The 56,005-nt window shown below is 65.8% G+C and carries 53 protein-coding genes and 1 pseudogene (1 of these 54 cut by a window edge); 31 read left to right on the top strand and 23 right to left on the bottom strand.

Going from position 1 to position 56,005, the window contains the following annotated elements; translation table 11 throughout:
- The 3 genes in view from HUW53_RS18530 to HUW53_RS22195 are tightly spaced (at most 20 nt apart) and all read left to right on the top strand, a layout consistent with a single transcriptional unit that may run on beyond the window.
- A protein-coding gene (locus HUW53_RS18530; protein ID WP_237347236.1) for an MFS transporter crosses the window boundary here: on the top strand, positions 1-61 show its final stretch. It extends 1,061 nt beyond the left edge of the window; only the last 61 of its 1,122 coding nucleotides appear in the window; its start codon lies beyond the left edge, outside the window; its stop codon occupies positions 59-61.
- A gap of 17 nt (positions 62-78) precedes the next feature.
- Positions 79-1,254, top strand: coding sequence for a serine hydrolase domain-containing protein (locus HUW53_RS18525; RefSeq protein ID WP_237347235.1), 1,176 nt, complete (start codon positions 79-81; stop codon positions 1,252-1,254).
- 20 nt (positions 1,255-1,274) lie between these two features.
- Positions 1,275-1,808 (top strand): helix-turn-helix transcriptional regulator, encoded by a 534-nt coding sequence (locus HUW53_RS22195; RefSeq protein ID WP_442478247.1) that lies wholly within the window; start codon positions 1,275-1,277, stop codon positions 1,806-1,808.
- Positions 1,809-2,074: 266 nt separating this feature from the next.
- On the opposite strand, the gene HUW53_RS18515 is transcribed toward HUW53_RS22195, so the two are convergent.
- The 6 genes from HUW53_RS18515 to HUW53_RS18490 all read right to left on the bottom strand — a co-directional run bounded on the left by HUW53_RS18515 (position 2,075) and on the right by HUW53_RS18490 (position 11,472).
- A complete protein-coding gene (locus tag HUW53_RS18515; protein WP_237347234.1) occupies positions 2,075-3,913 on the bottom strand; it encodes a UvrD-helicase domain-containing protein in 1,839 nt (612 codons plus the stop codon).
- A 2-nt stretch (positions 3,914-3,915) separates the two neighbouring features.
- Positions 3,916-6,030 carry an ATP-dependent nuclease gene (locus tag HUW53_RS18510; protein WP_237347233.1) on the bottom strand — a complete coding sequence of 705 codons (2,115 nt, stop codon included), beginning with the start codon at positions 6,028-6,030 and terminating at the stop codon, positions 3,916-3,918.
- Positions 6,031-6,245: 215 nt separating this feature from the next.
- Positions 6,246-7,502: a tyrosine-type recombinase/integrase gene (locus HUW53_RS18505; protein ID WP_237347232.1), complete on the bottom strand. Its 1,257-nt coding sequence runs from the start codon at positions 7,500-7,502 to the stop codon at positions 6,246-6,248.
- A gap of 316 nt (positions 7,503-7,818) precedes the next feature.
- On the bottom strand, positions 7,819-9,381 hold the full coding sequence (gene guaA / locus HUW53_RS18500) for a glutamine-hydrolyzing GMP synthase (RefSeq protein ID WP_237347231.1): 1,563 nt from the start codon (positions 9,379-9,381) through the stop codon (positions 7,819-7,821).
- A 127-nt stretch (positions 9,382-9,508) separates the two neighbouring features.
- The gene (locus tag HUW53_RS18495; protein ID WP_237347230.1) at positions 9,509-10,810 is read right to left on the bottom strand and encodes an RsmB/NOP family class I SAM-dependent RNA methyltransferase; all 1,302 of its coding nucleotides are present in this window, start codon (positions 10,808-10,810) and stop codon (positions 9,509-9,511) included.
- Positions 10,807-11,472: a 5'-methylthioadenosine/S-adenosylhomocysteine nucleosidase gene (locus HUW53_RS18490; RefSeq protein ID WP_237347229.1), complete on the bottom strand. Its 666-nt coding sequence runs from the start codon at positions 11,470-11,472 to the stop codon at positions 10,807-10,809. Before HUW53_RS18490 ends, HUW53_RS18495 begins: the two co-directional genes overlap by 4 nt.
- 235 nt (positions 11,473-11,707) lie before the next feature.
- Between HUW53_RS18490 and HUW53_RS18485 the strand changes: the two genes are divergently transcribed.
- From HUW53_RS18485 to HUW53_RS18475, 3 genes are all read left to right on the top strand, one after another.
- Positions 11,708-13,624 carry a methyl-accepting chemotaxis protein gene (locus HUW53_RS18485; protein ID WP_237347228.1) on the top strand — a complete coding sequence of 639 codons (1,917 nt, stop codon included), beginning with the start codon at positions 11,708-11,710 and terminating at the stop codon, positions 13,622-13,624.
- A 411-nt stretch (positions 13,625-14,035) separates the two neighbouring features.
- A complete protein-coding gene (locus tag HUW53_RS18480; RefSeq protein WP_237347227.1) occupies positions 14,036-15,733 on the top strand; it encodes a methyl-accepting chemotaxis protein in 1,698 nt (565 codons plus the stop codon).
- 121 nt (positions 15,734-15,854) lie between these two features.
- A complete protein-coding gene (locus HUW53_RS18475) occupies positions 15,855-16,385 on the top strand; it encodes a gamma carbonic anhydrase family protein (protein ID WP_237347226.1) in 531 nt (176 codons plus the stop codon).
- Positions 16,386-16,423: 38 nt separating this feature from the next.
- Here the strand turns inward: HUW53_RS18475 and HUW53_RS18470 are convergent, their stop codons facing one another.
- Complete coding sequence (locus HUW53_RS18470; protein WP_237347225.1) at positions 16,424-17,083, bottom strand: transglutaminase-like cysteine peptidase; 660 nt, start codon at positions 17,081-17,083, stop codon at positions 16,424-16,426.
- Between the two features lie 181 nt (positions 17,084-17,264).
- On the opposite strand from HUW53_RS18470, the gene HUW53_RS18465 reads away from it, so the two are divergent.
- Positions 17,265-18,008 (top strand): rhomboid family intramembrane serine protease, encoded by a 744-nt coding sequence (locus tag HUW53_RS18465; RefSeq protein ID WP_237347224.1) that lies wholly within the window; start codon positions 17,265-17,267, stop codon positions 18,006-18,008.
- 171 nt (positions 18,009-18,179) lie between these two features.
- Complete coding sequence (locus tag HUW53_RS18460; protein ID WP_237347223.1) at positions 18,180-18,611, top strand: CBS domain-containing protein; 432 nt, start codon at positions 18,180-18,182, stop codon at positions 18,609-18,611.
- A gap of 87 nt (positions 18,612-18,698) precedes the next feature.
- Here HUW53_RS18460 and HUW53_RS18455 read toward each other — a convergent pair whose 3' ends face one another.
- Entirely contained in the window at positions 18,699-19,334 is a 636-nt protein-coding gene (locus tag HUW53_RS18455) for a peroxiredoxin (protein ID WP_237347222.1), read from the bottom strand.
- 365 nt (positions 19,335-19,699) lie between these two features.
- Between HUW53_RS18455 and HUW53_RS18450 the strand changes: the two genes are divergently transcribed.
- On the top strand, positions 19,700-20,923 hold the full coding sequence (locus tag HUW53_RS18450) for a diguanylate cyclase domain-containing protein (protein WP_237347221.1): 1,224 nt from the start codon (positions 19,700-19,702) through the stop codon (positions 20,921-20,923).
- A gap of 63 nt (positions 20,924-20,986) precedes the next feature.
- Here the strand turns inward: HUW53_RS18450 and HUW53_RS18445 are convergent, their stop codons facing one another.
- Both HUW53_RS18445 and HUW53_RS18440 read right to left on the bottom strand, forming a co-directional pair.
- Positions 20,987-22,675, bottom strand: coding sequence for a lysine--tRNA ligase (locus HUW53_RS18445; protein ID WP_237347220.1), 1,689 nt, complete (start codon positions 22,673-22,675; stop codon positions 20,987-20,989).
- Positions 22,676-22,725: 50 nt separating this feature from the next.
- Positions 22,726-22,944 carry a putative antibiotic biosynthesis monooxygenase gene (locus HUW53_RS18440; RefSeq protein WP_237347219.1) on the bottom strand — a complete coding sequence of 73 codons (219 nt, stop codon included), beginning with the start codon at positions 22,942-22,944 and terminating at the stop codon, positions 22,726-22,728.
- 134 nt (positions 22,945-23,078) lie between these two features.
- Between HUW53_RS18440 and HUW53_RS18435 the strand changes: the two genes are divergently transcribed.
- Positions 23,079-23,711 (top strand): TetR/AcrR family transcriptional regulator, encoded by a 633-nt coding sequence (locus HUW53_RS18435; RefSeq protein ID WP_237347218.1) that lies wholly within the window; start codon positions 23,079-23,081, stop codon positions 23,709-23,711.
- Here the strand turns inward: HUW53_RS18435 and HUW53_RS18430 are convergent.
- Positions 23,705-24,613, bottom strand: coding sequence for a transporter substrate-binding domain-containing protein (locus HUW53_RS18430; protein ID WP_237347217.1), 909 nt, complete (start codon positions 24,611-24,613; stop codon positions 23,705-23,707). The two genes, HUW53_RS18435 and HUW53_RS18430, sit on opposite strands and share 7 nt — an antisense overlap.
- A gap of 146 nt (positions 24,614-24,759) precedes the next feature.
- On the opposite strand from HUW53_RS18430, the gene HUW53_RS18425 reads away from it, so the two are divergent.
- Positions 24,760-26,661, top strand: a complete 1,902-nt coding sequence (locus HUW53_RS18425; protein ID WP_237347216.1) for a glycosyltransferase — start codon at positions 24,760-24,762, stop codon at positions 26,659-26,661.
- On the opposite strand, the gene HUW53_RS18420 is transcribed toward HUW53_RS18425, so the two are convergent.
- On the bottom strand, positions 26,645-27,235 hold the full coding sequence (locus HUW53_RS18420; RefSeq protein WP_237347215.1) for an SCO family protein: 591 nt from the start codon (positions 27,233-27,235) through the stop codon (positions 26,645-26,647). The two genes, HUW53_RS18425 and HUW53_RS18420, sit on opposite strands and share 17 nt — an antisense overlap.
- A 57-nt stretch (positions 27,236-27,292) precedes the next feature.
- Positions 27,293-27,526: a hypothetical protein gene (locus tag HUW53_RS18415; RefSeq protein ID WP_237347214.1), complete on the bottom strand. Its 234-nt coding sequence runs from the start codon at positions 27,524-27,526 to the stop codon at positions 27,293-27,295.
- Positions 27,527-27,919: 393 nt separating this feature from the next.
- Here HUW53_RS18415 and HUW53_RS18410 point away from each other — a divergent pair, with 393 nt between their 5' ends.
- Both HUW53_RS18410 and HUW53_RS18405 read left to right on the top strand, forming a co-directional pair.
- On the top strand, positions 27,920-28,222 hold the full coding sequence (locus tag HUW53_RS18410) for a hypothetical protein (RefSeq protein ID WP_237347213.1): 303 nt from the start codon (positions 27,920-27,922) through the stop codon (positions 28,220-28,222).
- A 33-nt stretch (positions 28,223-28,255) separates the two neighbouring features.
- On the top strand, positions 28,256-29,194 hold the full coding sequence (locus tag HUW53_RS18405; RefSeq protein ID WP_237347241.1) for an AEC family transporter: 939 nt from the start codon (positions 28,256-28,258) through the stop codon (positions 29,192-29,194).
- 4 nt (positions 29,195-29,198) lie between these two features.
- Here HUW53_RS18405 and gluQRS read toward each other — a convergent pair whose 3' ends face one another.
- Positions 29,199-30,092 carry a tRNA glutamyl-Q(34) synthetase GluQRS gene (gene gluQRS / locus HUW53_RS18400; protein WP_237347212.1) on the bottom strand — a complete coding sequence of 298 codons (894 nt, stop codon included), beginning with the start codon at positions 30,090-30,092 and terminating at the stop codon, positions 29,199-29,201.
- Positions 30,093-30,136: 44 nt separating this feature from the next.
- Between gluQRS and HUW53_RS18395 the strand changes: the two genes are divergently transcribed.
- The 3 genes from HUW53_RS18395 (at position 30,137) to HUW53_RS18385 (ending at position 32,226) form a co-directional block, all read left to right on the top strand.
- On the top strand, positions 30,137-30,814 hold the full coding sequence (locus tag HUW53_RS18395; protein WP_237347211.1) for a DNA-3-methyladenine glycosylase family protein: 678 nt from the start codon (positions 30,137-30,139) through the stop codon (positions 30,812-30,814).
- Between the two features lie 32 nt (positions 30,815-30,846).
- Entirely contained in the window at positions 30,847-31,554 is a 708-nt protein-coding gene (locus tag HUW53_RS18390) for an alpha/beta hydrolase (protein WP_237347210.1), read from the top strand.
- A 114-nt stretch (positions 31,555-31,668) separates the two neighbouring features.
- On the top strand, positions 31,669-32,226 hold the full coding sequence (locus HUW53_RS18385) for an HNH endonuclease (protein ID WP_237347209.1): 558 nt from the start codon (positions 31,669-31,671) through the stop codon (positions 32,224-32,226).
- A 58-nt stretch (positions 32,227-32,284) separates the two neighbouring features.
- On the opposite strand, the gene HUW53_RS18380 is transcribed toward HUW53_RS18385, so the two are convergent.
- Complete coding sequence (locus tag HUW53_RS18380; protein ID WP_237347208.1) at positions 32,285-32,758, bottom strand: disulfide bond formation protein B; 474 nt, start codon at positions 32,756-32,758, stop codon at positions 32,285-32,287.
- A 317-nt stretch (positions 32,759-33,075) separates the two neighbouring features.
- On the opposite strand from HUW53_RS18380, the gene irrA reads away from it, so the two are divergent.
- The gene (gene irrA / locus HUW53_RS18375; protein WP_370877775.1) at positions 33,076-33,621 is read left to right on the top strand and encodes an iron response transcriptional regulator IrrA; all 546 of its coding nucleotides are present in this window, start codon (positions 33,076-33,078) and stop codon (positions 33,619-33,621) included.
- A gap of 250 nt (positions 33,622-33,871) precedes the next feature.
- On the opposite strand, the gene HUW53_RS18370 is transcribed toward irrA, so the two are convergent.
- From HUW53_RS18370 to acnA, 3 genes are all read right to left on the bottom strand, one after another.
- Entirely contained in the window at positions 33,872-34,225 is a 354-nt protein-coding gene (locus HUW53_RS18370; RefSeq protein ID WP_237347207.1) for a DUF2794 domain-containing protein, read from the bottom strand.
- 385 nt (positions 34,226-34,610) lie between these two features.
- Complete coding sequence (locus HUW53_RS18365) at positions 34,611-35,345, bottom strand: DUF1223 domain-containing protein (RefSeq protein ID WP_237347206.1); 735 nt, start codon at positions 35,343-35,345, stop codon at positions 34,611-34,613.
- A 183-nt stretch (positions 35,346-35,528) separates the two neighbouring features.
- A complete protein-coding gene (gene acnA / locus HUW53_RS18360; RefSeq protein WP_237347205.1) occupies positions 35,529-38,225 on the bottom strand; it encodes an aconitate hydratase AcnA in 2,697 nt (898 codons plus the stop codon).
- Positions 38,226-38,390: 165 nt separating this feature from the next.
- Here acnA and ccmA point away from each other — a divergent pair, with 165 nt between their 5' ends.
- Positions 38,391-39,044, top strand: coding sequence for a heme ABC exporter ATP-binding protein CcmA (ccmA, locus tag HUW53_RS18355; RefSeq protein ID WP_237347204.1), 654 nt, complete (start codon positions 38,391-38,393; stop codon positions 39,042-39,044).
- Entirely contained in the window at positions 39,044-39,712 is a 669-nt protein-coding gene (gene ccmB / locus HUW53_RS18350) for a heme exporter protein CcmB (protein WP_237347239.1), read from the top strand. Before ccmA ends, ccmB begins: the two co-directional genes overlap by 1 nt.
- Positions 39,713-39,725: 13 nt before the next feature.
- Here the strand turns inward: ccmB and HUW53_RS18345 are convergent, their stop codons facing one another.
- Positions 39,726-40,100 (bottom strand): winged helix-turn-helix domain-containing protein, encoded by a 375-nt coding sequence (locus tag HUW53_RS18345; protein WP_237347238.1) that lies wholly within the window; start codon positions 40,098-40,100, stop codon positions 39,726-39,728.
- A gap of 130 nt (positions 40,101-40,230) precedes the next feature.
- Between HUW53_RS18345 and HUW53_RS18340 the strand changes: the two genes are divergently transcribed.
- The gene (locus HUW53_RS18340) at positions 40,231-41,160 is read left to right on the top strand and encodes a LysR family transcriptional regulator (RefSeq protein WP_237347203.1); all 930 of its coding nucleotides are present in this window, start codon (positions 40,231-40,233) and stop codon (positions 41,158-41,160) included.
- Between the two features lie 123 nt (positions 41,161-41,283).
- Here the strand turns inward: HUW53_RS18340 and HUW53_RS18335 are convergent, their stop codons facing one another.
- Complete coding sequence (locus tag HUW53_RS18335; protein ID WP_237347202.1) at positions 41,284-41,691, bottom strand: hypothetical protein; 408 nt, start codon at positions 41,689-41,691, stop codon at positions 41,284-41,286.
- 171 nt (positions 41,692-41,862) lie between these two features.
- Between HUW53_RS18335 and HUW53_RS18330 the strand changes: the two genes are divergently transcribed.
- Genes HUW53_RS18330 through HUW53_RS18315 form a run of 4 tightly spaced genes read left to right on the top strand, consistent with a single transcriptional unit; the run spans position 41,863 to position 44,283 of the window.
- Entirely contained in the window at positions 41,863-42,594 is a 732-nt protein-coding gene (locus HUW53_RS18330) for a heme ABC transporter permease (RefSeq protein WP_237347201.1), read from the top strand.
- Between the two features lie 10 nt (positions 42,595-42,604).
- Positions 42,605-42,829 carry a heme exporter protein CcmD gene (gene ccmD / locus HUW53_RS18325; protein ID WP_237347200.1) on the top strand — a complete coding sequence of 75 codons (225 nt, stop codon included), beginning with the start codon at positions 42,605-42,607 and terminating at the stop codon, positions 42,827-42,829.
- Positions 42,826-43,446: a DsbE family thiol:disulfide interchange protein gene (locus HUW53_RS18320; protein ID WP_237347199.1), complete on the top strand. Its 621-nt coding sequence runs from the start codon at positions 42,826-42,828 to the stop codon at positions 43,444-43,446. The genes ccmD and HUW53_RS18320 overlap by 4 nt, the downstream gene beginning before the upstream one ends.
- Positions 43,447-43,470: 24 nt before the next feature.
- Positions 43,471-44,283 carry a HesA/MoeB/ThiF family protein gene (locus tag HUW53_RS18315; protein WP_237347198.1) on the top strand — a complete coding sequence of 271 codons (813 nt, stop codon included), beginning with the start codon at positions 43,471-43,473 and terminating at the stop codon, positions 44,281-44,283.
- Positions 44,284-44,427: 144 nt separating this feature from the next.
- Here the strand turns inward: HUW53_RS18315 and trpE are convergent, their stop codons facing one another.
- Both trpE and HUW53_RS18305 read right to left on the bottom strand, forming a co-directional pair.
- Positions 44,428-45,939, bottom strand: a complete 1,512-nt coding sequence (trpE, locus tag HUW53_RS18310; protein WP_237347197.1) for an anthranilate synthase component I — start codon at positions 45,937-45,939, stop codon at positions 44,428-44,430.
- A 13-nt stretch (positions 45,940-45,952) separates the two neighbouring features.
- Positions 45,953-47,845, bottom strand: coding sequence for a peptidylprolyl isomerase (locus HUW53_RS18305; protein WP_237347196.1), 1,893 nt, complete (start codon positions 47,843-47,845; stop codon positions 45,953-45,955).
- A gap of 179 nt (positions 47,846-48,024) precedes the next feature.
- On the opposite strand from HUW53_RS18305, the gene tpiA reads away from it, so the two are divergent.
- On the top strand, positions 48,025-48,783 hold the full coding sequence (gene tpiA, locus HUW53_RS18300; RefSeq protein WP_237347195.1) for a triose-phosphate isomerase: 759 nt from the start codon (positions 48,025-48,027) through the stop codon (positions 48,781-48,783).
- 61 nt (positions 48,784-48,844) lie between these two features.
- Here tpiA and HUW53_RS18295 read toward each other — a convergent pair whose 3' ends face one another.
- Complete coding sequence (locus HUW53_RS18295) at positions 48,845-49,276, bottom strand: outer membrane protein assembly factor BamE (RefSeq protein WP_237347194.1); 432 nt, start codon at positions 49,274-49,276, stop codon at positions 48,845-48,847.
- Between the two features lie 406 nt (positions 49,277-49,682).
- On the opposite strand from HUW53_RS18295, the gene HUW53_RS18290 reads away from it, so the two are divergent.
- The 6 genes and pseudogenes from HUW53_RS18290 to HUW53_RS18265 form a co-directional block, all read left to right on the top strand.
- Positions 49,683-50,243, top strand: coding sequence for a ubiquinol-cytochrome C chaperone family protein (locus tag HUW53_RS18290; protein ID WP_237347193.1), 561 nt, complete (start codon positions 49,683-49,685; stop codon positions 50,241-50,243).
- Positions 50,240-50,770, top strand: a complete 531-nt coding sequence (locus HUW53_RS18285) for a YceD family protein (protein WP_237347192.1) — start codon at positions 50,240-50,242, stop codon at positions 50,768-50,770. Before HUW53_RS18290 ends, HUW53_RS18285 begins: the two co-directional genes overlap by 4 nt.
- Positions 50,771-51,107: 337 nt before the next feature.
- On the top strand, positions 51,108-52,172 hold the full coding sequence (plsX, locus tag HUW53_RS18280; protein ID WP_237347191.1) for a phosphate acyltransferase PlsX: 1,065 nt from the start codon (positions 51,108-51,110) through the stop codon (positions 52,170-52,172).
- A complete protein-coding gene (locus HUW53_RS18275) occupies positions 52,169-53,143 on the top strand; it encodes a beta-ketoacyl-ACP synthase III (RefSeq protein ID WP_237347190.1) in 975 nt (324 codons plus the stop codon). Before plsX ends, HUW53_RS18275 begins: the two co-directional genes overlap by 4 nt.
- 231 nt (positions 53,144-53,374) lie before the next feature.
- Positions 53,375-53,692, top strand: a complete 318-nt coding sequence (locus HUW53_RS18270) for an integration host factor subunit alpha (RefSeq protein WP_237347189.1) — start codon at positions 53,375-53,377, stop codon at positions 53,690-53,692.
- A 133-nt stretch (positions 53,693-53,825) separates the two neighbouring features.
- Positions 53,826-54,084 (top strand): annotated as a pseudogene (locus tag HUW53_RS18265) (MerR family transcriptional regulator); the annotation flags it as partial.
- Positions 54,085-56,005: the final 1,921 nt, after the last annotated feature.

Here is a 56,005-nt window from a genome sequence, read left to right as displayed (position 1 = left end):
GGCCTTTATCGCCGCACACCGCGCCTACCGGCACGGATTTCCCATCTCCTTCGCCCCTTGACCCGAAACGGAGCTCCCGTGCTCGAACGCCCTCTTCAGACTTCTTCCACCACGCTCTCCACGAGATTCGACGCCGTCATCGATGGGGCGATTGCGGCCGAGCGGATCGTCGGCGCCGTCGTCCTGGTGCGCCAGAACGGCCAGCCGATCTACACCCGGGCCGCCGGCCTGGCAGATCGCGAGACCGGTTTCCCGATGCGCGAAGATGCGCAGTTCCGCCTCGCCTCGGTCTCCAAGCTCTTCGTCGCGGCGGCGGCCATGGCCCTGGTCGAGCAAGGTAAACTCGATCTCGATCGACCGATCGCCGAATGGCTTCCGCACTTCCAACCGCGTTTCGAGGGCGAGCCCGCCGCGATCTCGCTTCGCCACCTCCTCACCCACACGTCCGGCCTTGGCTACGGCTTTCTGGAGGCGGATGATGGGCCGCTGCATCGAGCCGGCGTCTCAGATGGCATGGACCGAACCGGCATCACGCTGGCCGAGAACCTCTCCCGCCTCGCCGGGGTGCCGTTGCTGTTTCGGCCAGGCACGCGGTTTTGCTATTCGCTCGCCCTCGATGTCGCTGGCGCCTTGATCGAGGCCGCGACGGGGTTGGCGCTGCCGCAGGCGGTGCAAATGCTGGTGACCGAGCCCCTCGGGCTGAACGACACCGGCTTCTCGATTCCGGACACGACCCGGCTCGCAGCCGCCTATGCCGACGACATCCCGCGTCCGCGGCGGATGCGCGAGCCGGACCAGGTACCGTTTCTTCCCGGTCTCCCCGGCCTCAGCATGGACCCGTCACGCGCCTTCGACGCGCAAGCCTTTCCGTCCGGCGGCGCCGGCATGATCGGCTCGGCCCTCGACACGATGGCCCTGCTCGAAGCGCTGCGATCGAGCGGCGGGCCGTTGATGGCGCCCGAACAGGTCGCGGACATGGCACGCGATCAGATTGCCGGGCTCGATATCGAAGGCTCACCCGGCTGGGGCTATGGTCTCGGCTTCTCGATCCTGCGCGATGCGGAAGCCGCCAGTGTGACCGAGTCCCCAGGCACTTGGCGGTGGGGTGGCGCCTATGGTCATAGCTGGTTCGTCGATCCCAGCAAGGATCTGACGCTGGTCGCCTTCACCAACACCGCGCTCGAAGGCATGTCGAATGGCGGCCGCTTCTCCGCCGACATCAGCCGTGCACTTTATGCTGCGATCGCACGATAGGGCGGAGCAACCCCTCCGAAATGTTCGCCATCGCCGCCGTTTCCCGCCCGCCGACGCCAGACGCCTTCAATACACGAGCAAGATACATCACCTTGGTCGCAGTCATTCCACAGCGATCGAAGGCGATCGACATGCGACGCGAACAAACCATTCCTCACGAAGATAAAGCTCTGGACGTCGAGACCACGCAGCCTTCCGTCAAAGGACCGGCCGAAACCACCTCCAAACGGTTTCGGCCACCTGCCGACCTGTTCAAGCGCGTTATCCGTCGCCCAGAGCTTCGCAAAATCGTGCCACTCGCTGACACGACGATCTACGAGATGGAACAGCGCGGCGAGTTCCCAAAGCGCTTCTTTCTGACTTCGCGTTGCGTGGTGTGGGATTTGGCCGAGGTTGAAGCGTGGCTCGACGAACGACGCCACGCATCGGAAGCGGACACCTTTCGCAAAGCACCTACACCGGATGTTCATCAGCGGCGCACGCGCCCGGTCAAGGGGGCGCTTCAGCAATCAGAAGTGGTGACAGCGACAGCGCCCACTTCACGCCGGAGGTAACGGAACTACTTGAATATAGAAGTAAAAGCTCACTCGATTCGGCAGCATTCATATGCCAGCTTGAAGAAGGACGCGCATCCGTTTTTTGCGCCCTTTGGCAAGCGAGACGATTGTCTCGCCAACAAGAGCTTAGGTCGGTGGTCATCCGCGCGTTTCAACCGCAGGAATGAGCGGCTAACGATCCGATCGGGAGCGCAGTCGTGGCAGATTGGGTCAAGGGACGTGACGGTACTTTCCCGAAATGTAGGCTCGCGATTGAGCGTTGCCTATGCGACCACCTCGATCTGGCTTGGCTCTAGCAACTTCTTGTCGATCAGTTCCTGCCGGGCCGCGTCAGGGTCTCTGGAGAAGAACAACACCCGGAGATCCTCGAGCGCGCGAGAGAACGAGACATAGACGAGCTTACGGCCACGGGAGAGTTGCCCCTCCGTGGGCTCCCCAGCTGTTCCCGGAGTCAATATCTTCCCGAAGCTGTAGTTGTTCCAGTTCGCCTCGACATCATCATACACGACCATGACCTTGGAGTATTCCTCCCCCTTGACGCCATGCTGCGTGCTGTAGGCTGTGTTGTTCGCGATGAACGCCGAGTAGGGACGAAGTTCGGTGGTCGCCATTTTGAAGAACGCATCGGCGAGCCAATCCCCCTTATCAACGCTGTGCTGCGCTTCATCGTATTCCTCTGCGCGGGGCGGACGCTCAAGATGACCGCGCAAACGATCTGACGCGTGGACAATCTGCTTATCGACACAGAATCGGAGCACGTCGCCGATCGTTGCCGATCCCCAAAGAGACGCAAGTTGGTCGACCAGTGTGACGGAGGTGTCGATCATCGTCTTCAGCGTGTTTGCCGCATTGACACCATCCACCGCGAATGCCGGACTATCGCGCCTGAGAACGTCGATGATCCGGCGGCTGTCACCTGCTTCATGCGCCACGATCAGCGGAAGTACCGTCGTCGTTAGCGGCAGAAGGAGAGAATGCTCTCCCGCCTCGAACTGGTCTTCGGCACGCGAGGAGGCGTACGTCCCGTTGAACAGGCGGTTCAGATCGGCGAAGCCCATCCGCCGCGCGATCATCTGGCGAGCAAGGAACAGTCTTATGACGTCATCCCGGTTGCTCCAGCCCCATTCGGTCACTGCCGCATCCATCCGCTCCAAGGCACGCACAATCTGCGCGTCCGTGTAGGTATTGCGTGGACCTTCGGGCTTCTCCGCCCTCACGAGGCGGAACAGGACGCTGCCCTTCCGGCCCCTGTTCTCGCCCGCGGCATATTGCTTCACGTCCTGGCGAAAGGCGTTGAGCAGCCGGATGACGCTTTCCGAGCAACGGAAATTCTCAGTCTTGGTGATGGTTTCGCCATTGGCAGGCGGTGCGAAGGTCCCGGCGCTACGATCATAGATTTGCTGCCATGGATCGCCAAAATAACCAACGACCGGAAGCCCGTCACCGGCGCCGACAAGATTCAGCCCTGCGACGATCCCCTCGAACGTGTCCTGGGCCTCGTCGACGAAGATGTACGGGAAGCGCAGCCCTGTGATGCGCCTGAACGTAACATTTTTCTCAAAGAGATAGCCTGCGACTTCGATGATGTCGTCATGACCCAGCTTTCCGTTTGTATAGTCTCCGAACCTGGTGTCTGTATATTCGAAGCGCGCAACGGACTCGAGTGCCGCCAATTCCTGCTCGAACCGATCCGCCCTAGCCCGCGCCTCCTGCGCAGTCCGGCTCGCCCCGCCATTATCCTTTTCGCGCTCCTTCGCGATCAGTGCCGGCAACCGGTGCTCACGTAGCGCCTCACGAATATCGGATTGGAAGCGACCGATCTGGTCCCACACGAAGCTGTGCAAAGTCGATACGAAATAGAGATCATCAAAACCGAGGCGTGTCTTGATCACCTCGACCGCGCGCTTGGTGAATGTAATGCACGCGACACGCTGACTGTTTTGGCGGAGGGGCCGCCCCTCCCGCTCGCGGATGCGCTCCAGCGCCTCGACAAGTGAGCTGGTTTTTCCCGAACCAGCTCCCGCTATCAGGGCGAAGCTTCGATGACTGTCTAGGCATGCACGGACCGCCTTGTCGGCGTCAGTCTCGATCTTCTCCGCCATGATCATACCTCGCCGGTGACAATGCTCGGCGGCACGGCCGACGAATTGCTGGGCTCAGGTGCCGGCCCGCACAGGCGCAATTCGAGCCATTCCAAGCCCTCTGCGATATAGGCCGGCACATTCCAGTCGGCGGTGCCCGCCAACAGGCTCATCGCGAAATCCGTCTTCTTGAAGTTCTCCGAGCGAATACGGTCATAGAGCGCCTGATACGCGTCCGGCAGCGCGGCGGGGATATCGATACCGATGCTAATCGCCTTGGATCTGATGCGGGCGAAATTCTCATACGCGATTGCCTCCTCGAGCGTGCGTGGGCGCATCGCGAGGTTGACGCCGTTCTCACTAACCTTAACGTCCATCTGAAAAGCCACGCAGCGATCCTTGGCTACGACGATCTTTTCGGCCTGCGACATCGCGATCAGATCGGCGACCGTTTCTTTGCCGCACAGCGATTTCAGGGACGCATTCGACGTGCGGGCGCCGGTGACATCAGCGCGGCACGCGCTCGGGTATCCGGTCGGAACGACGGAATCGAGATCGGTAATTATGAGGTATGGGATGCGCAGATAGGCGAGCAATCCCTCGAAGCGGTGCGCATAGGCCCCGCCGACTTCCAAGACGGTAAGGTAGGTGGTTCGCAGCCGCTTGGCCGATGTTTCTATCATCGAGGGCATCAGCAACTTTTCGACGGCGCCTTCCACCAGGATAGCGGCGTCCGCGAAAAATAGGTCACAATGCGTGAGGCGGAGATATCGCTTCAGGAACGCGAGCGCCTGTTCAGGCGAGATCGTGGCACCGTCGATGACGTCCGCTTCCGGCCGGAAGGCGCGAAGGCTTCGAACAGCAGAGGCGTTGCGAATTCCCTCGTGCGCCTCCTCGCCGGTCAAGTGGCATCGTTGGAAATAGCGGACTTTCTCAAAGTCGACAGCGTCGAGGATGTGCGACGAATGGGTTGTCACGACAAGCTGCGGAACCAAGTCGGGCTGCTTCGCGTCCTTGGCGGACTGGTCGATAACGCTCCAGATATTCGCGATGAAAGTCTGTTGCACCTGCGCGTGAAGGTGAACCTCGGGTTCCTCGATGAAGATGAGGAGGCACAAGGGCCGACTCTCGGCCGTCATAAGCCATTGCGAATGGAAGTGCCTAGCCTGAATGGCCATGTAGATCAGGTTCTTGAACCCGAGACCGTTATAGAGCTCCGGTAGCTCATGCTTCCGGCCAGGGTCGACATAGAGCAACTCGGTATTGCCGCGCAGCGCGGTTTCGGGGCTCAGCGATGAGATGATGCGAAGCTCGCGATCATTCACTGATGGTACTCCGAGACCTGCAATAAGGCCGATCAGAGGGGCAAACTGCGTCTTATAGTGCCCGGTCAACTGCCGGTTATTCTCATCTATGACCTTGTGTGCCTCGGCAGCCTGATCGGCCTGTTCAAGGTTCTTCCTATAGTAGGCTGCGAACGCAGCCGAGAGACGGTTGCTGCGGCTGCTATCATCGTCATTGATATTTCGTTGCGCGTCCACGAACTCGACCCGCACGAGATTCCGGACGAGGCGCTTGCCCTCCTCAGGCTCGAGCGGGGTGGCAACAACCTCGACCACGCTGCCCTCGACCGCCTTTTCCTCTAGCGAGGCATAGCGGACCAGCGAATGCCGGGCGAGATTGTTGTCCGTTGCGAGGTATTGGAAAAGCGTCTTTGATCGTGTCCCGTCGGTCAACGGATAGGCGGCGAAATATTGCTCGCGCAGCTTTTTGGCATCGTCAATCCCGTACGAAAGCCGGAACCCCACGCGTGTGAAGTCGGACAGGCTCGGCAGGAGGGTGAACACCCGCCCAAACGCAATGGTGTTCGGATCGATCGTGAACCACAGGTCCAAACTGATCTGTGGGAGATCCGCGGGATTGCCGGATTCCACGAACTTCTCGAAGTCGGCCATCCGCGCGACCGAGAAGTCGTAGATCCTGAACTCACGACCGCCAAGGAAGCATCGGAAGATCGCGGTAGCCGATGTTTTGCCGCTGTTGTTCGGCCCGACGAAGATCGTTTCCTTTTCTTCGATATCAATCGAGACGTCCTCAAGGCGCCGAAAGTTTCGGATGGCAATTGCGCTCAGTTTCATGGCCCCTCCCCAAGCGTTCTTCGCCGCCTAGCGTGTATGAATGTAGCAGCCGCACGCTGAATTTTCACGCCATTGTCGCGCACGGTGAGGTAAGTTCAGTCGTAGAAAGAACTCCCTAGCGATTATTGTTCGCAGTTCAGGGGTGCCAAGCCTCTTGACTAATTCTGCGACGAACGGGGGAGGCAATGGTCGACATCTTCAACGGCAATACGGAGTCACGACACCGCCTCAGCGCCCATGAACGGCATTGACTGCGGCAACAGCGTCGGTGCCCGCTTCTGGCCGTTCACCCAGGCGTCGATCATGTCGGCCCATTCCTGGAGCATGTGGCGGCGCTGCGGTTCGTATTCGGCCTTGTTGTAGACGCCGCGCGATGAACGACCGTCCTCATGGGCGAGGCACTTCTCGATCCAGTCGCTGTTGAAGCCCATCTCGTTCAGGAGGGTCGAGCCGGTCCGCCGCAGATCGTGGACCGTGAACGGCTCCAGTGGCAGCCCCTCCTTCTTGGCACGCGCCACGACGGCCGTGGTCACGCGATTGAAGGTCGCGCGCGACATGGGGGCGTCGGCGTCATAGCGGGACGGCAACAGGAAGCGCGAGTTGCCGGCACAGGTCTTCAGGGCGATGAGGATGTCGAGCGATTGTTGCGCGAGATAGACGTTGTGCGCCTTCGATCGCTTCATGCGCTCCTTCGGGATCGTCCAGACGGCGTTCTCGAAATCCACCTCGTCCCAGGTGGCATCCTGCAGTTCGCTCTTGCGCACCATGGTGAGCAGGATCAGGCGTAAGCCGAGGCGGATGGTCGGCAGGGTCGGCACATGCTCGATCTGCTGCAGCATGATCTTGATTTCGGCCGGCGACAGCGCCCGGTCCTTCGGCTGGAAGGTCGCGATCGAGGCTGGCCCCACCTCGTCGGCCGGGTTCGGCACCTTCTCACCATGCAGGATGGCGAAGGCGAAGATCTGTTTGACGATGTCGCGCGCGTGGATGGCGGTCGCCGGCGCGCCGCGCTCTTTCACCTTGGCGCAGAGCTGTCGCAGATCGTCCGGCGTCACCTCGGTCAGAAGGCGGTTCTTCCATGCGGGAAGAATGTCGCGGTCGAGGATGGCCTTGCGCATCGAGCGGGTGCTCTCCGCCATGCGCGCTTCCTTAATCCATAAGGCGCTCACCGCGCCGAAGCTGCGCTCCATGGCCTTGCGCCGCTTGTCGCGCTGTTTCTCGTGGGCCGGAGAAAGCCCCTCCGCCACCTGCTTGCGGGCCGCGATGCAGCGCTCGCGCGCTTCGGCGAGCGTGAAGCCATCGGGGCCGTAGGGGCCGATCGTCAGCGTCTCCCGGCGGCCGTTCAGACGGTAGTCGTACCGGAAGGTGATTTGACCTGTTGTGGCGACGGAAACGTACATACCGTCACGATCGGCCACCTTGTACAATTTATCCTTTGGTTTCAGTCTCTTGATGGCCATGTCAGTGAGCATGGGGACGGCCTCGTTGACGATCGAAAACGCCTTTTTGAGCCCCAATTTTACCGTCAAATCTGATACCGTCAATCTTTTAGAATAATCGTTACATATCAGTATATTAGACTGATTTTTAACGGGGCGCTTCGGTTTTTGGCCTGACGGTAGGGTGAAATTTCGGCGGACGGCGAAAAACGCATACCGTCGCGCGCACCGTCAGAGCCCATCGCTTAAGGGCGATAGGCTCCGATAGTGAATGCTTGACTTTTTGTTTGATTTCAGCTAGTTATGAGGATGTGGCGATAGTTCGCGAAACGCTGCGTACCACATCATTTCATTCCCACTCGATGGTGCCTGGCGGCTTGGAGGTGACGTCGTAGACGACGCGGTTGACGCCCTTGACCTCGTTGATGATCCGGGTTGCCACGCGGCCAAGGAAGCCCATGTCGAAGGGGTAGAAGTCGGCCGTCATGCCGTCCACGGAAGTGACGGCACGCAGGGCCAAGACGTGGTCGTAGGTGCGCCCGTCGCCCATCACGCCTACGGTGCGCACCGGCAGGATCACCGCGAAAGCCTGCCAGATCACGTCGTAAAGTCCCGCGTACCGGATCTCTTCCAGATAGATGGCATCCGCCTTGCGCAGGATCTCGAGCTTTTCGCGGGTGATGCCGCCGGGGCAGCGGATGGCGAGGCCGGGGCCGGGGAAGGGGTGGCGGCCGACGAAGGTTTCCGGCAGGCCCAATTCACGGCCCAGCGCACGTACTTCGTCCTTGAACAGGTCGCGCAGCGGCTCCACCAGCTTCATGTTCATGCGCGCGGGCAGGCCGCCCACATTGTGGTGGCTCTTGATGGTCACCGAGGGGCCGCCGGCGAACGAAACGCTCTCGATGACATCGGGATAAAGGGTGCCCTGAGCCAGGAAATCCGCACCACCCACCTTCTTGGCCTCGGCCTCGAACACGTCGATGAACAGCTTGCCGATGGTCTTGCGCTTCTGCTCGGGGTCCTCGATGCCTTCGAGTGCGCCGATGAACAGGTCGGCGGCGTCCACATGCACAAGCGGAATATTGTAGTGGCCGCGGAACAGGGACACCACCTCGTCGGCCTCGCCCTGGCGCATCAGGCCGTGGTCCACGAACACGCAGGTGAGCTGCTCGCCGATCGCCTCGTGGATCAGCACCGCCGCCACCGAGGAGTCGACGCCGCCGGAGAGGCCGCAGATGACCCGGCCGGTGCCGACCTGCTCGCGGATGCGGGCGATGGCCCGCTCGCGGAAGGCGCCCATGGTCCAGGTGCCCTCGAGCCCCGCCACCTTGCGCACGAAATTGGAGAGCAGGCGCGCACCGTCTGGCGTGTGCACCACCTCCGGGTGGAACTGCACGCCATAATAGCCGCGCGCCACGTCGGCGATGGCGGCGAAGGGGGCGTTATCGGAGGTGGCCACCACCTCGAAGCCTTCCGGCAGCGCGGTGACGCGGTCGCCATGGCTCATCCAAACGGTGTGGCGCTCGCCATCCTTCCATACCCCATCGAACAGGGGCACGACCTTCTTGATGGTCACCTCGGCGCGGCCGAACTCGCGATGGTGGCCGGCTTCCACGGTGCCGCCGAGCTGGGCGGCCATGCATTGTTCGCCGTAGCAGATGCCCAGCACCGGCACCCCGGCGGTGAACGCGGCATCGGGAGCCTTCGGGCTCTCGCCCTCGATCACCGAGGCAGGCCCGCCGGAGAGGATGATGGCCTTCGGCTTCAGCCGGGCCACCGCTTCCGCGCCCTTCTGGAACGGCACGACTTCCGAATAGACGCCTTCCTCGCGCACGCGGCGGGCGATGAGCTGGGTCACCTGGCTGCCGAAATCGATGATGAGGACGGTGTCTTGGGACGTGGGAGCGGACATGGGGCGAGGGCTTTCCAACGTGGGCGCTTGAGGGCTTCCTTTAGCCGGAAAGTCCGGTTTGAAAAAGCCACCGTGCGGTTTCCGCCCTGAAGCGGAGCGCACGGCGGCCATGCGTGGGGCAGGGGCCTCAGACGGCCCGCCGCAACACGCTCACGAAGAAGCCATCGGTGCCGGTGCGCCGGGGCGTGAGCAGCAGGCCCTCGCGACTGGCCAGGGCCGCGTCCTTCAGGGCGAGGCCCGGCGTGCCGAGGGCGAGCACGGTTTCCGCCGGCGGGATGGGCGCAAAATCCGGGCACTTGGCCATGAGGGCGCGGATCTGGGCGCCGTTCTCCTCGTCCAGCAGCGAGCAGGTGACATAGGCCAGTCGCCCGCCCGGCTTCACATATTGGGTCGCCTCTTCCAGGATCTTGGCCTGCTCCGCCGTGCGCTGGGCGAGCGCGCCGGGGCGCACCCGCCATTTGGCATCCGGGTTGCGGCGCCATGTGCCGGTGCCGGTGCAGGGGGCGTCCACCAGCACGAGGTCCATATGGCCTTCGAGGTCGGCAAGCACCGGCTCGGCACCCCGCGGGCTGCGCACCTGGACATTGCGCACGCCGGCGCGGGTGAGGCGCTCATGCAAGGGCTTCAGGCGGCGGATGTCGGCATCATGGGCGTAGATCTGGCCCTTGTTGTCCATCAGCGCGGCGAATTCCAGCGTCTTGCCGCCGGCCCCGGCGCACAGGTCGAGCACCTGGGTGCCCGGCAACGGCTGCGCGAGAATGGCCGCGATCTGGGAGCCCTCGTCCTGGACCTCCACCTCGCCATGCAGAAAGGCGGGCTCGGCGGAGACAGGGGGCGCCTTGCCGTCGGCATCGAGCACGATGCGTAGCGCCAGGGGCGAATAGCGGCCCGGCTCCGGATTGAGATGGGAGAGGGCGGCGCGGGCGGCCTCTGGGGTGGCCTTCAGGGAGTTCACCCGCAGATCAAGCGGCGCACGGGCGGCGAGGGCCTGGCCCTCGGCCACCACATCCTCCCCGAACACATGGCGCAGGGACGCATGGAGCCATTGGGGGTAATCGCCGCGCACGAAGGGGGGGGCGTCAGCGAGGCTCGGGTTTGCGAGGCGGGCTTCTTCATCGGCGCTCAATGGCGCGGGCGCGAACCGCGAGTCATCGGCATAGCGGGCGATGGCCGCCACATCGAGGCCCCGCAGGGTCGCGAGCATGCCGAGCACGAGGGCACGCGGCGCCTCCGAGCCCATGACGGCGGCGGCCGAAGCGCGCCGGCGCAAGGTGTCGTAGACGAGCCCGGCGATGGCGGCACGATCGCCGGAGCCGGCGAAGCGATGCGACAGGCCCCAATCCTTCAGGGTGTCGGCCACCGGACGCGAGCGGGCGGCGAGCGCCGCGAGGATCTCGATGGCGGCGGAGATGCGGGCGGCGGGTGTCATGCCTGGCGCTCCGTCACTGGCTTGAGCCCGCTCGTCGTGGTCTGCGCCACGAACAGGTCGAGGGCCTGGGCCAGCTTTTCGTCGATGATATGCAGGTAATCACTCCAGTCTTCATAGCGCGTCAGTTCGGACTTGCCGTCCGTGATCCCGCGCAATCCCATGATCGGCAGGTGAAAACGGCGGGCGGCGCGCAGCACGGCGAAGCTCTCCATGTCCACCATGTCCTCGGTGATGGCGTCATAGGCGGCGCCGGAAATGATGGCCCCGCCGGTGGACAAGGACGCGGAAGGCACGCCCTCGATATAATGCGGCAGCTCGACCCGCGCCGGCTCGTCGAGGAACGGCGTGCGGCCCTTTTCAAACCCGAGGGCGGACGCGTCCATGTCGCGATAGGCGACGTGAGAGACCTGATACACCGCCGCATGGTCCAGGCGGCGCGAGCCGGCGGAACCGAGGGAGAAGACGACATCCGGCAGCCGGCCCCGATGGTCGAGCCGGGCGAGGGCCCGCGCGGTTTCCACCGCCGCCTCCACCGGTCCCACGCCGATGATGAGCGGGTCGATGCGCGTCTTGAGATGGGGACCATATTCCTGGTCCGTCGCCATCACGAACAGCACGCTAAGGCCACCCACCGAAAGGAGGTGGCGGGCTGGATCGTCCATCGCATCACCCGAAACAGAGCAAAAACGGACTCCTCCGTCGCCGGGCTCCATCTGTCAATCGTCGAGCGCGAAAGGACCGTCCGCGGCACCCGCGCCGCAACGGACGGGGCCGGCCGACATCCGGAGCGGTATTGACCTAAGGCAATGACTTCACCTCCGACTTTTGTAGAAGAAGGCAGGAGGTATTTTGGTGCGATGGCTGGGACGTGATGAGCTTCAAGCGTCGGTAGCCGGCATGCGGATCATACTCCCGCCGCCGGATCAAACACCGGCGATGTGGCGCCACCGAGAGGAAAGCCTGGGGCCTCGACGCGATTCAGGGCGTCGGACCGGCGACACTAGGTGGACTTCGACGCAATATCCGTGTTTCGCAGCGCGCACCAATGACCACTGCACGTTTTGTTGGTGTTCAATCTTGCCCGGACATCCGTGCCGGCAGTGTTGGGGGAACACAATGTCATTCAAGAACTGGTCCTTGACATGGAAGGTGGTCAGCCTTCTTCTCGCGCTCGGCGTGGTGAGCCTGGGCGGAGCCATTTACGCTGCGTCGAACATGCTGTTCATCGATGGGGCTTATGGCGAGCTTCTCGGTCATGAAGCCGTCGCGGCCAAGCGGTTGGCTCGCGTCGGACGCTTCATTGCCAATTACAGCGACGCCGTTCACCAGGCGGCCGGCGCGCGCGACGCCGCGCAGACCGACAGCGCCTTCCGTCTCCGGAGTGAGGCACTGAACGGCTTCAATGAGAACATGGGCGAGGCGATCAGACTTCTCCCGGTCCATGCCGAGCAGCTCGATTCGGTGCGGCGCGACTTCCTCGCCGTGGTGGACGGCCCATGCCAGGATGCGGTCCGGCTGGCAAACGGAGGCGCGGACGGAGGCAATCTGAAGGCCGTGGACGCAGTGGCCTCGGCCTGCGCCCCGGTCCTGGATGCCGTCGTCGCCCGCTTGGTCGATTTTAACCGCGATCTTGATGTCGCGGTTGCCAAAGAGGAGGCGGAGCTGACTGCCTCCTCCCGCGCCACCGCCTGGGCAACTCTCCTCGCCATCAGCTTGGCGACGGTGCTGGTCACTCTCATCGCGGTGATGGCACTCCGCCTCAGCGTGGTCCGTCCCCTGCGCCAGTCGATTGACGTCATGGCAGCGCTGGGGCAGGGCGAGCTCGGCGTGAGCGTGACCGGAACCGAGCGCCGCGAGGAGATCGGAGCCATTTCGAAGGCGTTGGAAGCGCTGCGCGACCAGCTCCGCACGGCGGATCGCATCCGCACCGAGGCCGCCGCCCACGCCGCCCACGAGAACGCGTTGCTGGAACGCCGCCACAAGCTGGCGCAGAACTTCGTCGATCGCATGCGGGAGTTGGCCTCCGGCTTTGTCCAATCCTCGGGCGAGGTCGCCAATGCCGCGCGGAACCTCTCGGCTACGGCCGAGGAGACCTCGCGCCAGGCCCAGGCGGTCGCCGCCGCCGCGGAGCAGGCTTCGACCAATGTGCAAACGGTGGCCGCTTCCTCGGAGGAGATGGCCGCCTCGGTGCACGAGATCAACGGGCAGGTGTCTCACTCCGCCACAGTGGCGGACACTGCCTTCAGCGAGGCTGAGGAATCGAATCGGCATATCGGCATGCTGGCGGCGGCGGCCAACGCCATCGGCGAGGTGATCGACATCATCAAGACCATCGCCGCGCAAACCAACCTCCTGGCCCTCAACGCCACCATCGAGGCGGCGCGGGCGGGCGACGCGGGCCGGGGGTTCGCTGTCGTCGCGGCCGAGGTGAAGGACCTGGCGGGTCAGACCGCAAAGGCCACCGAAGAGATCTCGAGCAAGATCGGCGAGATCCAGCATGCGACCGAGGGCACGGTGAAATCCATGGCCGAGATCGTGCGCGTGATCGCCACCATCAAGGAAACCGCTACCGCCATCGCCGGCGCGGTGGAGCAGCAGGGGGTCGCCACCGCGGAGATCGCTCAGAACTGCCAGCAGGCCGCGGCCGGCACGCAGCAGGTGACACAGAACATCACCGGCGTCGGCGAGGCGGCGGAGATGACCGGCAGCGCCTCGACGCAGCTCGCAGCGCTATCCACGGGGCTGTCGGGTCGCGCCGGCGACCTCAAGAGCACGGTCGAGACCTTTGTCAAGGACTTCGCCGACGCCGCGTAAGGCAGGCGCGCCGCGCGCGCAAACGGGGGCCGGAGCAAGCGGGGACCTGACGCAGGCCCCCGCGGCATTGGCCCATGGGCGTGAAGGCGCGACCGGCAAACGGAAGAGGGCATGGCGCGCACCTCGCGCCTGCCGATCCGCGCTGCCAACCCCTTCTTCCTAAAACTCTTTGCTCGAAATATCCGGAAGTCCTTTCTTGAAGAAAGGACTTCCGGCGCACTGTCATGGAAATGTCAATTGAAATCCGAATTGAATGGAGGTAGTATACTATACATAAGCTAAATCATTCCTGAAGCGTTGCCATGTCGCAAAAGTTGAGATGGCGCGTGGCATGATCGTTTTCCGGGAGCCGAAGCGCGGGGCAGCTATTGGTCCTTTCCGAGGACTGCCAGCGGCGATTGGGGGACTGCGATGTGGTTCAAGAATTGGCCTCTCACCTGGAAGGTCATTAGCCTTCTGTTCGTACTTGGTGCGGTCAGTCTCTGCGGTGGTTATTTCGCCACCTCCAAGATGCTTTGGATAGACGAGATCTATTCAGAACTCCTCGACCATCAAGCGACCGCGGGCGTGAACCTTGCCGATGCGGGGCGCTACATCGCCAAATACAGTGCCGCCATTCCGCAACGGGCGGACGCGGACAATACCATGGACATGTTCCGCACCTCCACGCTGCTGGATGTGGGGCTGGATGGCTTTAAAAGCAACATCGAAAAGGCCAAGGAGCTTCTGCCGGACCGTGCGGCCGAGCTCGGCGGCCTATTGGCCGACTTCCAGAAGGCCGTCGACGGCCCTTGCGCCGACGCCATTACCATCGCGGAGGGTGCCTCCGCGGAAAAGAAGGCCAAGCTCGCGGAAGCCATGAAGGATTCCTGCGATCCGGCACTGGATGCCGTGATCGACCGGCTGACCCAATTCAATCGACAGCTCACCAAGGACATCGCGGGCGAGAAAGTGATCCTTTCGACGACCGCGCAAGACACCGCGTGGCTGACTTTGATCGCCATGTCGGGGGCGACCTTGCTCGTCATCCTCCTGGCGGCCCTCGCGGTACGCCTCGCGGTGGTCCGTCCGGTCCAGCGCATGATGGCCGTGATGGCCGCGCTCGGCAGAGGGGACCTCGACGTCACTGTGACGGGCACGGACCGCAAGGAGGAGATCGGCGCCATCGCGCGGGCGCTGGAGACGTTGCGCGGTCATCTGCGCGCCGCCGAGGGCCTGCGCCAGGACGCGGAGGAGCGCGAGCGGAGCGAGCGGGATCTGCTCGAACGGCGCGAGGAGCTGGCGCACGCCTTCATCGCGCGGATGCAGACCCTCGCCGCCGGCTTCGTGCAATCGTCCAGCGAGGTGGCGGATGCCGCCAAGGGTCTTTCGACCACGGCGGAGGAAACGTCCCGCCAGGCTCAGACCGTGGCGGCCGCGGCCGAACAGGCGGCGATCAACGTGCAGACGGTGGCGGCCTCCTCGGAGCAGATGGCGGCCTCCGTGCACGAGATCAACGGCCAGGTGGTGCGGTCGGCGAGCGTCGCCGACACGGCGTTTGCCGAGGCCGAGGCTTCGAATGCGCGGATCGGGGCGCTTGCGGCCTCCGCCTCCGCCATCGGCGACGTCATCGCCATCATCAAGACCATCGCCACGCAGACCAACCTTTTGGCGCTCAACGCCACCATTGAGGCGGCGCGCGCCGGTGAGGCGGGCCGGGGCTTTGCCGTGGTCGCCGCCGAGGTGAAGGATCTCGCCGGCCAGACCGCCAAGGCCACGGAGGAGATCGCGACCAAGATCGCCGAGATCCAGCTGGCAACCGACGGCACCGTCAGATCCATGACGGAGATCGTGCGGGTGATCGCCGCCATCAAGGAAAACGCGTCCGTCATCGCCACCGCGGTCGAGCAACAAGGCGCGGCCACCTCGGAGATCGCCCAGAGCTGCCAGCAGGCGGCCACCGGCACCCAGCAGGTGACGCAGAACATTTCCACCGTCGGGCGAGCCGCCGAGACCACCGGCAGCGCATCCACCCAGCTGCTGGCCCTCTCCGGCGGGCTGTCGAGCCAGGCCTCCGACCTGCGCCATGTCGTCGAGGGGTTCGTGAAGGATTTCGCGGCGGCGGCCTGACCGCGCCTTCCTCCGCGCGCCGGGTGGGCACAGGGCGAGCGCAAGAGCGGGCGCCGCTCTGGCGCTCGCCGGTCAATGGCGGTAGGGGAGGGGAGCCCCCGGACCCACAGGAGGACTCGCCATGCCCCTTTATGCCATCGATGGGATTGCCCCCGAGCTTCCCGCATCCGGAAACTTCTGGATCGCGCCCACGGCGGTGCTCATCGGCAAGGTGATCGTCAAGGAAGGCGCGAGCATCTGGTTTGGAGCCGTGCTGCGCGGCGACAACGAGCCGATCGTGGTTGGCGAGGGCAGCAACATCCAGGAAAACAGCGTGCTCCACACCGATCCCGGGTGTCCGCTCACCATCGGATCCGATGTCACGGTGGGCCACAATGTGATTCTGCACGGCTGCATCATCGGCGACCACAGCCTGATCGGCATGGGGGCCACGGTGCTCAATCGCGCGATCATCCCGTCGCATTGCCTGGTGGGCGCCGGAGCTCTGGTGACGGAAGGGAAGACATTTCCCGAGCGGTCCCTGATCGTCGGCTCACCGGCGAAGGCGGTGCGCAGTCTGGATGATGCGGCGGTGGAGGGGCTGGCCAAGAGCGCGCTCAATTACCAACGCAATGCCCTGCGTTATGCGCAAGGTTTGGTGCGGGTCGACTGACCCGGGAGGCAATCGGGCAGGCAATCGGGGAGGGCGCCTCAGCGCCCGCCACCCACCACCGGCGGCGACGGAACGAGGGTCTCCCCTAGGGACACCCATTCGGACGGGCGCGCCTGCGACTGCCGCTTCACATAGCGATAGCCGGTTTCCTTCCAGGACAGGATTTCATCTTCCTGATTGTCGAGGATCAGGTCGCCGTGGTCGGTCACCACCGTGAGCACGGCGTGGCCGTCTCCCTCGCGGTCGCGAACTACGGTGATGAGCAGCGCCGACCCTGGCCAGCCCAGGTTAAGGAGCGTGCGGCGCTTTTCCAGGACATAGTCCTCGCAATCCCCCTTGCCGTCGTCGGGATAAGCCCAGCGCTCGGTCTCGCCATAATGCTCGAGGTCGGTTTCCGGCTGGATGCGGGCGTTGACGCCGCGGTTGACCCGGTCGATGTCCGCCACCTTCTGCTCGTCCAGGTGGATGACGGCGACATGCGCACCTGAAATGCCGCAGTCGCGCGGGTGCTCGGCGCAAAAGCGGGTGTAGCCCGCCGGCGCGGATGTCGCGCGCCCATCGGCGAGGTGCCGGGGGGCGAAGGCGGGTGAAAGATTGGCGAACCGCTGCTCCTGCGCGGTCGCGGGGCCGAAGCCGGCATAAAGCAGAGCCATGGTGAGCAGGATCTGCAGCAGGGTCTGGGGCAGGCGCTTCGACATCGCGGGCATCCGCAGCGGTTAATAAAATGATAATGCCGCAGATCGACCGTAATTGCGCCGTCAACCTTCCGTTAACCTTAATTCCCGTTAAGGTTTTGGATATGACTGGGGCGACCACGCGGAATGTGCGTGGGCGGGGATTTTTCTTGCCGCGCCGCGCTGGGCTGCCTATGTCGAGGGGGTGCTGTACCGCCCTCCCTTTCCGCCCGCGCCGGCCCGTGAGCCGGTCTTCAACCTGCCCGCCAGCATTGTCGGCGTGTCGCTCACGCTGATTGCCATTCATGCGGTGCGGGTTCTCGTCCTCAGCACCGGCGCTGACGTGGAGGTGCTGACCTATTTCGCCTTCATCCCCGCGCGCTACACCCTGCCCGACACTTTGTTCTACCTGCCGGGCGGGTTCGGGCCGAAGGTGTGGTCGGTGGTCAGCTACGCGCTGCTCCACGCCAACTGGATGCATGTGGGCGTCAACCTGGTCTGGTTCCTGGCCTTCGGCACGCCGGTCGCCCGCCGGTTCGGAACCCTGCGTTTCCTCCTGTTCTGCGCGGTGACGGCCGCGGCGGGGGCGGGGGCCCACTATCTCAGCCACCCCGATGGCATCATGCCCTTGATCGGCGCATCGGCGACGGTGTCCGGCGCCATGGCGGCGGCCATGCGTTTTGCCGTGTCACCGGGCGGCATTCTCGCCGGGGGCAGGGGCGCGGGGGATCACCACCCGGCCGAATCCCTCCTCGACAGCCTGAAGAATCCGCAGATGCTGATCTTCATCGCCATCTGGTTCGCCCTGAATCTGCTGTTCGGGCTTGGCGTCTCAGTGCCCGGCGCGGATGGGGCGGAGGTGGCGTGGCAGGCCCATGTGGGCGGGTTCCTTGCGGGGCTTCTTCTGTTCGGCCTGTTCGATCCCGTCCCGCGGCTCCGGGTGACGTGAGACGCGGACCGCCTTCCTGGTATCTGCGTACATCCTGACGTTGCGCATGTGTGAAACGCACTTGCGTCAACCGGCATTGCGATGGATCCTTTCCCTTCGAGCAGGTCGGCGCGGGCAAAAACAACCGGGCCATACCGGGCCCCGGCCGGCGCAGGAAGGGAGTGGACGCCAATGTCGGTGAGCAGGATTTTGCAGCAAAAGGGCGGGGATATCGTCACCATCTCGCCTCGGGCCACCCTGAGCGAGGCCGTCGAGCGCCTGGCGCGGCATCACATCGGTGCCATCGTGATCGTGGACGAGCACATGGCCGTGGAAGGCATCATTTCCGAGCGCGACGTGGTGCGCCTTCTGGGCGAGCGGGGCACGGAAGCCCTTTCAGCGCCCCTCGACACCGTGATGACACGCGCCGTGGTCACCTGCACGGGAGAAGAGACGGTTCCCATGATCATGGAGCGCATGACACGCGGGCGCTTCCGCCATGTGCCGGTGGTGAACGGTGATCGTCTGGTGGGCATCATCTCCATTGGCGACGTGGTGAAATACCGCGTGGAGGAGATGGAGCGCGAGCACGCCGAGCTGCGCGAATACATCATGTCGGCTTGATGCAGGCTCCGGTCGGCCGTCGCGGCCGACCGGAGGATGGATGTCCGCGCCTCGAGAGGGCGCAGCTTCACTCGCGAGGGCGCAGCTTCACTTGCCGGGCTGAGGCACGAACCGCAGATAGGGCTTCACGGCTTTCCAGCCCTCGGGGAACTTTTCCTTCGCCGCGGCATCGGACAGGGACGGCACGATGATGACATCGTCCCCGGAGGTCCAGTTCACCGGCGTTGCCACGGAATGGTTGGCGGTGAGCTGAAGGGAATCGATGACGCGCAGGATTTCATCGAAATTGCGGCCGGTGGACGCCGGGTAGGTGATGGACAGCTTCAGCTTCTTGTCGGGACCGATCACGAACACCGAGCGCACGGTCGCGGTGTCGCTCGCGTTGGGGTGAATGAGGTCGTAGAGGCCAGAAACCGTCCGGTCGGCATCGGCGATGAGCGGGAAATTCAAGGTGGCGCCGGTGGCGTCCTTGATGTCCTGTACCCAGGCCGGATGATTTTCCACCGTGTCGACCGACAGGCCGATGACCTTCACGCCCCGCTTGTCGAACTCCTCCTTGAGACGAGCAACCTGCCCCAGTTCGGTGGTGCAGACGGGCGTGAAATTCTTCGGATGGGAAAACAAGATCCCCCAATCGTTTCCAAGCCAGGCGTGAAAGCTGACCGGGCCTTCCGTGGTCTCGGCGGTGAAGTCGGGAACCGTATCCCCAAGACGCAAGCTCATATCGGGCTCCAATTCACACTGAAATCAAGCGAATATCTCATTATAACATTAAATCCATAGATAAAAAGATATTTGGTTCGGGGCGCGCGTGCGGGTTTTTTCAGGTCGCCGCGGGGAGGATGCGTTGTGCGCGTGGTGTCCCTATGATGCGCATAGCCCAGTGACGCCCACGGGCGAGAGGAAGGAGTTCCGGTCCATTGATCGCGGAGGACGAGAAGCGGGTGACGGGCGAGGGGGACGCACACTGTGCGCCGGTGGCCCAAGGGGCGGTTTGCCGATTTGCCCGTGCCGGTTTCAACGTGACGGCGGCCTTCCTGTCTTCTGCATCGGCACCGGCCGAGCCTCTGCCGCCGGGAGTGTTGGAGATGTGCGCGCGTGCCGCCGCATGTCGCGACGTGGTGGTGGTGGAGGATGTCGCGGCCGAGGCCGGCCTTGCGGATGTGGCGTTCGGGCCTGACTGTCCGGTCGCCGGCTTTTGCGCCGCGACCCCTCTGTTTGCCGGGGAGCCGGAGGCGCCGCTGCTGGGCACCCTTGTGCTGGCTGACCCCATGCCCCGTGTTTTTCCGCCGCATCTGAAACAAAGGCTTGCGGAGCTCGGGGCCCTTGCCGCCGCACAACTAAGGCTGGAAGAGGCCGCCCGGCGGGCCTCCGCGGAGGCCGCGCTTTACCGGCTTCTCGCCGATCATTCGACCGATACAATCGTGCGTGGCGATCTTGACGGTGTCCGCCTTTATGTGTCGCCGGCCGTGCATAGCCTGCTCGGCTACACGCCTGAGGAGCTGGTGGGCCGGCGGGCGGTGGAACTCGTGCATCCGCAGGACCTGCCGGAGTTCCAGGCCTTGATGCGGCAGATCCGCGAAGGGCGGATCGAGCGCGGGCGGAGTGAGCAGCGCCAGCGGCACAAGAATGGTCAATGGGTCTGGATCGAGGCGTTCATCCGCCTCACCTCCGACAAGACAACGGGCCGGCGCGACGGGTATGTGGTTTCGGTGCGCGACATCTCCCGCCGCAAGGCAGCCGAGGACCATCTCGCCCATCTGGCGACGCATGATGCGCTCACGGGCCTTGCCAACCGCAGCCGGCTTCAGGAACGGCTGGGCGAAGAACGGACCCGCGGGCAGCGGACCGGCACCGGCTTTGCCGTGCTATGCCTCGATCTCGATCACTTCAAGCAGGTGAACGACGCCTATGGACACGAGGCGGGAGACGCGGTTCTGCGCTCCGCCGCCATCCGCATCCAGCAGGCGAGCCGGGAAGAGGACCTCGTCGCGCGGCTTGGTGGCGATGAATTCATCGTCGTCCTGCGCTGCTGCCCCGCGCCCGGTGCCGCCGCCGAGCGCCTCTCGGAGCGGCTGATCGAGATGATGGCGCAACCCATCAGTTATCGCGGCGCCTCGGTCGAGGTCGGCACCAGCATCGGCATTGCCGTCGCAAGCTCGGCCATGGTGGCCCGCGGGCTCGACCTGGACGAGCTGCTGCGCAAAGGCGATCAGGCGCTCTATCGGGCCAAGGCGTTCGGACGCAACCGCTTTATCGTCGCGCCGCAAGAGGACGCCGACGCGCCGGGGCAGCCCCCGGCGCCGCTCTGACCGGTCTGTCCACCGCCGCCCGAGCATGCGGCGGCGGTGGACAAGAAGGTGTCATACTACCGCTCAATCCTGGCCGCTGGCCAAGGTACCACCCAGCGCCTTCGCAATGAGCGCCCGCGTTTCGGGAATGCCGTAGATCTCCACGAACGACCCGAACCGAGGCCCCCGCTCCAGACCCAGCAGCACCTGATAGAGCGTGTTGAACCACTCGATGGAGACCCCGGGCCGTTCCGCTGTCGCGCCCTTCGCCTTCAGGTCCTGGTAGCGGGGAATCGGCCGGGCCACATCGTAAAGCGCGTTCTGGATGTCGTCCGTATTGGCGCCGGCGGGCAGGGCGGCCAGTGCCGCGTCGAGCGTCGCCAGGGCCTCGCGCTCGACCTCGTCCGGTGCCCGGAACACCTTGTTGGGTTTCACGAAGTCGTGGAAATACTTCACCGCATAGCCCACCAGCTCGGCGAGCTTGGGGTGGGTCTGCGCCGACACCCCAGGCACATGGCGGTTGAGGAAGCCCCACAGCACCGATTCGTCCTCGGTGTTCGAGGCGGAGGCGAGGTTCAGCAGCATGGTGAACGACACGGGCATGTCCACCTGGGGCGGATTGCCGGCGTGAATGTGCCACACCGGATTGCCGAGACGCTGCTTCCAATCCTGCTCGGGATATTTGGCGAGGAAGTTGAAGTAGTCATCCACATTGCGCGGAATGACATCGAAGAACAGACGCTTGCCGGAGCGGGGCGACTGATACATGAACAGGGCAAGGCTCTCGGGCGAGGCATAGCGGAGCCACTCTTCAATCGAGAGGCCGTTGCCCTTGGACTTGGAGATCTTCTGCCCCTTCTCGTCGAGGAACAGCTCGTAATTGAAGCCGTCGGGGGGATCGCCACCAAGTGCGGTAGCAATCTTGGCCGAGAGCTTCACCGAATCGATGAGGTCCTTGCCCGCCATCTCATAATCGACGCCCATGGCGACCCAGCGCATGGCCCAGTCGGGCTTCCATTGCAGCTTGCAATGACCGCCGGTGACGGGAACCGTCACGTTTTCCCGCGTCTCCGGGTCCTCATAGGTCACGGTGCCGGCCGCCACGTCGTGAGAGAGGATCGGCACCTGGAGCACCCGGCCGGTGCGCGGGCACAGCGGCAGGAAGGGCGAGTAGGACGATGCCCGCTCCTCGCGTAGCGAGGGCAGCATGATCTCCATCACCTTCTCATAGTTCGCCAGGATCTTGAGCAGGGTCGCGTCGAACTTGCCGGAGAGGTAGCAATCGGTGGCCGACATGAATTCGTATTGGAAGCCGAAAGCGTCCAGGAAGCTGCGCAGCCGGGCGTTGTTGTGCGCGCCGAAGCTCGGATGCGTGCCGAACGGGTCGGGAACCTTGGTGAGCGGCAGGCCGATGGCGGCCTTCAGCATCTCCTTATTCGGCACATTGTCCGGCACCTTGCGCAGGCCATCCATGTCGTCCGAGAAGGCGACAAGGCGGGTCTTCACCTTGCCCTCGGTGAGGATGTGGAAGGCGTGGCGCACCATGGTGGTGCGGGCCACCTCGCCGAAGGTGCCGATGTGCGGAAGACCCGAGGGGCCATAGCCGGTCTCGAACAGAATCTCGTCCGGGCCGTGTCCCTTGGGTTTGCGCTTCAGCCGTTCCACCAGCTTGCGGGCCTCCTCGAACGGCCAGGCTGTGGCCGTCTCGGCGACGCGCTTCAGCTCACCGGCAAGTTCAGCCGGAACAGCAAAGGCGGACGAGGCTTCAGTCATGACAAACTCCAGAAAAGGAGCGCGATACTTAGGAAGGCGCAGCGGTTGCGTCAACGCGCACGAGAGGGGGTGCGGGTCCGCGCCAGCGGCAGCACCACATGAACCATGCCCACCACCATGGGCGGCACGGCGCACAATGTCGTCGCCCATACCGGCCAGCCGGCCGTGAGCGGAGACAGAGCCTCCAGGATCAGATTGATGAGGACATAGGCCCCGATCATCATCACTCCGAGAAAACGCAGGTGGGACAAGGTTGGCAGGCGGATCATGGCAAGCCCCGGCGAGTTGAAACGGAACGGTCCGTTTCTATTTTGGGTTTGATATATACGGATCGTTTCGTTTATCAAGGGGTGATGTCCCTGGCGCACGAATTTCCGGGGCAAGGATGGAAGGGAGCGGCGACGTGAAGCGAGACCCATCCCGGGCGCAGGCGATCGAACCGGCGTCGACGCGTGACGGCCATCGCCGCGCATCCATCGGCGCGCGGCGCAGCCCGCAGGCGGAGGAGGCGATCCTGGACGCGGCCCGTGCGCTGCTCGCGGAGCGCGGCTATTCGGGCTTTTCCATTGATGAGGTCGCGCGCCGCGCCGGGGCCGGCAAGCCCACCATCTACCGATGGTGGCCGACCAAGGCGGATCTGTTCATCGACGTCTACAGCGCCGAAAAGAGCGCGGCGCTGGTGCCGCCGGAGACGGGGGCGCTGTGGAGCGATCTTCTGGCTTACACGCGCGCCCTATGGGCCTTTTGGCGTGACACGCCTTCGGGGCGCACCTTCCGCGCCCTGATCGCCGAGGCCCAGGCCAGCACGCCGGCGCTGGTCGCGCTGCGCGACAAATTCCTGCCGGAGCGGCTGAAGGATGTGCGGCACATGTTCGATGAAGCGGCCGCCCGCGGCGAGATCCGCCCGGAGGCGGTGCCGCATCTGCTCCCGCTCTACATCGGCTTCAACTGGTACCGTCTGTTGACGGACCAGATCGCGGACGATCCGGAGGACATCACAATCATGGCGCGCACGCTGGCCGGCACGCCTCAATAGAAGCCGATGGGGAACCAGCGCAGATAGAGGTCGGTATAGACCCCCTTTTCCCAGATGCGCTGGAGCGCGTAGTCGATGGCGTGGCGCAGCTTGTCGTTTCCGGCCTTCACCGCCACGGCGAACCCTTCGCCGAAAAAGCGGCTCTCCGTGAACGCCCCTCCCGCGAACACGCAACAGCCCGCGGAATCGGCGCCGTTGAGCCAGAGCGCCAGGGTGATGCCATCGCCGAACAGCAGGTCCACGTCGCCGTTGCGGAGCGCCGTCTGCGCGCTCTTGAGATCCGGATAGGGACGAATGGCGGCTTCGTTGAAGAAGGAGCGCAGGTAGGCCTCGTGGGCGGTGCGTGACACCACCGCGATGCGCTTGCTGGCGATGGTCTCGGGCACGGCATCGGCCGGCGCCTGCCCCTTGCGGGCCACGAAGCGGGCGGGCGTGCCGAGATAGCGTTCCGAGAAGTCGAGCCCGGCGCGATTGCCGGGGGTGGCCACGAGCCCGGCGAGGGCCGCATCGGCCCGGCCCTGCTCTATGGCCTCCATCAGGCTGTCGAACGCCACGGCCTGGATGGCGCAGGCCACCTGCAACTCGGCGCAGATGGCGCGGGCGAGATCCACGTTGAACCCGGTCAGCACGCCCTCGGCGCTCAGGAAGTTGAAGGGCGGATAATCGTCGGAGGTGACGATTCGCAGTTCCTTGGGCAGATCCGCGGCGTCGGGACGCTCCAGGCGCCGTTCGGAATTCCAGAAACTTGGCACGACCACAGGCGCGGTGAGCCCGCGGGTCGGTGCATCCGGACGCGGCGTTTCCGCGCGCGCGTCTCCGTGCACCGTCACCGACAACAGAAGCGTCAGCACCGTGCCGGCCAGCAGCAACCAAAGCCTGGGATGACTTCGTTGTGCAATCATACCTATTATATCTTTCGGTTGCATCTGGGGGCAATCGGATAGCCATGGTGATGGAGGCCGCTCGCGCCGGCAAGGGGCCGCCGGGGCGACAGACAGGAGCGACGCCGAACGCGCGGGTCTGCGATCCGGGTATCGGGCCGGCGCGGATGGATCGACGCCCGAGTGATGGACCCGTCCTGCCGGTGGAGCTTGCCGCCTGCGGCGGCCTTTTGCCTGCCGCGTTTCTCTCCGCCGTCCACGACCGGGCGCGGCGGGTGGGCGCGGGTGGCGATGAAGTGCTGAGGTGTGCCGGGCGCGTGCGGGATGACGAGATGGCGCAGGCGCTGGCCGATCATCTCGGTCTTCCCCTGGTGCAGGCGGTGGACGGCCTTTTCGTCCCCGCATCCCCGGTGCCGGCGGCGGTGGCGGATTGGGCCAAGGGTCTGTTGCGCACCGGCGTGCATGCTGGGTTTGATGCCAGCCGGCGGGTTGTTTTCACCCTGGCCGTGCGGGGGCGGGCGGTGCGCCGCCTGGCGCGCGCGCTCCGCGTGGATCCTAGCTTGCGCGCGCGCCTGCGGTTGATCGCCCCGGATGCGCTGCGACGGCAGGTGATGGAAGAGGCGGGCGAGGCGATCGCCCATGACGCGGCCTTTGCCTTTCGAGATGCAGCGCCCGACCAGTCGGCCGGGGCGCTGAAGGCTTCCCGCGCGCTGCTGGCCCTCACCGTCGTGATCGCCGCCGTGGCGGGTGGGGGCGCAGTGCTGGCACCCGAGCTCACCTTTCTGGCGACACTGGCGCTGCTCTCGCTGATCTTCCTGTCCTGGATCGCCCTGCGCCTGGCCGGCTGCCGGTTCGACGCCGACGAGACTGAACCGCTGCCGGCTCAAGATCCGGCGATCGAGGACCGCCATCTGCCGGTCTACACCCTCTTGATCCCACTCTATCAAGAGGCGGCGAGCGTGCCCCGGCTGCTGGCCGCCATGCGGGCGCTCGACTATCCGCCGGAGAAATTGGACATCAAGCTGGTGGTCGAGGCCGACGACGGGGAGACCCGCGCGGCCATCGCGGCCGCCGGCCTGCCGCCCCAGATGGAGGAAGTGGTGGTGCCCAATGTGGGCCCGCGCACCAAGCCAAAGGCCCTCAACATGGGGCTGACCTTCGCGCGGGGAACCTATGTCGCGGTGTTCGACGCCGAGGACCAGCCGGAGGAGGACCAATTGCGGCGCGCCCTTGCCGCGTTTCGAAGGGGTGGGCGGCGCGTGGCCTGCGTGCAGGCGAAGTTGCGCGTGGACAATGGGGCGGAGCGCTGGATCAGCGGCCATTTCGCGGCTGAATACGCAGGCCAGTTCGACGTGCTGCTGCCGGTCCTCAGCGCCCTGAAGCTGCCGATTCTGCTGGGTGGTACCTCCAACCACTTCCGCCGGGATGTTCTGGAGGACCTCGGCGGGTGGGACGCCTTCAACGTGACCGAGGATGCCGATCTCGGGATCCGCCTTGCCCGCACGGGGTGGCGCACGGAGGTCATCGCATCGACCACATTCGAGGAAGCGCCGGTCAGCCTGGGTGGGTGGCTCGGGCAGCGCACACGCTGGTTCAAGGGCTGGGCGCAGACCCTTCTCGTCCATGGCCGGCACCCGCGCAGCCTGCTGCGGGATCTCGGCTGGCGCGGCGCGGCCACCGTGGGGGTTCTGACCCTGGGTCCGTTCGTGTCCGCCTTGCTGCATCCGTTCGGCATGGCGCTGCTGGGATGGAACCTCGCGCGCGGCACCTTGGGCGCGCTGGGCGACAATTGGATGGAGGTTTTCACGTCCGCGCTGACCTATGCCACCCTGGCGGTGGGCTATGGCGGCACGGCCCTCACCATGTCTGTCGGCCTTGCCCGGCGCGGAGACCGGCTGCGCGGCAGCCTGTTCTGGACCATCCCCCTCTATTGGCTCCTGCTGTCGCTCGCCGCCTGGCGCGCCGTGATCGAACTGATCCGCAGACCCTACCATTGGGAGAAGACAGCCCATGGCATTTCCACCCGCCGGCTCCCCCTGTGGTCCCGACGGCTCAGAAATAGCGCTTGAGTTCCGCCGCGGCGCGTTCGGGCGGCTGCTTGGAATCGAAGGGTGCGACGAAAGTTCCCGTCTTGTCCATGAGATAGACCACGGCGGTGTGGTCCATGGTGTAGTCGCCACCGCTCAGAGGCACCTTGCGGGAATAGACCCGGTATTCCTTCTTGATGGCGTCGGTGTTCTCCGCGCTCCCGGACAGGCCGCGAATCTGCGGTGCGAAGCTGCCGAGGTAGGACTTCATGAGGGCGGGGGTGTCGCGCTCGGGGTCCACGGTGACGAAGAAGGCCTGAACCTTGTCGGCGTCCGGACCCAGCGCGCCAAAGATTTCAGACATTTCAAACAAGGCCGTCGGGCACACGTCCGGACAGTGGGTGAAGCCGAAGAAGATGAGGCTGGGCTTGCCCTTGAGCACGGCCTCGGTGACCGGCACCCCATTTTGATCCACCAGCGCGAAAGGTCCTCCGACGGCGGCGGAGGTCTGGATCTGCGGCCGTCCCGGCAGCAGCATCGTGACCCCCACCACAAGAATGAGGGCGCCAGCAGCGAAAGCGCCGAAAAGGGTCATCAGCTTGAGGCGCGGCGACATGGATCCACCCATGGAAGAAAGACGCAGGGACAGGACGGCGGGCGCGATCCGGCCCCCTCACATGCAGGCGCCGATGCCCGCCGACAGCGTGTCGAAGAACACCGTGGCCCCGTGGCGCAACCAAAGCAGCAGCGCCGCCGCGAACAGCGCGCCCGCCAGCGCCGCGGCCAGCCAGAGGCCGATGCGGCTCCAGAACGCGAGCGTGGCATCCGGCTCGCGCACCGCCAGCAGGGGCGCGGGAAGGGGGGCGGGAAGGGGTGCGAATGTCGATCTGTGGCCGCTGAGGCGCATGGCGAAAGTCCGGAACGGGAGCGCTCTGGTGCAGGAGGCTCCTCTGCAGGTTCCCGTTAGATTAGACCCCTCGCCCCAGCGCGCCAAGGGCAGGGTACTGAAGGGGACTGGCCGATCCGTTCGACAGGCGGTTGACGGGCCGTCGGTGGCCCCTTAACAATAATAACATGTCTTTTTCCGGAGCCCAGCCGTCGGCTTTCGCCCCCGTTGCGCGGCGAATTCCCCGCCCGGTCGACCAAGTCGGCCGGGTGAAATGACGCGTCGGCCTTAAGGCCGGCTTCAGGCGCTGTGTGTCGATGCGCCACTACAGGCGCCCACTGGCGATCGCGACCGCTCCCGGTCTTCGTAGATGCGCCGCGCCGCACACGCATCCCTCGTTCCGGAACATCCATCATGCTGTCTACCGTTTCCGCGCCCGCGGGCGGCGCACTCCATCGCCTCGTCGTCGAGGCGGAACCGTCCGCCAATGTGCTCCTGCGCCTGCTTGAGCCGTTCGTGATCCATGACGTCCTGCCCCTTCGCATGGAAAGCCGCGCGGAGGGGGCCGCTTTGCGCCTTGCCGTCACCTTTCGGGCCGCCGGGGACGTCGCCGAACGGCTGAAGATGCGCCTTTCGGTGCTGCCGGTGGTGTGGTGCGTGAGCCTCGAATCGGCCGCGCCGCAGGTGGGGGCCGAGCCGCTCACCGTTGCAGCCTGAACCGCCATCCGCCGGAAGAAGACGACCTTGCCCATGCTGTCCACCATCGCCGACATCGCCGTCATCGTCCTGCCGGTGTTCGGCATGGTGGCCATCGGCTATGGCGCGGCGCGGGTGGGCCTCGTGAGCGAGAAGGCGTCCGATGGGCTTGCCGAATACGTCTTCAACCTGGCCCTGCCGGTGCTGATCTTCCGCACGCTGTCGGAAGCCAAGCTGCCGCAGGCCCAGCCCTGGGGGTACTGGATCGCGTATTTCGCGGGCGCCTTCTTGGTGTTCGGTCTCGCCATGCTGATCGCGCGGCGGCTGTTCCATCGAGGCCATCAGGAGTCCGTCATCCACGGCTTCGCGGCCGGGCAGGCGAACACCGTGTTCGTGGGCGTTCCGCTGATTCTGAAAGCGTATGGGGAGGCCGGCGCGGTGCCGCTGTTCCTGCTCATCGCCATCCACCTGCCCATCATGATGGTGGCGGCCACGGTGCTGCTCGAAGGCGGGGCCGGCTTCTCGCGCGCGACCATCGTGCGCCTTGCGAAGCTGCTGGCGCTCAATCCCATTTTGGTCGGCATCTATGCGGGCGGGATCGCGCAGGTGTTCGGGATTCATGCCGCCGGCATCCCCCGGCAGCTCGTGGATCTCCTGAGCGCCTCGGCGACGCCGTGCGCTTTGGTGGCGCTCGGCCTGTCGCTGCGGCATTACGGCGTCACCGGCGATGTCCGCCCGCCGGTCGTCATCACTTTTCTTAAGCTCATGGTGCATCCGGCTGCGGTATTCCTGCTCACCCGGATCCTGCCCATGCCGCCGGTGTGGGCCGGCGTGGCGGTGCTGTTCGCGGCCATGCCCTCGGGCATCAACGGCTATCTTCTGGCGCAGCGCTATGGCGTGGCGGTGAGCACCACCACCAGCGCGGTGTCCCTCTCCACCGCCTGCGCCGTCGTCACGGTGGCTTTCTGGCTGCTGGTGCTCGGGGTCGGCTGAAGGGTCAGAACAGTTCCAGCCGCTGGCGGACCTCCTGCGGCGTGACGCCGGCGGCCCGAAGCGCGGCAAGGCTGGTGGCATCGCTGCTCTTGGACAATTTGCGGCCGGCTTGGTCCAGAATGAGCCGGTGGTGGTGATAGACCGGCGGAGGCAGGCGCAGCAGATGCTGCAGCAGCCGGTGCACGGCCGTCGCCTCGAAGAGATCCATGCCCCGGATGACGTGGCCGATGCCCTGGGCCGCATCGTCCATCACAACCGAAAGGTGGTAAGATGTTGGCACCTCGCGCCGGGCCAGGATCACGTCGCCCCACCGCGCCGGCTCGGCCGGAACGGCGAGAAGCGGCCCCTCCGGCGTTCCCTGCGCCTCCAGCCAGGACAAGGGCGCATCGCGCGTGGCGAGGGCCCGCGCCATGTCGAGCCGCATCACGAACGGCGCCCCCGCCGCGCGCCGGGCCGCGCGCGCGGCGTCGCTCATGCTCTCGCGCGCAAAGGGAAAGAGCGGCCCGCCATCGGGATCGCGCGGATGGGGCAGGCCGGTTTCGGCCTCTCGGGCACGCACCGCGCGCAGGATCTCGCCGCGGCTCTCGAACGCCGGATAGACGAGGCCCAGCGCTTCGAGCCGGGCGAGCGCGGCCGCATACTCCGCGAAATGTTCCGATTGCCGGCGCGGCGGCCCGTCGGGCGTGATGGAAAGCCAGGCGAGGTCTTCCATGATGCCTGCTTCATATTCGCGGCGGCATCGGGTGGCGTCGATGTCTTCGATACGCAACAGAAAGGTGCCGCGCGCCCGGCGGGCGGCCGCCTCGTTCACCATCGCGGAATAGGCGTGGCCGAGGTGGAGCCGCCCATTGGGGCTGGGCGCAAAACGGCAGACGAACGGACCGGGAAGGAGACTCATGATGCCCTGGCTTACCACGCGCGCCGACCGGCCGGAGCCACCGCATGGCCGGTGAGCTGCCCGTGCAACCCTCCGGCGAACGGGTTCTCACCGACCAGACGGCCTTTGAGTCCGCATTCACCGGCCTTCTTCAAGCCGACCCGCGGCTCGAGCCCTTAGCTCAACTGACCGGAATACCCGCGCTGCGGCGCCGGCCCGCCGGCTTTGCGGGGCTCATGGGGATGGTGGTGGCCCAGCAGCTTTCGGTGGCCGCGGCGCGCGCCATCTCGGCGCGGCTCGATGAGGTGCTCGACGGCGCCGCAACCACCGGCGGATTTCTGCGCGCGACGCCGGAAGCGCTTCGTGCCGCCGGCCTCTCCGCTCCAAAGATCCGCACCCTGACCGGCCTCGCCACGGCCCTCGACAGCGGCGCGGTGGACCTTGATGCGATCGGCCGATCGCCTGCGGAGGCGGCGGTGGCGGAGCTGATGCGCTTGCCCGGTGTCGGGCGCTGGACGGCGGATCTCTACCTTCTGTTCAGCCTCGGTCGCGCGGACGCTTTCCCGAGCGGCGATCTGGCCTTGCAGGTGGCGCTGGGCGAGGCTTTCGCGCTCGGCGGGCGCTGCACGGAAGAGGGGGCGTTGGCCATCGCGGAGGACTGGCGGCCCTGGAGGGGCGTAGCCGCTCACCTCCTATGGGCCTATTATGGCGCCCGGCGCGCGCGGGCCGGCGTGCCGGGATGAGCCGATACGGCCGGACTGGGGGGCATTGCACCATGTCATTTCCGCTCGACGGCGTTTCTCTGGACGCGCCCCTTCTCGACGGGCCGCGCTTGCGTCCAAAAGCCGGGGGTGCCGCCGACAGCCTGGTGGTTCTGCTCCATGGCTATGGCGCCGACGGACGGGACCTGATTGACCTGGGCAACGCCTGGGCGGACCTTCTGCCCCATGCCGCCTTCGTCTCGCCCCATGCCCCCGAGCCGTGCGGACAGGCGCCGGTGGGGCGGCAGTGGTTTCCGCTCACCTTCCGTGACCCGCACGAATTGCCGCGCGGCGCGCAGGCGGCCGCGCCGCTGCTGCGCGCCTTCCTGGACGTGGAACTGGCCAAGCTCGCTCTGCCGCCAGAGCGCCTTGCTCTCGTGGGCTTCAGCCAGGGTGCCATGATGGCGCTGAAGGTGGGGCTCGCGGAAGATCTGCGGCCGGCTGCCGTGGTGGCCTTTTCCGGCATGTGGGTGGATGCTTCCGCGCCCCATCCGGCTCCGGTTTCCAATCCGCCGCCGGTGCTGCTGCTGCACGGCGAGGATGATGAGGTCATTCCCGCCCAGGCCCTGTTCGGTTCAGCCAAGGCGCTGGCGGCCGCCGGCGTTCCGGTGGAATGGCATCTTAGCCCCGGCCTCGGCCACGGCATCGATGACGCGGAGCTTGCCATCGCCGGCTCGTTCCTGGCGCAGAGCCTTGGTGGCCGAAGCCACGGCGCCCGCTGAAGCAGGGGTGCGACACGCCCGGCCTTCACAACACTGACATGGTGAATATAGAGTATCGCCGCGCATCGTGATCGACTGGCTCGATTCGATGGGAAAGGACGAGGAGTTCGGTCTTTGACCACTGCTTTGTCACCAGGTGCCTGGCCGGCGCTCGTGCTCAATGCGGACTACCGCCCATTGAGCTACTACCCTCTGTCGGTCTGGTCATGGCAGGACGCCATAAAGGCGGTCTTCCTGGATCGGGTCAATATTGTCGAATATTACGACAAGGCGGTCCGAAGTCCGGGATTTGAAATCAGGTTGCCGAGCGTCGTTTCCCTAAGAACATTCGTCAAACCGACCCGACAACCGGCCTTCACGCGCTTCAATGTCTTCCTGCGCGACCGCTTCTCCTGCCAATACTGCGGCTCGCGCGACGACCTGACTTTCGACCACCTCATTCCGCGCTCCCGGGGCGGACAGACCACCTGGGAAAACGTCGTCACCGCCTGCTCCCCCTGCAATCTGCGCAAGGGCGGCTATATGCCGGGTGACCTGGATATGTGGCCGGCACAGATGCCGTTTCAGCCTTCCGTCCAGGACCTGCACCAGAACGGCAGACACTTCCCCCCGAACTATCTGCATGAAAGCTGGCTCGATTATCTCTATTGGGATACCGAACTGGACCCGTAAGCGATTCGCGACGTGGGTTTGACAGCCCGCGCGGTGACAGCCGTGCGGTCCTGATGCCTCAGAGCGTGCGACCTGTTGCCGCTGCACGGCCGGCCACCAGGGCCAATGCCGCCGCGATGATGGCGTTCCATCCCGCCATGGATAGGCCGAGGAGCCGCCACGCGGCCTCGTCGCAGCGTGGCACGTTCGCCCCCTTCAGCGCTGAAAGGATGTCTCCCGTCACCATGGTCGGGGCTCCCGTGCAGGAGGTCGGGCCGGACCAGAAGCGCCATTCCACACCCGCATGGAAGACTGCCAGCCCCAGATTGCCGAGCATCAGCAATGCTAGCACCGCGAGCAGCACACGCCCCGTGCGTGAATGACCGGCAGCCAGCACCGCGATCGCCACGAGACCCAGGGGAAGGCCGATATAATAAGGAATCCTCTGGTCCAGGCACAGCGGGCAGGGCGCCAGCCCCACCACCAGTTGAAAAAACCACGCCGCCGCCACGGCGAATGCGGAGCCCGCCGTGACCAGGATGGCCGCCGCCACGGGAGAGGCCGGGGAAGGGAGGGGTCGGGTTGCCACGCGCGGGCCTCTGTCGCTGTTTTGTCGCATACGCCCTCGCCGAGGCGCGTGGCGATGGCGATAGACCTGCCATGCCGCCCTGTCCATGCTCCGGCGCCCCAATGCCGCGTCTGTGACCATGACGGCACATTCGTACCTTGGAGTTATTCCTACTCACCCTTCCCGTATGGCTCCGCAGCGCAACATGGGGTATAAGTTGCTAGTCGTCTTCGGAGGCATTCGCATTGCGTTTCCCCTCCGCTGGCATATTTTGGTGATAGCCATAACGATTGCGGACCGAAATGAACGAGATGCCCCGATCCCGATCCACCTTCGGTATTCCCGTTGCCCAGAGCACCGAAGGTCGTGATGAACCCTTGCTTCCGGTGGCCCAGCTCCGCGACATCACGGTCGCGCGCCGCACCGGCTGTCCGTTCCATGACGTGCGGGAGATGCTGCGCGAGGTGGGGCTGCGCCCGACTCGTCAGCGTCTCGCCCTCGGCTGGTTGCTGTTCGCCAAGGGCGACCGCCATGTGACGGCGGAAATCTTGCACGAGGAAGCCATCAAAGCGCGCTTCCCGGTGTCTCTCGCCACCGTCTACAACACGCTGCACCAGTTCACCGAAGCCAGCCTGCTGCGCGAGGTGGCCGTGGATGGGTCGAAGACCTATTTCGACACCAATTCATCCGACCACCATCATTTCTATCTCGAAGGTCAGAACGATCTGGTGGACATTCCGGCCAGCGACGTGGTGGTGAACCTTTTGCCCGAACCTCCGGAAGGCTACGAAGTGGCACGGGTGGATGTGGTGGTGCGGCTGCGCCGCAAGAGCAATCGTCCATCCTGAAGGCGGCCCTCTTCTGAGGTGGCCGAAGGTCTCGGGAGCGGCTTCGGCCTGCACCGTGCCCGTCGTGCTTGACCTTGGAGCGGGCTCAAGAGCGTAGTTTTCATGAACGCGCGTGCCATTAGCCTCCTCGGGGTGGGGAGGCTGCGGCGCGCGTTTTCATTTCAGGATGAGCCGTCCCCGCAAGAGCATTCGCTCCGCCTTCATGGGCCTCGCCCAACCGGCGGATTCGGGACGCGCGCAAGGCGGCGGTTCAAACCTCGCGCAGGGGTTTTTCCAACACCGCCAAAACGCGGGGCAGGTCATGTCCCCGCTTCAGGATGAGCCCGGTCTGAGAAACGACCGCATAGGCCCCCTGCCGACGGGCGAGACGCGGGTCTTTCTCGATCCGATAAAGCGGGACATCCAAGGCCCGACGGAAGATGGAGAAGACGGCCTTGTCGCGGGTGAAGTCGATGGCATAGTCGCGCCATTCGCCACACGCCACCATCCGCCCATAGAGATCGAGAATCCGGTCGAGTTCCCTGCGATCGAAAGTCACCCGTGCCGTCAGGCCCGGGGGTGAGCCCGCCGCACGGGCCAAGCTTATGGGCTCCACGTCTCCCATTGCCTCTCCTTCCCATTGGCTGGCGCGGCGCACAACATTGCCGACGCTCCATGATCGTCGGGGGGGCGCGCCCTTTCAAGAGGGTCCGTAGCCGGCGGCGCACTGAGGTCGGCCTTTTTTGATGCCGCCGTGCCCATCACGCCAACGTTAGGAGAATCACAGTGTCGCCGGATTTCGGCCCATTGCCCGCCGTTCGGAGGGACGAAAGTGTTTCTCGTAGCAGGGCCGGTTCGTGAGGCGCCCCGGTTATCCCAGCCCCCCAGCCCCACCGGGGCGAATCCGAACCGGCCACTGCTACGCAACAACTTCAGACCCCCAAGTTGAGCCGCCCTTACGGGCGGCTTCTTTTTTGAGGTGCGCGCAGGCGTCGCGCGCCCGTCGTCAGCTATTGAAGGGCGAGGAGCGTCGCGCCGAGAATGGGGCCGGGCGCCGAGGAGGTGCCGGCTTGCAGGAGGATGGCGATTTGGTCCACCTCGTCCCGCTGGATATCGCTCAGCTTGATCTTCAGGCGCTGTTTTGCGCCGTCCCATGTGCCGAGCGGCATCCACCCCCGCACGACATTGGAATACGTGACATCACGGCCGCCGTTCTCCCCGCGATCGATGGTCACCGACTTGGAGCTGGCCACCGGGCAAGCCCATAGCTCGGCGCCTTCCGGAGGGGCCGCGGACTCGGGAATCTCGATTTCCATCACATCCCCGTTCCGCCGCGCCTTGATGGGGACGCTCAAGGCCCGGCCGTTGCTCGGGTCGCTTATGATCGCGCGCTGAAGCGCCGCCCGGTCGCTGCCCTTGACCGCGTGCACGCCATCCACCACCGCCTGCGGCGTGTAGATCTTGTGATCGGCGCGCTTCTCCGCATAGGCCTTCTGGCGCACGGAATGGCCGTGCAGCGCCAGCGTGTCTTTCCAGCCGATATAGTCCCAATAGTCCACCGGCATGGTCAGAACGATCAGCCGCGGATCCTTGGCCAGCTCGGCAAATAAAGCATCAGCCGGGGGACAGGACGCGCATCCCTGGCTCGTGAACAGCTCGACCACCGCCTTGGGCTGGCTCTGCGCCACGGCCGGAACGGCAACAAGGGATATGGCGAAGGCGAGAGCTGTGCGCGTGAACATCATCTTCGCAATGATCGATGCTGAAAGGAAGCCGCATTGGGGATAGCGGACGCGGCCCGCCTCCACCAGTCACAAAGGGGTGTCACGCCCTTCGTCCGGGCACAAAGTCCGTCGCGCATTGCGACAGGCATGAAAAAGGCCGGTCCGGATTGCTCCGGGCCGGCCGTTTGATGTCGCTTCAGGCGATCAGGCCGCGAGCGAGCGCAGCACGTAAGGCAGGATGCCGCCGTTGCGGAAGTAATCGAGCTCGTCCAGCGTATCGATCCGGCAGATGAGGTCGACGTTCTTGACCGAGCCGTCGGCGAACTTGATTTCGGCGGTCAGGGTCTGGCGGGGCTTCAGGTCGCCCTCGATGCCCTTCAGGGTGACGATCTCGTCGCCCTTGATGCCGAGCGTCTGCCAGCTTTCGCCGTCCTTGAACACCAGCGGCACGATGCCCATGCCGACCAGGTTCGAGCGATGGATGCGCTCGAAGGACTGGGCGACGACGGCACGCACGCCGAGCAGCTTGGTGCCCTTGGCCGCCCAGTCGCGCGACGAGCCGGTGCCATATTCCTTGCCGGCGAACACCACCAGCGGCACGCCCTCGGCCTTGTACGTCATGGCCGCGTCGTAGATGGCGAGCTGCTCGCCGTCCGGATAATGGACGGTCACGCCACCTTCCACGCCGGGAACCATCTGGTTCTTGATGCGGATGTTGGCGAAGGTGCCCCGCATCATGATTTCATGGTTGCCGCGACGGGTGCCGTACTGGTTGAAGTCCACTGGGCGCACCTGATGGTCGATCAGGTACTTGCCCGCCGGAGAGGCCTGCTTGATGGAGCCGGCCGGCGAGATGTGGTCGGTGGTGATGGAGTCGAGGAACAGGCCGAGCACGCGGGCGTCGATGATGTCCTTCACCGGCTCCGGGGTCTTCTGCATGCCCACGAAGTAAGGCGGATTCTGCACATAGGTCGAGGCATCCTGCCAGGCATAGGTCTGGCCTTCCGGCGCCTGGATCTTCTGCCAGTGCTCATCACCCTTGAACACGTCCGAATACTTTTCCTTGAACATCTTCTTGGTGATGTTCTCGCGGATGTACGCGGCGATTTCCTTGTTGGAGGGCCAGATGTCCTTGAGGTAGACCGGCTTGCCATCCTTGTCGGTGCCGAGCGGCTCGGTGGTCAGGTCCACCTGGAGCGAGCCGGCGATCGCATAGGCCACCACCAGGGGCGGGGAGGCGAGGTAGTTCGCCTTCACGTCCGGGTTCACGCGGCCTTCGAAATTGCGGTTGCCGGAGATGACGGCGCCCGCGACCAGGTCATTCTTGTTGATCGCCTCGGAGATGGCTTCCGGCAGCGGGCCGGAATTGCCGATGCAGGTGGTGCAGCCGAAGCCCACAAGGTTGAAGCCCAGGGCGTCGAGATCTTCCTGCAGGCCGGACGCCTTCAGATAGCCCTCGACCACCTGCGATCCGGGCGCGAGCGAGGTCTTCACCCACGGCTTGGACTTCAGGCCCTTCTTCACCGCCGCCTTGGCCAGCAGGCCGGCGGCGATCAGCACCGAGGGGTTGGAGGTGTTGGTGCAGGAGGTGATGGCGGCGATCACCACGTCGCCATGACCCACCGTATAGTCCGCGCCGGTCACCGGAACGCGCTTGGCAACCTCGCCGGGCTTCTTGAACTCGCCTTCCAGAGCGGCGATGAAGCCGGCCTTGGAATCAGAGAGCAGCACCCGGTCCTGCGGCCGCTTCGGGCCGGCGAGCGAGGGCAGAACGCTGTCGAGGTCGAGCTCCACGGTGTCGGTGAACACCGGATCGGGAGTGTCCTTCTTGCGCCACATGCCCTGGGCCTTGGAGAACTTCTCCACCAGCTTGACGCGGCTGTCCTTGCGGCCGGTCTCGTCCAGATAGTCGATGGTCTCGCTGTCGACCGGGAAGAAGCCGCAGGTGGCGCCGTATTCAGGCGCCATGTTGGCGATGGTGGCGCGGTCGGCGAGGGAGAGGTGGTCCAGGCCGGGGCCGTAGAATTCCACGAACTTGCCCACCACGCCCTTCTTGCGGAGCATCTGGGTGACGGTGAGCACGAGGTCGGTGGCGGTGATGCCTTCCTTCAGCTTGCCGTCGAGCTTGAAGCCGATCACCTCGGGAATGAGCATGGAGATGGGCTGGCCGAGCATGGCCGCCTCGGCCTCGATGCCACCCACACCCCAGCCGAGCACGCCGAGGCCGTTCACCATGGTGGTGTGCGAGTCGGTGCCCACCAGTGTGTCTGGGTATGCAACAACCACCTTTTTACCGTCGATCTTCTCCTCGCGGGTCCAGACCGTCTGGGCGAGGTACTCGAGATTCACCTGGTGGCAGATGCCGGTTCCGGGCGGGACCACGCGGAAGTTGTCGAACGCGCTCTGACCCCACTTCAGGAAGCGGTAACGTTCCTGATTCTGCTTGTATTCTTCCTCGACATTCTTCCCCAGGGCTTTGTTCGAGCCGAAGAAATTGACGATCACCGAGTGGTCGATGACGAGGTCGACAGGCACCAGCGGGTTGATCTTGGCGGGGTCGCCACCGAGGGCCACCATGGCGTCGCGCATGGCGGCAAGGTCCACCACGGCGGGCACGCCGGTGAAGTCCTGCATCAGCACGCGGGCGGGGCGGTAGGCGATCTCTTTTTCCGCCTTGCCCTTGTTGTTGATCCAGTCGGCGACCGAAAGGATGTCGTCCTTGGTGACCGAGCGGCCATCTTCGAAGCGCAGCAGGTTCTCCAGGAGCACCTTCATGGAGAAGGGCAGGCGGGAAATCCCCTCGAGCCCATTCTTCTCCGCGGCTTCAAGGCTGTAATAGACGTATTCGTGGTCGTCCACCTTGAGGGTGGTGCGGCACTTGAAGCTGTCGAGGGATGTCACGGCGCGTTCTCTCCGTTGTAATGACGATCAACGCCAATAATCAAAGGTGGTCGGAGCGGCACCCCACCACCTCGAAAGGTGCGGTTTGGCGGCTTTATAGAGCCATTTCAAAGCGCGGTCATGCGCTAAGAAGAGGGAATGCGCAATGCATCCAAAGCAGGGGTCATGACGGGCTTTTCCATCGCTGCCCTCACCGGCGACAAACTGAGCTGCCGGCGCGGTTTCAAGCCGCTTTTTCGAGACCTGGACCTCACCGCCCGAGCCGGCCGCGCGCTGGTGGTGACGGGACCGAACGGGGCCGGCAAATCGTCGCTGCTGCGCCTCCTGGCTGGGTTGCTCGCGCCAAGCGCGGGAAACGTGCGCCTGTCCGGTGGCCCGGAGGAGGGCGGATTGCGGGAGCATCTGCATTATTTAGGCCACGACGATGCGGTGAAGGGGGCTCTCACGGTGGCCGCGAACCTTGATTTCTGGCGGCAGGTGCTCGGACCCACGGGCAGCGACGTGGAAGAAGCATTGGACGAGGTCGGGCTCGGCGGGCTGGGGCGGCTTCGCGCATCGGTGCTTTCGGCGGGGCAGAAGCGGCGGCTCGCCATCGCCCGGCTCCTGGTGTCGCAGCGGCCCATCTGGATCCTCGACGAGCCGACCACGGCCCTCGATGTGAAGGCGCAGGCGCAATTTGCGGCATTCGGACGCGCGCACCTGGCGGCCGGTGGCATTCTTGTCGCCGCCACCCATGCGCCGCTCGATCTCGGCGAAGCGGATGAATTGAATTTGTCGGGGCGAGCGATTCCCCTGCGCACCGAGGAGTTCGACTCATGATGGGCGCCTTCTTCGCCGTGGTGCGGCGCGATCTCGCGCTCTCCATGGGCTCCGGCGGGGGCGCGGGGCTGGGTGTGGTGTTCTTCCTGTCGGTGGTCACGGTGCTGCCGTTTGCCGTGGGGCCGGATCTGGTGCTGCTCGCGCGCATCGGCCCCGCCATTTTGTGGATCGGGGCGCTTCTGGCCAGCCTCATCGGCCTGGAACGCCTGTTCGCCGCCGATGCGGAAGATGGCTCCCTGGATGCTCTCACCTTGTCGGCCATGCCCTTGGAGCTGACCGCCGCCGCCAAGGGTCTCGCCCACTGGATCGCCACCGGCCTACCCCTGGTGGTCGCGGCTCCGGTGCTCGCGCTGATGTTGAACCTGGAGCCGGCGGCCATCGCCGCCGTGGTGCTGACCCTGCTGGTGGGCACGCCGGCGGTCACTTTCCTAGGGCTCGTGGGCGCGGCGTTCGCCGGTGCGTTCAGGCGCGGCGGGCTGTTGATCGCGGTGCTCGTGATTCCCCTCACGATTCCCGTCCTGATCTTCGCCGTGGCCGCCACGACTTCGGCGGTGACCGGGCCGGTGCCGTTCGACACGCCGTTCCGGGTGCTGCTGGGGCTCGCCTTGTTCTCCGTGGTCCTGGGGCCGGTGGCCGCGGCCGCGGCATTGCGGGCGGCGCGGGGCTGAGCCGCGCCCGCCATCAGGGGCGGGGCTCCACCTCCTCCACGGCGAGCGGTGCCGCAGCCAACTCGGCCTGAAGCGCGGACAAATGCTGACGCGCGGCTTCGGTGGCCGCCTGCTCGATGGCGCGATAGCGCGTCACCACCGCGAGGCCGAGCGGGGTCAAGGCGGTACCGCCGCCGTGCTTGCCCCCGGTGCGGGCGGACACGAGCGGGGAGGGGAACAACTTGTTCAGCTCCTCCACCAGTTCCCAGGCCCGCCGGTAGGACATGTTCATGGCGCGTCCGGCGGCGGAGATGGAGCCGAAGGCCGCGATCTTCTCCAGAAGCTCGATCTTCCCCGGTCCGATGCGGCTGCCCGGTTTCAGGTCAATTCTCACGCTCAGCGAGGCCATCATGCTTTCCCGGCCGGAGCACCGCCACCGGTGGCGGTGCTGGCCTTCACTCTAACAAATGCGGACACGCCTTGTCGCTATTCCCGTTGCGATATAACGTTATGATGACACGCAACGGGGAATGGCGTTCATGTTCGTCCGGCAATTGCAATATCTCGTCGCGGTCGCGCGCGAGGGGCACTTCGGGCGCGCGGCGGGGACGTGCCACGTCTCCCAGCCCACCCTGTCGGCGGGCATCCGTCGGCTGGAGGACGAGCTGGGCCTGCCCCTGGTCATCCGCTCGCACCGCTTCCTGGGACTGACCGAGGACGGCGAGCGCGTGCTCACCTGGGCCCGGCGCATGGTGGCGGACTATGACGGCCTGCTTCAGGAATTGTCGGGGACCTCCGCCGGCCTGTGCGGTGTGCTGCGCCTGGGGGCCGTGGCCGCCGCCATGCCGGTGCTGTCCTCATTGGTGAACAGCTTCTGTGGGCGTTATCCGGATGTGCGGGTCCAGGTGCTGCCGCTCGCCGCCGGGGAGGTTCAGCGCCGCCTGGACGAACGCGAGCTGGATGCCGCCGTGACCATCACCGCCCTTGATCCTCTCGCCCGAGTGCGGACCGCGGACCTCTATGAGGAACGATATGTCCTGCTCACCAGCCACCCCGCGTCCCTGCGTGGCGCCATGGGCGTCGTCTCCTGGGCGGACGCCGCCGAATATCCGCTCTGTCTGCTGACGCGTGACACTGAAAGCCGGCGCATCATCGACCGCATATGGGCCAGCCTGGATGTAGCGTCACAGCCACGGGTGGAGGTCGGGGATTTTCCCGCGGCATGGTCGCAGGTGCGTACGGGTGGCTGGGCCACCATCGTGCCCCACAGCTTTATCGAAACCATCGATCTGCCGGGGGGCATCGCGGCTCTCGCGCTGATTGAGCCCGAGTGGCGATCCCTCGTCTGCCTGGCGATTTCGGATCGCGATCCGCCGGCGCCCCTGGCGGCCGCGCTGCTGCGGCACGCCCAGCAGCGTCATGAGCCATCACCTGCGAAAGCCGATATTCGTGAGCCCGCGCACGCGTGATGGGAGGCTCTGCGCGTTGTGTCGACACCGGGCACAGTCGCCTGCGCCCGGTGTCTGTCGCGTCGAGTACTCCCACCACGGAGTTCGGGGAAGCGGCGGCGCGCCGCTGAAGGCTTGAAACAGCTAATTGAGCGGCGACACGGCGGAGGATGGCGCGTTCGGCGCCTCGCGCTCGAGCCGGTGGCGGGCAATTTCGAAGGCCTTGAACAAGGCGTCGTTCAGGGAGAACGCCATCTCGAACCCGTCGGCCGTCGTCAGCGTCAAGATCAGCTTGCCGGGCTCGGCCGCCTGCTCGATCCGCACCTGCGCGGTCGGATAGACGAACCGCAGGCTTTCATCCCCATGGCGGGCGCGCAGTAGCGCGGCCATCATGCGCGGCAGTGTCATCACCAAGGATTGAAGACATGCGCTCGGCAGGTCGAGGTCGCAGATGGAGCCATCCGGCTGGGCGAACCCCATGCGGAAACGGCTGCCGTCCACGGCCATTTCGCAGCTCACGAGGTCCTGCCCGACGATCTCCTGGCGTGGCATGTCGCCGTCACTCCCTGATATGATCGGATCAGCACCTTCAACGCTATATTCAGTGAGATATAGCGCAGGTCAAGAGGGGAGTCAGCGTCCGGTCGCCGGCGGCGCGCCTGCGACCGTGAGGCAACGGCGTGCACCTTCCCTCCGCCGCACGCGCGCTCTAGAACATGTCACATGTCGCTTCTCGACCTCGCCAATCCGGTTCGCTTCTTGAGCCTCTCGGCCCGCCTGCTGCCTGTTCTGGCGGCGGCGACGGTGCTGGTGCTGGCCGTGGGATTCTGGCTCGCCTTCCGCGCGCCGCCCGACTACCAGCAGGGCGAGACCGTCAAGATCATGTACATCCATGTGCCGTTCGCTTGGCTCGGCATGTTTGGCTACAGCCTGATGGCGCTGTCCTCCATCGGCATCCTGGTATGGCGCCACCCGCTGGCGGACGTGGCGCATAAGGCGGCCGCGCCGATCGGCGCCACCTTCACGGCCCTGTGCCTCATCACCGGTTCGCTGTGGGGGCGGCCCATGTGGGGCACTTATTGGGTGTGGGATGCGCGGCTCACCTCGATGCTGGTGCTGCTGCTGCTCTATCTCGGCCTGATGGCGCTGCGCGCGGCCATCGACGATTCGAATCGCGCCGGTCGCGCCGCCGCCGTGCTCACCCTGGTGGGCTTCATCAATGTGCCCATCGTAAAATTCTCGGTGGACTGGTGGAACACCCTGCACCAGCCGGCGTCGGTGTTCCGCATGGGCGGTTCCACCATCGATTCGAGCCTGCTGTGGCCGCTCCTGACCTGTGCCGTGGGTTTCACCTTGATGTTCATGACGCTTCACATGATTGGCATGCGCACTGAGATCCTGCGGCGCCGCGTTCAGGCGCTGGAAGCACGTGCGGCCGCCGAGGCCATGGCCTAGGAGCGCGCCCATGGACCATCTGTTCTTCATCGCCGCCGCCTATGGCGTCTCCCTCCTCGGGCTCGGCTTGCTGACGGGGTGGGCCCTCATGTCCTATCGTCATGAGCAACGGGCCTTGGCCGAACTGGACGCTCGGGGCCTGCGCCGTCGCGCCCGCCCCGCCGCATCCCAAGGAACGGCCAGGGACGGCGCTGCCGGCGCGTCCCGAAGTGATCCGCTGGTGGAGCCGAAATGACCGAGCCGACGTCCCCGCCGCCCGCCGCCGATCCGCAGATCGCGAAGCCGCGCCGGCGGCTCTGGCTGGTGGCGCTGCCCCTGGTGCTGTTCCTGGCCCTCGCGGCGCTGTTCTTCTCGCGTCTGGAAACCGGCGGCGATCCCTCGCGCATTCCGTCGGCCCTGGTGGGGCGCCCGGCGCCGCAAGTGGTGCTGGAGCCCTTGCCCGGCCTCAATCGCGGCAGCGAGCCGGTCCCCGGCTTCGACGTGGCGCAGTTGAAGGGCAAGCCGACCCTGGTGAACGTGTGGGCCTCCTGGTGCGCGCCCTGCCGGGAGGAGCATCCGCTTTTGATGCGGATCGCGCAGGATCCCCGCGTGCGCCTGGTCGGCCTGAACTATAAGGATGCGCCGGACAATGCCCGCCGCTTCCTGGGGCAGAACGGATTGCCCTATGCCGCCGTCGGTGTCGATCCCAAGGGGCGCGCCGCTATCGACTGGGGCGTGTATGGTGTGCCGGAAACCTTCGTGCTCGATCGCGACGGCATGATCGTCCACAAATTCGTCGGGCCGCTGACCCAGGAGACGGTCAACACCACCCTTCTGCCCCTCATCGCCAAACTCTCCGCGCCGGCCTCCTGACGGGCGGGGGCGTCGGGTCGTCCCATGGTCTTCTCTGCTGAAGAAATCGAGCGCTACGCCCGCCATATCGTTCTGCGCGACGTGGGCGGTCCCGGTCAGCAGAGATTGAAGGGGGCAACCGTGCTCGTGGTGGGCGCGGGCGGCCTCGGCGCCCCGGCGCTGCTATATCTGGCCGCCGCGGGCGTCGGCCACCTGGTGGTGGTGGATGACGACACGGTTTCGCTCTCCAATCTCCAGCGGCAGGTGATTCACCGCACCGACGATATCGGCCGTGCAAAGACGGACAGCGCGCGCGACGCTATCTCCGCCCTGAACCCTCATGTGAGCGTGGACGCCATTCCGGTGCGTCTGGATGCCCGCAACACGCTGGGTCTCATCGAAACGGTAGATGTGGTCGTGGACGGCTCCGACAATTTCGCCACGCGATATCTGATCTCGGACGCCTGCGTCCTGGCGCGCAAGCCATTGGTGACGGCGGCGCTCGGCACCTTCGATGCCACCATCACCACCATCCGGGCCCATGAGCGTCGCCCCGATGGCGTGCCGAATCCCACCTATCGCTGCCTGTTTCCGGAGCCGCCGCCGCCCGGCCTGGTGCCCGCCTGCGCGGAAGCCGGCGTGCTGGGGGCGGTCGCGGGCCTCGCCGGGTCGATCGCGGCGCTGGAGGCGATTCGCGCCATCGTCGGTTTCGGCGAGGGGCTGGTGGGTCGCCTCTTGATGATCGACGCCGCCGACATGCGCTTCGAAACGCTGACCTACGCCTGGGATCCCGACAACCCGCTGACGGGGGAGACGCCCACAATTACCGACCTCTCGGCCCATATGCCGGCAGGCTAAGTCCACGCATCCGCTCCAGTGATGCGCGAGGAAATTCCAGCATCACTTTGATATTAAAGTTAATTTCCAATTCTTCGTGCAAAGGTTGAGGCGCCCGGCCCCTCCCTTTCCACTGTCCGGGCGGAGAAGGGGCTCGGGCCGGTCTCACTGCCCCTTGCGAGCGTTGGCGGCGAAGCGCACGGCTTCTTCCCCGGCGCGAAACAGGGCCTTGGCCTTGTTCACGCATTCCTGCTGCTCGCTCTCGGGCACCGAGTCGTAGACGATGCCGGCGCCCGCCTGCACATACATGCGGCCGTCCTTGACCACGGCGGTGCGCAGGACGATGCAGGTGTCCATGTCGCCATTGGCGCTGAAATAGCCGATGGCGCCGGCATAGATGCCGCGGGCATCCTTCTCCAGCTCGTCGATGATCTGCATGGCCCGTACCTTCGGAGCGCCCGACACGGTGCCCGCCGGGAAGCCCGCGGCCAGCGCATCGAGGGCATCGCGGCGCGGATCGATCTCGCCTTCCACGTTGGAAACGATGTGCATCACCTGGCTGTAGCGCTCGATGAAGAAGCTGTCGGTGACGGTGACGGTGCCCACCTTCGCCACCCGCCCCACGTCGTTGCGGCCGAGGTCGAGCAGCATCAGATGCTCGGACCGCTCCTTGGGGTCGGCGAGCAGTTCCGCGGCGAGGGCTTCGTCCTCCGCCGGCGTGGCACCACGCCGGCGCGTGCCGGCGATGGGGCGGATGGTGACCTGGCCCCCGCTTAGACGCACCAGGATTTCCGGGCTTGAACAGACCACCGAGAAGCCGGAGAAATTGAAATAGACGAGAAACGGCGCGGGATTGACCCGCCGCAACGCGCGATACAGCGCGAAGGGCGGCAGGGTGAAGGCGCTTTCGAATCGCTGCGACAGCACCACCTGGAAGATGTCGCCGGCGCCGATATATTCCTTGGCCTTCTCGACCATGGCGCGATATTCGGCCGGATCGGTATTGGAGTGCGCTTCCACAGCCTCGTGGAACGGCTCCGGGTCCGGATGGACCACCGCGCTGTCCAGCGCCGCCACCACCCCGTCAAGACGCTCGAGCGCCGACTCATAGGCGGCCTGCGGCGTCACGCCGGGCTTCGGGCGCACGGGGGTGACCGCCGTCAGCTCGTCCTTCACCGAATCGAACACCACCATGAGTGTCGGCCGGATCAGCAGGGCATCCGGCACGCCGATGACATTGGGCTTGGCCGCCGGCAGGCGCTCCATCTGCCGCACCATGTCATAGCCCAGGTAGCCGAAGACGCCGGCCGCCATGGGCGGCGCGCCTTCGGGCAGGTCGATGGCGGATTCGGCAAGGAGGCTGCGAATCGCCGCGAGCGGCGGCTCGGAGCAGGGGGAGAAAGCTCCGGCGTCGATGCCCGGCGCGCGGTTGATCTCGGCCTTGCCCGCCTCGACCCGGAACAGCAGGTCGGGCTTGAGGCCGATCATGGAATAGCGCCCGCGCGCCTGCCCGCCTTCCACCGATTCGAGCAGGAAGGCGTTGGGCAGGTCGCCGGCCAGCTTCAGGAAGGCCGAGACGGGGGTTTCGAGATCGGCCACCAAAGTGGTGGAGACCACCTGCGCCTCGCCCTTGAGATAGCGGCGCGCGAACAGCTCGAAGTCCGAAGGTGCGTTCATTTCTCCCTCCGGCTCATTTGGTCGGTGCGCCCACCGACTGGGCGTAGACGTGCTGGTTGATCTTCACGCCGATCTGCTTCTGCAGGGCGCTGAGATACTGCACCAGGAAGTCGTTTTCGAGCTGGCGGGACAGGTCCTCGGCCACGCGCGCATCGGCGTCGGTCGGCGGCGGTACGATCACCTTGGTGACCTGGAACACGATGCGGCCCGGTTCCTTGGCGGCGGGAGCAAGGCCGAAGCCGCCGTCCTTGGCATCGAACACGGCCTGGAGGCTCTCGGGGGAGAAGTTGCCCTCCGCCCGCCCGCGCCGCAGGGCATCGGCGACCTGGAGGGGAAGCTCCGCCTCGCCCGCCACCTGGGCCAGGGGGGTGCCGGCTTCTGCCTTGGCGAGCAGGGCCTTGGCCTTTTCATCCACCGCCTTGGCGGTTTCCTCCTCGGTCCAGCGGGCGGCGACGGCCGCCTTGGCCTCCTCGAACGTGCGATCGCGTGAGGGGGTGACAGCGTTGGTCTCGTACCAGATGAAGCCGCCGTTCTGCGGAAGCTGGACGGTGTCGGTCTCCACGCCCGGCGCCGCCGCGAACGCCCCGGAGATCACCTCCTGCCCACCAGGTACATCCACCGTCTTGTCCACGGCGTCATGGCCCGAACGATCAACGGCGTCGAACACCTGGATCTTGAGGCCAAGCTTCTCCGCGGTTTCGGCCAGGGTGGCGCCGGAAGCCCGCTGGTCTTCCACCGCGTCATGCTTGTCGAGCAGCTCGCGGCGGGCCTTGGCCAACACCAGTTCCTGCACCAGATCGGCCTTCACGTCGTCGAAGGGGCGTGTGGTGCCGGGCTCGATCTTCGCCACATGCACCAAAGCGGTGCCGAATCGACCCTGGACCGGCTCGCTCGTGGCCCCGTCCGCCAAGCCGAAGGCGGCCTCGGCGATCTTCGGGTCGATGATCCCGGCCTTGGCGACCAGACCCAGGTCGGTGTCCTTCGGCGTCAGGCCGCGGGCCGCGGCAATGTCGGCGAACGCGCTGCCGGCCTTGATCTTCGCGGCCGCTTCAGCCGCCTCCTCCGGCTTGGAAAAGACGATCTGCTGTACCTCGCGGCGCTCCGGCGTGCCGAAGCGGGACAGGTCGCGGTCATAGGCGGCGCGCGCGTCCGCGTCGGTGACCGTGATGCCGGCGGCAAGCGCCTGGGGCGTCAGCGCCAGCACCGAGATCTTGCGATATTCGGGAGCGCGGAAGGCCACTTTGTGCGCGTCGAAATAGGCCGTGAGCTGCGCGTCCGTGGGGGCGGGGAGGGCGCCGGCCGCCCCCGCTGTCACCAGGAGGTAGGACACGTTGCGCAATTCGCCGTCATAGCGATGCAGGGCGTCGAGCAAGGTTTTCGGCGCGACGATCCCGGCGCCGAGGGCGTCGATCACCTGCCCGCGCAGGGCGCGCTTCTTTTCGCTGGCGACGAAGCGCTGCTCGGTCAGGCCGTTGGCGCGCAACAACTGGTCGAAATAAGCGGCATCGAAGCTGTCGGCGCCGGGCCGGCGATAATTGGGATTGCTGGCGATGGCGGCGGCGATCTGCGCGTCCCCCACCGCAAGACCCAGGCGCCGCGCCTCCTCATCCAAGGTGGCATCGGCGATCATCTGGTTGAGGATCTGCCGGTCGAGACCGAAAGCGCGGGCCTGCTCGGTGGTGAGGCCCTTGCCGGTGCTGCGACCGATGCGCTGGATCTGCTCCAGGAACTGGTTGCGGTATTCGGCCGCGGAGATATCCGTGTCGCCCACGGTCGCCACCGTGGTCGCGCCAAAGCCGCGAAACACGTCGGCGATGCCCCACACCACGAAGCTGGCGGTCAACAGGAGAAGGAAGATCTTGGCGATCCAGCCGGAAGCACCCTTGCGGAGAGTCTGAAGTACCATCGTCCATTCGTTCGCTAGGCGCGGCGCGGGCCGGCGCTGAGGCGGCGCATCATAGGGAGCGGCAGGGGACCCCGCAACGGCGGTTCACCACGCAATTGCGCCCGTTTGCGGGCTTTTGCGGGCTCTGCTAGGTGACATCCCCATAACAAGGATCGCAACGACACCTTTTGGAGATGCCCATGTCCCCAGCCCGCCGCATTCTCATCGCCGGCAATTGGAAGATGAACGGCCTGCGCGCGGCCAAGAGCGAGCTGCGGGGAATCGTGGCAGGTCTTGACCCGACCCTGCAATCCAAGGTGGATCTCCTGGTGTGCCCGCCGGCAACCCTGCTTGCGGGATTTGCCGCCGATGTGGCGGGCAGCCCGATCATGCTGGGTGGCCAGGATTGCCATTTCAACGCCTCGGGCGCCCATACCGGCGACATCTCCCCGGACATGTTGAAGGACGCGGGGGCGGTGGCGGTGATCGTCGGTCATTCCGAGCGGCGCGGCGACCATGGCGAGGGCGATGCCGTGGTGAATGCCAAGACGAAGGCCGCATGGCGCGCGGGCCTGCTGCCGGTCGTCTGCGTCGGCGAGACCCTCGCCGAGCGCGATGCGGGCGATGCCGCCGCCGTGGTCGCGCGGCAGATCCGCCAGTCGATTCCGGAAGGGGCGACGGCTCAGAATCTGGTGGTCGCCTATGAGCCCATCTGGGCCATCGGCACCGGTCGCACCCCCACCCCTGAGGATGTGGCGCAAGTGCACCACGCCATCCGCGCGGTTCTCACCGAGCGATTCGCGGCCGAGGCGCAGGGCATCCGCATTCTCTACGGCGGGTCGGTGAAGCCCGACAATGCCGCGATTCTTCTGGCTGTCCCCGATGTGGATGGCGCCCTGGTGGGGGGCGCGAGCCTGAAGGCTGCGGACTTTCTCGCCATCGCCCGCGCCGCGATCTGAGGCGCCCCGAAGCCCGAGCGGGAAGGGCGCTTTCGCCCTTTCCCGCTCGGGGGCCGCCGGATCAGAAGCTGACGAGACCGATAAGCTGCTGCACCAGGCTCAGGTCTTCGCCGCTGGTGGGCGTGGTCTGCGACACGAAGTCGAACACCTTGCCGTCCTTCATCCCGTACTGGGCGATGCGGGTTACCCGGTTGTTCTTGTCGAAATAGATGGCGAGTACCTTCTGCTCGGTGATCTCCGGCTTCAGGAAGGCGACCTTCTTGGCGGTCTGGGAGATGTAATAGAAGACCTGCCCGTTCACGGTGGCGACCGTGGAGGGGGTGCCGAGCACCAGCAGCACCTGTTCCTGGCTCGAGCCGACGGGCACCTGTTCCAGCGCGCCTTCACTCAACACATAGCCACGCTGGTAGATCCGCGTGATGCCGGACACGGATGTGCCGGAGCCACCAACCGCATTGGCGCAGCCGGCAAGGGATGTTGCGGCCAACAACATGGCCAGCGCCGCCGGCGCTGTTCCGCGGCGGCGGTCGCGGGCCGCTGCGTCCTGCTTTTGCGGCGCCCACCGCGAGTGTCCGATGTGCCGTGTCACCACACGCATCCCCATAAGTTGACGCCCCCGGCCCATGGCCGGACGCCGCCGCCCGATTGACATACCACACGAGCGCGGGCGCTCGCGCCATGCTTTCTCATCCTCGGCCAATGGCCGATCGACACCGCGGCGCCGAGCCCCAGCCCCGGCGGGGCACCGCTTCGTCTGCGCAGGAGCTCCTGCTCAGGAAGCATCTTGCGCCGCAGGACTCTTGCGCCGCCGCCGACGGCGCGTTACGCCGCTGGCCAGACCCTTCGGCCCAAGGCCGGTTCGCCGTTTGGCGCATTCCAGCAGATCCTTCAAGGATGCGATGTTCAAACTGTTTCGCCCCTCCAAGACCCGCGCGGCATTCCGCGCGACCATCGAGCGCCTGTATGGCGCGATCGTGGCACAGTCGCGGCGAGAGGCGTTCTACACCGACTTCGGCGTGCCCGACACGCTGGAGGGCCGGTTCGAAATGGTGCTTCTGCACACGATTCTCGTCTGTCATCGCCTGAAGGATGGTGTCGAGGCCGAACGCGCGCTGTCCCAGGGGGTGTTCGACACCTTCGCCTCCGACATGGACCGCACCTTGCGGGAAATGGGGATTGGCGACCTTTCAGTGCCAAAGAAGATGAAAAAGATCGGCGGCGCCTTCTACGGTCGCGCGGCCGCATACGACACGGCGCTGGCGGCGCAGGATGATGGTCTGCTCACGGCCGCCCTGGCGCGCAATATTTTCGAAACGGACGCCGACGCGCGGCCGGTTTCCGCACTCGCCGCCTATGTCCGCGCCGCTGTGCGTGAATTGGCGGCGACTCCGTTAGAGAGTCTGGCGCGCGGCGAGCTGAGTCTGCCGCGGCCGGAAGGTGATGCGAGGCTGACATCATGACCCAATCCGCTCCGATCGACCTGCCCTTTCGCCACGTCCTGAGCCTTGCGGAGGTCCCGCCACACGGGCTCGACCTGCGTCTTGAGCCGACCGAGGCGGTGCGCGCCGCCATGGCGAAGCACATGGGCGTGCTCGCGATGCCCGCCTTCGTCGCGACGCTCCACATCGCGCCGGAGGGCGCGGCAGGCTTGCATGTGACGGGCACCGTCGATGCGGCGGTGGTGCAAACCTGCGGCGTCACGCTGGAGCCCTTCGAGGCCCCCGTCCGGGAGCCGGTCGACGTGCATTTCGTGCCCGAAGGCACCGCCTTGCCGGCGCCGGCGGAAGACGACGAGAGCTATGATCCGCCAGACGAGATCGTCAATGGCGCCATAGATGTCGGGGCTCTCGCCAGTGAGTTCCTGGCGCTCGGCATTGATCCTTATCCGCGCAAGCCCGGCGCCGTGTTCGAGCCGCCGGCGGAGGATGCGGCGGCCATTTCGCCCTTCTCCGCGCTGTCGCGCCTCAAGGGCGAGGGCGATGCCTGAGGTTTCCTGCCCACCGAATGGATCGCCATCCCCTACCAACCCGGCCTTTTCCTCGCTTTCTCGCCAGACCCGGTCGCCGATGCCGCGTGCCAGTGCCGCGCGGTGGCGCTCTGTGCCCTTGCCATGTGCCCGTGAGCCGCTATTGTCCGCCCGCCCGGGCACGGCGGCGCGTTGCGGCATGCGAACCTCATTCCCCATGTCGTCATGCGCCCTGTATGACGGTATGAAGGTATCGAGACTCAGAGCGGGCTGCGCCGTGGTGTTCGCCCTGCGCGATGTTGCCCGGCCCGACGCTGGCCATCCGGCATGCATGAAACCAATGGGACTTGCTTTTTAAATGACCGCACCCGTCCGCATCGCTCTCGACGCCATGGGCGGAGACCATGGTCCAGAGACGGTTCTTTCCGGTGCGGAGATCGCCCTCGGTCGCCACCCGGACATGAGCTTCATCCTGTATGGCGATGAGGCGCGTGTGAATGGCGTGCTCGCGCATCATCCCAAGCTGGCGGCGGCCTCGCGCGTTGTCCACACCGACGTGGTGGTGGGCATGGACGACAAGCCGAGCCAGGCGCTCCGGCGCGGTCGCTACAAATCCTCCATGTGGCGTGCCATCGATGCCGTGAAGCTCAAGGAGGCGGACGCCGCCGTGTCCGCCGGCAACACCGGCGCGCTTATGGCCATGGCCAATTTCAACCTGCGCACCATGCCGGGCATCAGCCGACCCGCCATCGCCGGCATCTGGCCCACGCTGCGCGGCGAAAGCGTGGTGCTGGACGTGGGTGCGTCCATCGGAGCGACCTCGAAAAGCCTCGTGGAGATGGCGGTGATGGGGTCCGCCATGGCGCGGGTGCTGTTCGACATCGAATGCCCCTCAGTCGGCCTGCTCAACGTGGGGGTCGAGGAGATCAAGGGCGTCGAGGAGGTGAAGGAAGCGGCGCGCATCCTGCGCGAAGAGAATTGGGGCGTGAACTACCACGGCTTCGTCGAGGGCAACGACATCGGCGCCGGCACCGTGGACGTGGTGGTGACGGAAGGCTTCGCCGGCAACATCGCCCTGAAGACCGCCGAAGGCACCGCCAAGCAGCTTGCGTCCTATCTGCGTGCCGCCATGGGGCGGTCGCTGCGCGCGCGCATCGGCTATCTGTTCGCCCGGGACGCCTTCCAGGCCTTGAAGGAGAAGATGGACCCGCGCCGTTCCAACGGCGGCGTCTTCCTCGGCCTCAACGGCATCGTCATCAAAAGCCACGGCGGCACCGATGCGGAAGGCTTCGCCTCCGCGGTGGATGTCGCTTACGACATGGTGCGCTATGAGCTTCTCGCGCGCATCGAAAAAAGTCTTGTCGGCCATGCGGCATCCGTTACGCCTGCGCCGCAGCCTGCTGGGGTGGAAGGTCAATCGTGAGCGGGATCAGGTCTGTCGCCCGGGGCATCGGCTCGTATCTGCCGGAACGTGTCGTCACCAATGCGGAATTGTCGCAGCGGATTGACACGACCGATGAATGGATTGTGCAGCGCACGGGCATTCGCCAGCGCCACGTCGCGGCCGAGGGGGAGCTCACCTCCCATCTGGCGCTCGTGGCGGCCCGGCGCGCCCTGACCGACGCGGGCTTCGCGCCGGGCGACATTGACCTCATCGTGCTGGCGACCGCAACGCCCGATCAGACTTTCCCGGCGACGGCGGTAACGGTGCAGGCGGAGCTTGGCATCACCCGTGGCGCCGCGTTCGATGTCCAGGCGGTGTGCTCGGGGTTCGTGTTCGCCCTCGCCACGGCCGATGCGCTTCTGAAGTCCGGCGCTTTCGAACGGGCGCTGGTGATCGGCGCCGAGACCTTCTCCCGCATTCTGGATTGGGAGGACCGGGGCACCTGCGTTCTGTTCGGCGACGGCGCCGGCGCCATGGTGCTGGAAGCCGTGCAGCAGGACGACGCCCGCGGCGCCGGCCTGCTCACCACCCATCTGCGCTCTGACGGTCGCCATCGCAACAAGCTGTATGTGGATGGCGGCCCCTCATCCACCGGCACCGTCGGCCATCTGCGCATGGAAGGGCGCGAGGTATTCAAGCACGCGGTGGGCATGATCACCGACGTCATCACCGATGCCTTCGCGGCCACTGGCGAGAGCGCGGACAGCATCGACTGGTTCGTGCCGCACCAGGCCAACCGGCGGATCATCGACGCCAGCGCACAGAAGCTCGGCATCGCGCCCGAGAAGGTGGTGACCACGGTCGACCTTCATGGTAATACCTCCGCAGCCTCCATTCCCCTGGCTTTGGATGTGGCTTGGCGGGACGGTCGCGTGCAGCGCGGGCAACTGGTCTTGCTCGAAGCCATGGGAGGGGGCTTCACTTGGGCGTCGGCATTGCTGCGCTGGTGATGCATTCTTTGGCGCCGATGCGAAGGACCTGAGGGAATTGCGTTGACCAAGCCACTGCGCGGCGGCTAGTTTTTCTATGGTCGCTAGGCTGATGCATCGCGAAGAGATCGCGGCTGCACCGTCATCATCGTGAAGCCTTATCGGTTTGATATCCATGGGGTCTGAGGGCTGAAGTCGCCGAGCAACGCCCCTGGCTTCCGCGGCGGGCTCTCCTTGGGGTCGGGGAAACATATGGCTGGTCGGACTGTGACGCGGGCGGATCTATGTGAGGCCGTCTATCAGCAAGTGGGGCTTTCGCGCACCGAATCCGCCGCACTGGTGGAGCAGGTGCTGAAGGAGATTGCGGATTGCCTGGCGCGGGGCGAAACCGTGAAGCTCTCCTCGTTCGGCTCCTTCGTCGTGCGCGAGAAAGGCGAGCGCATCGGGCGCAACCCGAAGACCGGCCAGGAAGTGCCGATCGAGCCGCGCAAAGTGATGGTGTTCAAGCCATCGAGCATCCTCAAGCACCGCATCAACGGCACCACGCCGGATGGCACGGAAGAGGATTGATAAGGTTACATTTCACCTTACCTTTTCGCGCTATGCCGATGCCGATATGATTCCCGCGTTCCGCATGCGGCGGGCCTCGATTCGTCGAGGCTGGAACCGCTGAGCGGGCGGGGCAGGCAGAGGGTGACGCAAGGTGGGCGACGCGCGCGAGACCGAAAAGGATCCGGACGCCTTCCGGACCATCAGCGAGGTCGCTGACGACCTCAACCTGCCGCAACATGTGCTGCGCTTCTGGGAAACCCGCTTTCCGCAGATCAAGCCGGTGAAGCGCGCCGGCGGGCGGCGGTTCTATCGTCCGGAGGACGTGGACCTGCTGCGCGGCATCCGCCAGCTTCTCTATCGCGAAGGCTACACCATAAAAGGCGTGCAGAAGATCCTGAAAGAGCAGGGGATTCGGCATGTCCAGGACATTGGCGTCGAGCGCGACGTGGCGGTGATGCGGTCGGTCCCCGCAGAGCGACCCGCAACCGCACAGGATGGAGTCATCTTCGGCGGCCTGCTCGGCCTGCTGCCGCGTCGGCGCACCAAGGGGCAGGACGAGGCCGAGCCCGGCGCGCTGCCGCGCGATGTCGAGCTGCCGCTTCCGTTCCCCGACGCGGAGGCCGACCGGGATCTTGCGGAGGATCACGGGGAGCCGGTGGCGCCCCTACCCCCGCGCATACAGGCCCGTGCCCACAGCCTTTCCGAGCGCCATTATGATGATGGCGTCTATGAGGAGCGCGTCTATGAGGAGCGGGAGTTCTCGGTGGAGCCAGCGCCCCGCAGGGAACCCAATCTCGCCCACGAGGAGCGTCTGACGCAGCGACCGCCACAGCGTCGCGCCTACACGCCCGATGAGCCGCCCGAGATGGCCCCGACGCGGCGCGCCGGACCCGCACCGGACGCGGAGCGTCGCGCCGCTCCGTCTCCGCCGATGGCCGACCCCTTGGTTGCGTCGTCTGTCGCTCCTGGAGCTGCCTCCATGACGGCTCCGGCGCCCTCCTTCGCGCCGGAACGGGCGTCCCGCCCCGGCCCGCTGCCGCAGCGTCGCCCGACACGCGGGCCGGCCGCGCACGTCTCGACGGCGCCGGCAGAGGCGTTCGACGATCCGCTGCTGCCGTTCATGCACCATGAACCGCCCCCGGCCGTTGTTGCCGATCCGCTGGAAGAACGGATTCGGCGGCTCAAGGCGCGGGATTCGGGGCCACCCGAGGAATATCTACCGCCGAAGCTGCGTCAGCGTTCCGCCCCGCCACATGAAAGTGCCCCCCTCGCGGAGGAGCAGCGCGCAGTGGCCGCCCGGCAGGAGCGTTCGTCGGCGGACGGCCGTGGCGCGGGCTCCGCGACGGCGTGGCCTGAATTCGCGCGCGCCGCCGCGGCGGCGGAGCAGGACCTCGCGGCCTGGCACGAACACCTGCGCCCGGTGGATCCCCCGGAGGAGGTTTTCCCGTCGCAGCAGGACTTCTGGCATGACGATGAGGCGGCCTATGCCACATCCGAGGCCGAGGCCGAGCCCCCCCTCGACGACGCGTGGCGGGGCAGCGCGCGCGATGAGCCAGAGGTTCCGGACGATGAGGGGCCCGATGCCTGGAGCCCGCATGACGACGACAACGACGATTTTGAGCGGGAGCCCGACGATTTCGCGCCGGAGCCGGAACCCGAACCGAGCGTGACGTCATACCAGGTCAGCGCGCCGGTGACGGCCCGGCTGGGGATGGCGTCTTTGAATGCCGCGCCCGGTGTTGGCAGCGCGATGCGCCTGCCCCCCTCCATCCATCGCGAGGCCGCTATGCCCTCTCAACCCGCCAGCGCCCGCAAGGTTCAAGCCCAGGTGGAAAGCGCCGCCCCGCTGCGTCCGGTCGCGCCGCCCCAGCGATCTCCGGCCGCACCGGCTTCGGAACCGGCGCCCCGTCGCGTGGGGCCGCTGACCGGCCCGCTGGAAGATGATACGCCGGTGACCCTGCCGCCGGCGGGGTCGGGCCCCTGGGGCCGAGGCTTGCAGCAGCCCGCCGGCCCGCGCGAAACGAGGCCGCCGGCGCCAGCCGCGCCGGCTGCGCCATGGCACGGACAACGGGGGGTGTTCGAGGAGCCGGCGGCATCCGCCGCACCCATCGACTCGTATCTGCCGCCACATCTTCGCGGCGAGGCGCCGCGCGTGACAGGGCAGGGCGGCGTAGGGCAGGGCGGCGTGCAGCCTCTCTTGTCTCGGGACGATGTGCACCGCCTGCAGGCGGCTCTTTATGAACTGGGGGAATGCCGGCGGCTGTTGCGGGACGTGACCGAACCGAGCGCTGATTCCACTCAGGTTTGAGGAGGGTCGGGGCGGCCACCTGC

It is taken from the genome of Xanthobacter agilis (assembly GCF_021730435.1).
In the GTDB taxonomy this organism is placed as follows: domain Bacteria; phylum Pseudomonadota; class Alphaproteobacteria; order Rhizobiales; family Xanthobacteraceae; genus Xanthobacter; species Xanthobacter agilis.
This window is presented reverse-complemented; position numbering and strand designations above follow the sequence as displayed.

Bases quoted from the DNA above. Each gene is read 5' to 3' on its own strand.
- HUW53_RS22195 (WP_442478247.1), top strand. From the start codon at position 1,275: ATGTTCGCCATCGCCGCCGTTTCCCGCCCGCCGACGCCAGACGCCTTC.
- HUW53_RS18515 (WP_237347234.1), bottom strand. From the start codon at position 3,913: ATGGCGGAGAAGATCGAGACTGACGCCGACAAGGCGGTCCGTGCATGC.
- HUW53_RS18510 (WP_237347233.1), bottom strand. From the start codon at position 6,030: ATGAAACTGAGCGCAATTGCCATCCGAAACTTTCGGCGCCTTGAGGAC.
- HUW53_RS18505 (WP_237347232.1), bottom strand. From the start codon at position 7,502: ATGCTCACTGACATGGCCATCAAGAGACTGAAACCAAAGGATAAATTG.
- guaA (WP_237347231.1), bottom strand. From the start codon at position 9,381: ATGTCCGCTCCCACGTCCCAAGACACCGTCCTCATCATCGATTTCGGC.
- HUW53_RS18495 (WP_237347230.1), bottom strand. From the start codon at position 10,810: ATGACACCCGCCGCCCGCATCTCCGCCGCCATCGAGATCCTCGCGGCG.
- HUW53_RS18490 (WP_237347229.1), bottom strand. From the start codon at position 11,472: ATGGACGATCCAGCCCGCCACCTCCTTTCGGTGGGTGGCCTTAGCGTG.
- HUW53_RS18485 (WP_237347228.1), top strand. From the start codon at position 11,708: ATGCGGATCATACTCCCGCCGCCGGATCAAACACCGGCGATGTGGCGC.
- HUW53_RS18480 (WP_237347227.1), top strand. From the start codon at position 14,036: ATGTGGTTCAAGAATTGGCCTCTCACCTGGAAGGTCATTAGCCTTCTG.
- HUW53_RS18475 (WP_237347226.1), top strand. From the start codon at position 15,855: ATGCCCCTTTATGCCATCGATGGGATTGCCCCCGAGCTTCCCGCATCC.
- HUW53_RS18470 (WP_237347225.1), bottom strand. From the start codon at position 17,083: ATGTCGAAGCGCCTGCCCCAGACCCTGCTGCAGATCCTGCTCACCATG.
- HUW53_RS18460 (WP_237347223.1), top strand. From the start codon at position 18,180: ATGTCGGTGAGCAGGATTTTGCAGCAAAAGGGCGGGGATATCGTCACC.
- HUW53_RS18455 (WP_237347222.1), bottom strand. From the start codon at position 19,334: ATGAGCTTGCGTCTTGGGGATACGGTTCCCGACTTCACCGCCGAGACC.
- HUW53_RS18450 (WP_237347221.1), top strand. From the start codon at position 19,700: ATGTGCGCGCGTGCCGCCGCATGTCGCGACGTGGTGGTGGTGGAGGAT.
- HUW53_RS18445 (WP_237347220.1), bottom strand. From the start codon at position 22,675: ATGACTGAAGCCTCGTCCGCCTTTGCTGTTCCGGCTGAACTTGCCGGT.
- HUW53_RS18440 (WP_237347219.1), bottom strand. From the start codon at position 22,944: ATGATCCGCCTGCCAACCTTGTCCCACCTGCGTTTTCTCGGAGTGATG.
- HUW53_RS18430 (WP_237347217.1), bottom strand. From the start codon at position 24,613: ATGATTGCACAACGAAGTCATCCCAGGCTTTGGTTGCTGCTGGCCGGC.
- HUW53_RS18425 (WP_237347216.1), top strand. From the start codon at position 24,760: ATGGATCGACGCCCGAGTGATGGACCCGTCCTGCCGGTGGAGCTTGCC.
- HUW53_RS18420 (WP_237347215.1), bottom strand. From the start codon at position 27,235: ATGTCGCCGCGCCTCAAGCTGATGACCCTTTTCGGCGCTTTCGCTGCT.
- HUW53_RS18415 (WP_237347214.1), bottom strand. From the start codon at position 27,526: ATGCGCCTCAGCGGCCACAGATCGACATTCGCACCCCTTCCCGCCCCC.
- HUW53_RS18410 (WP_237347213.1), top strand. From the start codon at position 27,920: ATGCTGTCTACCGTTTCCGCGCCCGCGGGCGGCGCACTCCATCGCCTC.
- HUW53_RS18405 (WP_237347241.1), top strand. From the start codon at position 28,256: ATGCTGTCCACCATCGCCGACATCGCCGTCATCGTCCTGCCGGTGTTC.
- gluQRS (WP_237347212.1), bottom strand. From the start codon at position 30,092: ATGAGTCTCCTTCCCGGTCCGTTCGTCTGCCGTTTTGCGCCCAGCCCC.
- HUW53_RS18395 (WP_237347211.1), top strand. From the start codon at position 30,137: ATGGCCGGTGAGCTGCCCGTGCAACCCTCCGGCGAACGGGTTCTCACC.
- HUW53_RS18390 (WP_237347210.1), top strand. From the start codon at position 30,847: ATGTCATTTCCGCTCGACGGCGTTTCTCTGGACGCGCCCCTTCTCGAC.
- irrA (WP_370877775.1), top strand. From the start codon at position 33,076: ATGAACGAGATGCCCCGATCCCGATCCACCTTCGGTATTCCCGTTGCC.
- HUW53_RS18370 (WP_237347207.1), bottom strand. From the start codon at position 34,225: ATGGGAGACGTGGAGCCCATAAGCTTGGCCCGTGCGGCGGGCTCACCC.
- HUW53_RS18365 (WP_237347206.1), bottom strand. From the start codon at position 35,345: ATGATGTTCACGCGCACAGCTCTCGCCTTCGCCATATCCCTTGTTGCC.
- ccmA (WP_237347204.1), top strand. From the start codon at position 38,391: ATGACGGGCTTTTCCATCGCTGCCCTCACCGGCGACAAACTGAGCTGC.
- ccmB (WP_237347239.1), top strand. From the start codon at position 39,044: ATGGGCGCCTTCTTCGCCGTGGTGCGGCGCGATCTCGCGCTCTCCATG.
- HUW53_RS18345 (WP_237347238.1), bottom strand. From the start codon at position 40,100: ATGGCCTCGCTGAGCGTGAGAATTGACCTGAAACCGGGCAGCCGCATC.
- HUW53_RS18340 (WP_237347203.1), top strand. From the start codon at position 40,231: ATGTTCGTCCGGCAATTGCAATATCTCGTCGCGGTCGCGCGCGAGGGG.
- HUW53_RS18335 (WP_237347202.1), bottom strand. From the start codon at position 41,691: ATGCCACGCCAGGAGATCGTCGGGCAGGACCTCGTGAGCTGCGAAATG.
- HUW53_RS18330 (WP_237347201.1), top strand. From the start codon at position 41,863: ATGTCGCTTCTCGACCTCGCCAATCCGGTTCGCTTCTTGAGCCTCTCG.
- ccmD (WP_237347200.1), top strand. From the start codon at position 42,605: ATGGACCATCTGTTCTTCATCGCCGCCGCCTATGGCGTCTCCCTCCTC.
- HUW53_RS18320 (WP_237347199.1), top strand. From the start codon at position 42,826: ATGACCGAGCCGACGTCCCCGCCGCCCGCCGCCGATCCGCAGATCGCG.
- HUW53_RS18315 (WP_237347198.1), top strand. From the start codon at position 43,471: ATGGTCTTCTCTGCTGAAGAAATCGAGCGCTACGCCCGCCATATCGTT.
- trpE (WP_237347197.1), bottom strand. From the start codon at position 45,939: ATGAACGCACCTTCGGACTTCGAGCTGTTCGCGCGCCGCTATCTCAAG.
- HUW53_RS18305 (WP_237347196.1), bottom strand. From the start codon at position 47,845: ATGGTACTTCAGACTCTCCGCAAGGGTGCTTCCGGCTGGATCGCCAAG.
- tpiA (WP_237347195.1), top strand. From the start codon at position 48,025: ATGTCCCCAGCCCGCCGCATTCTCATCGCCGGCAATTGGAAGATGAAC.
- HUW53_RS18295 (WP_237347194.1), bottom strand. From the start codon at position 49,276: ATGTTGTTGGCCGCAACATCCCTTGCCGGCTGCGCCAATGCGGTTGGT.
- HUW53_RS18290 (WP_237347193.1), top strand. From the start codon at position 49,683: ATGTTCAAACTGTTTCGCCCCTCCAAGACCCGCGCGGCATTCCGCGCG.
- HUW53_RS18285 (WP_237347192.1), top strand. From the start codon at position 50,240: ATGACCCAATCCGCTCCGATCGACCTGCCCTTTCGCCACGTCCTGAGC.
- plsX (WP_237347191.1), top strand. From the start codon at position 51,108: ATGACCGCACCCGTCCGCATCGCTCTCGACGCCATGGGCGGAGACCAT.
- HUW53_RS18270 (WP_237347189.1), top strand. From the start codon at position 53,375: ATGGCTGGTCGGACTGTGACGCGGGCGGATCTATGTGAGGCCGTCTAT.